Annotated in this window: 55 protein-coding genes (2 of these 55 only partly in view); 28 read left to right on the top strand and 27 right to left on the bottom strand. The window is 69.0% G+C overall.

The window, feature by feature from the left end; all coding sequences use genetic code 11:
• The 6 genes from IH45_RS0111590 to dnaA form a co-directional block, all read right to left on the bottom strand.
• On the bottom strand, positions 1–35 hold part of the coding region annotated (locus IH45_RS0111590) for an ATP-binding protein (protein WP_030665599.1) (this coding region is incomplete at its 3' end). The annotated region extends 973 nt beyond the left edge of the window; 35 of 1,008 annotated nt are visible.
• A gap of 285 nt (positions 36–320) precedes the next feature.
• Positions 321–896 carry a DciA family protein gene (locus IH45_RS0111585; RefSeq protein ID WP_030665596.1) on the bottom strand — a complete coding sequence of 192 codons (576 nt, stop codon included), beginning with the start codon at positions 894–896 and terminating at the stop codon, positions 321–323.
• A gap of 19 nt (positions 897–915) precedes the next feature.
• Positions 916–2,052 (bottom strand): DNA replication/repair protein RecF, encoded by a 1,137-nt coding sequence (gene recF, locus IH45_RS0111580; RefSeq protein WP_030665593.1) that lies wholly within the window; start codon positions 2,050–2,052, stop codon positions 916–918.
• A gap of 75 nt (positions 2,053–2,127) precedes the next feature.
• Positions 2,128–3,009 (bottom strand): phosphogluconate dehydrogenase (NAD(+)-dependent, decarboxylating), encoded by an 882-nt coding sequence (gnd, locus tag IH45_RS0111575; RefSeq protein WP_030665590.1) that lies wholly within the window; start codon positions 3,007–3,009, stop codon positions 2,128–2,130.
• 460 nt (positions 3,010–3,469) lie between these two features.
• Positions 3,470–4,600 carry a DNA polymerase III subunit beta gene (gene dnaN, locus IH45_RS0111570; RefSeq protein ID WP_030665588.1) on the bottom strand — a complete coding sequence of 377 codons (1,131 nt, stop codon included), beginning with the start codon at positions 4,598–4,600 and terminating at the stop codon, positions 3,470–3,472.
• 1,035 nt (positions 4,601–5,635) lie between these two features.
• Positions 5,636–7,573, bottom strand: a complete 1,938-nt coding sequence (gene dnaA, locus IH45_RS0111565) for a chromosomal replication initiator protein DnaA (RefSeq protein ID WP_078897460.1) — start codon at positions 7,571–7,573, stop codon at positions 5,636–5,638.
• Positions 7,574–7,931: 358 nt separating this feature from the next.
• Between dnaA and rpmH the strand changes: the two genes are divergently transcribed.
• The 9 genes from rpmH (at position 7,932) to IH45_RS0111525 (ending at position 14,687) form a co-directional block, all read left to right on the top strand.
• Entirely contained in the window at positions 7,932–8,069 is a 138-nt protein-coding gene (rpmH, locus tag IH45_RS0111560; protein ID WP_003949374.1) for a 50S ribosomal protein L34, read from the top strand.
• A 21-nt stretch (positions 8,070–8,090) separates the two neighbouring features.
• Positions 8,091–8,489, top strand: a complete 399-nt coding sequence (gene rnpA, locus IH45_RS0111555) for a ribonuclease P protein component (RefSeq protein WP_030665584.1) — start codon at positions 8,091–8,093, stop codon at positions 8,487–8,489.
• The gene (yidD, locus tag IH45_RS1000000146390; protein WP_003978865.1) at positions 8,486–8,803 is read left to right on the top strand and encodes a membrane protein insertion efficiency factor YidD; all 318 of its coding nucleotides are present in this window, start codon (positions 8,486–8,488) and stop codon (positions 8,801–8,803) included. Before rnpA ends, yidD begins: the two co-directional genes overlap by 4 nt.
• A gap of 3 nt (positions 8,804–8,806) precedes the next feature.
• Positions 8,807–9,979, top strand: coding sequence for a membrane protein insertase YidC (gene yidC / locus IH45_RS0111550; RefSeq protein WP_030665582.1), 1,173 nt, complete (start codon positions 8,807–8,809; stop codon positions 9,977–9,979).
• A gap of 14 nt (positions 9,980–9,993) precedes the next feature.
• Positions 9,994–10,500: a Jag family protein gene (locus IH45_RS0111545; protein ID WP_030665579.1), complete on the top strand. Its 507-nt coding sequence runs from the start codon at positions 9,994–9,996 to the stop codon at positions 10,498–10,500.
• Positions 10,501–10,604: 104 nt separating this feature from the next.
• Complete coding sequence (gene rsmG / locus IH45_RS0111540; RefSeq protein WP_030665577.1) at positions 10,605–11,330, top strand: 16S rRNA (guanine(527)-N(7))-methyltransferase RsmG; 726 nt, start codon at positions 10,605–10,607, stop codon at positions 11,328–11,330.
• Positions 11,331–11,585: 255 nt separating this feature from the next.
• The gene (locus IH45_RS0111535; protein ID WP_078897458.1) at positions 11,586–12,662 is read left to right on the top strand and encodes an AAA family ATPase; all 1,077 of its coding nucleotides are present in this window, start codon (positions 11,586–11,588) and stop codon (positions 12,660–12,662) included.
• A complete protein-coding gene (locus IH45_RS0111530; RefSeq protein WP_078897456.1) occupies positions 12,659–13,762 on the top strand; it encodes a ParB/RepB/Spo0J family partition protein in 1,104 nt (367 codons plus the stop codon). Before IH45_RS0111535 ends, IH45_RS0111530 begins: the two co-directional genes overlap by 4 nt.
• A gap of 307 nt (positions 13,763–14,069) precedes the next feature.
• Positions 14,070–14,687 (top strand): GNAT family N-acetyltransferase, encoded by a 618-nt coding sequence (locus IH45_RS0111525; protein ID WP_030665555.1) that lies wholly within the window; start codon positions 14,070–14,072, stop codon positions 14,685–14,687.
• A gap of 73 nt (positions 14,688–14,760) precedes the next feature.
• On the opposite strand, the gene trxA is transcribed toward IH45_RS0111525, so the two are convergent.
• The 4 genes from trxA to sigM all read right to left on the bottom strand — a co-directional run bounded on the left by trxA (position 14,761) and on the right by sigM (position 17,847).
• On the bottom strand, positions 14,761–15,087 hold the full coding sequence (gene trxA / locus IH45_RS0111520) for a thioredoxin (protein WP_030665551.1): 327 nt from the start codon (positions 15,085–15,087) through the stop codon (positions 14,761–14,763).
• A gap of 43 nt (positions 15,088–15,130) precedes the next feature.
• Positions 15,131–16,105 (bottom strand): thioredoxin-disulfide reductase, encoded by a 975-nt coding sequence (trxB, locus tag IH45_RS0111515; protein WP_030665548.1) that lies wholly within the window; start codon positions 16,103–16,105, stop codon positions 15,131–15,133.
• A gap of 117 nt (positions 16,106–16,222) precedes the next feature.
• Complete coding sequence (locus IH45_RS0111510; protein WP_030665545.1) at positions 16,223–17,155, bottom strand: anti-sigma factor family protein; 933 nt, start codon at positions 17,153–17,155, stop codon at positions 16,223–16,225.
• Entirely contained in the window at positions 17,152–17,847 is a 696-nt protein-coding gene (sigM, locus tag IH45_RS0111505; protein ID WP_030665543.1) for an RNA polymerase sigma factor SigM, read from the bottom strand. The genes IH45_RS0111510 and sigM overlap by 4 nt, the downstream gene beginning before the upstream one ends.
• 308 nt (positions 17,848–18,155) lie before the next feature.
• Here sigM and IH45_RS0111500 point away from each other — a divergent pair, with 308 nt between their 5' ends.
• A complete protein-coding gene (locus IH45_RS0111500) occupies positions 18,156–18,581 on the top strand; it encodes a hypothetical protein (RefSeq protein WP_030665541.1) in 426 nt (141 codons plus the stop codon).
• 156 nt (positions 18,582–18,737) lie between these two features.
• Here the strand turns inward: IH45_RS0111500 and IH45_RS0111495 are convergent, their stop codons facing one another.
• From IH45_RS0111495 to IH45_RS0111485, 3 genes are all read right to left on the bottom strand, one after another.
• Positions 18,738–20,462 (bottom strand): protein kinase family protein, encoded by a 1,725-nt coding sequence (locus IH45_RS0111495; RefSeq protein ID WP_030665538.1) that lies wholly within the window; start codon positions 20,460–20,462, stop codon positions 18,738–18,740.
• A 107-nt stretch (positions 20,463–20,569) separates the two neighbouring features.
• Positions 20,570–22,768, bottom strand: a complete 2,199-nt coding sequence (murJ, locus tag IH45_RS0111490) for a murein biosynthesis integral membrane protein MurJ (RefSeq protein WP_030665537.1) — start codon at positions 22,766–22,768, stop codon at positions 20,570–20,572.
• 46 nt (positions 22,769–22,814) lie between these two features.
• Positions 22,815–25,115 (bottom strand): DUF6049 family protein, encoded by a 2,301-nt coding sequence (locus IH45_RS0111485; protein ID WP_030665534.1) that lies wholly within the window; start codon positions 25,113–25,115, stop codon positions 22,815–22,817.
• A gap of 210 nt (positions 25,116–25,325) precedes the next feature.
• Between IH45_RS0111485 and IH45_RS0111480 the strand changes: the two genes are divergently transcribed.
• On the top strand, positions 25,326–26,801 hold the full coding sequence (locus tag IH45_RS0111480; protein ID WP_030665530.1) for a CCA tRNA nucleotidyltransferase: 1,476 nt from the start codon (positions 25,326–25,328) through the stop codon (positions 26,799–26,801).
• 66 nt (positions 26,802–26,867) lie between these two features.
• Here the strand turns inward: IH45_RS0111480 and IH45_RS1000000149825 are convergent, their stop codons facing one another.
• The 4 genes from IH45_RS1000000149825 to IH45_RS0111460 all read right to left on the bottom strand — a co-directional run bounded on the left by IH45_RS1000000149825 (position 26,868) and on the right by IH45_RS0111460 (position 30,764).
• A complete protein-coding gene (locus IH45_RS1000000149825) occupies positions 26,868–27,506 on the bottom strand; it encodes an LppU/SCO3897 family protein (RefSeq protein ID WP_032917207.1) in 639 nt (212 codons plus the stop codon).
• Between the two features lie 111 nt (positions 27,507–27,617).
• Positions 27,618–28,877, bottom strand: a complete 1,260-nt coding sequence (locus tag IH45_RS0111470; protein ID WP_030665524.1) for an MFS transporter — start codon at positions 28,875–28,877, stop codon at positions 27,618–27,620.
• A gap of 78 nt (positions 28,878–28,955) precedes the next feature.
• Entirely contained in the window at positions 28,956–30,038 is a 1,083-nt protein-coding gene (locus IH45_RS0111465) for an inositol-3-phosphate synthase (protein ID WP_030665522.1), read from the bottom strand.
• 48 nt (positions 30,039–30,086) lie between these two features.
• Entirely contained in the window at positions 30,087–30,764 is a 678-nt protein-coding gene (locus IH45_RS0111460; RefSeq protein WP_030665519.1) for a PadR family transcriptional regulator, read from the bottom strand.
• 365 nt (positions 30,765–31,129) lie between these two features.
• Between IH45_RS0111460 and IH45_RS0111455 the strand changes: the two genes are divergently transcribed.
• Together IH45_RS0111455 and IH45_RS0111450 are read left to right on the top strand one after the other, a co-directional pair.
• Complete coding sequence (locus IH45_RS0111455; RefSeq protein ID WP_030665516.1) at positions 31,130–33,823, top strand: transglycosylase domain-containing protein; 2,694 nt, start codon at positions 31,130–31,132, stop codon at positions 33,821–33,823.
• A 107-nt stretch (positions 33,824–33,930) separates the two neighbouring features.
• Positions 33,931–35,424, top strand: coding sequence for a glycosyltransferase family 87 protein (locus IH45_RS0111450; protein WP_030665514.1), 1,494 nt, complete (start codon positions 33,931–33,933; stop codon positions 35,422–35,424).
• Positions 35,425–35,499: 75 nt separating this feature from the next.
• On the opposite strand, the gene IH45_RS0111445 is transcribed toward IH45_RS0111450, so the two are convergent.
• The 3 genes from IH45_RS0111445 to IH45_RS0111435 form a co-directional block, all read right to left on the bottom strand.
• Positions 35,500–36,531, bottom strand: coding sequence for an alanine racemase (locus tag IH45_RS0111445; protein WP_030665511.1), 1,032 nt, complete (start codon positions 36,529–36,531; stop codon positions 35,500–35,502).
• A gap of 59 nt (positions 36,532–36,590) precedes the next feature.
• Positions 36,591–37,709, bottom strand: coding sequence for a lipid II:glycine glycyltransferase FemX (locus tag IH45_RS0111440; RefSeq protein WP_030665508.1), 1,119 nt, complete (start codon positions 37,707–37,709; stop codon positions 36,591–36,593).
• Positions 37,710–37,837: 128 nt separating this feature from the next.
• Entirely contained in the window at positions 37,838–38,155 is a 318-nt protein-coding gene (locus IH45_RS0111435; protein WP_030665506.1) for a hypothetical protein, read from the bottom strand.
• 230 nt (positions 38,156–38,385) lie between these two features.
• Between IH45_RS0111435 and rpsF the strand changes: the two genes are divergently transcribed.
• The 4 genes from rpsF (at position 38,386) to rplI (ending at position 40,144) form a co-directional block, all read left to right on the top strand.
• Positions 38,386–38,676: a 30S ribosomal protein S6 gene (gene rpsF, locus IH45_RS0111430; RefSeq protein ID WP_003978891.1), complete on the top strand. Its 291-nt coding sequence runs from the start codon at positions 38,386–38,388 to the stop codon at positions 38,674–38,676.
• 78 nt (positions 38,677–38,754) lie between these two features.
• Complete coding sequence (locus IH45_RS0111425; protein WP_030665504.1) at positions 38,755–39,336, top strand: single-stranded DNA-binding protein; 582 nt, start codon at positions 38,755–38,757, stop codon at positions 39,334–39,336.
• Positions 39,337–39,442: 106 nt separating this feature from the next.
• Positions 39,443–39,679: a 30S ribosomal protein S18 gene (rpsR, locus tag IH45_RS0111420; RefSeq protein ID WP_003978893.1), complete on the top strand. Its 237-nt coding sequence runs from the start codon at positions 39,443–39,445 to the stop codon at positions 39,677–39,679.
• 18 nt (positions 39,680–39,697) lie between these two features.
• The gene (rplI, locus tag IH45_RS0111415) at positions 39,698–40,144 is read left to right on the top strand and encodes a 50S ribosomal protein L9 (protein ID WP_030665502.1); all 447 of its coding nucleotides are present in this window, start codon (positions 39,698–39,700) and stop codon (positions 40,142–40,144) included.
• Between the two features lie 83 nt (positions 40,145–40,227).
• On the opposite strand, the gene IH45_RS0111410 is transcribed toward rplI, so the two are convergent.
• Positions 40,228–41,106, bottom strand: coding sequence for a trypsin-like serine peptidase (locus IH45_RS0111410; RefSeq protein ID WP_030665500.1), 879 nt, complete (start codon positions 41,104–41,106; stop codon positions 40,228–40,230).
• A 39-nt stretch (positions 41,107–41,145) separates the two neighbouring features.
• Positions 41,146–42,483 carry an MATE family efflux transporter gene (locus IH45_RS0111405; RefSeq protein ID WP_030665498.1) on the bottom strand — a complete coding sequence of 446 codons (1,338 nt, stop codon included), beginning with the start codon at positions 42,481–42,483 and terminating at the stop codon, positions 41,146–41,148.
• A gap of 465 nt (positions 42,484–42,948) precedes the next feature.
• On the opposite strand from IH45_RS0111405, the gene dnaB reads away from it, so the two are divergent.
• Entirely contained in the window at positions 42,949–44,421 is a 1,473-nt protein-coding gene (gene dnaB, locus IH45_RS0111400) for a replicative DNA helicase (protein ID WP_030665495.1), read from the top strand.
• Between the two features lie 359 nt (positions 44,422–44,780).
• Here the strand turns inward: dnaB and def are convergent, their stop codons facing one another.
• A complete protein-coding gene (gene def, locus IH45_RS0111395; protein ID WP_030665493.1) occupies positions 44,781–45,443 on the bottom strand; it encodes a peptide deformylase in 663 nt (220 codons plus the stop codon).
• Between the two features lie 110 nt (positions 45,444–45,553).
• On the opposite strand from def, the gene IH45_RS0111390 reads away from it, so the two are divergent.
• Both IH45_RS0111390 and IH45_RS0111385 read left to right on the top strand, forming a co-directional pair.
• Positions 45,554–46,132 (top strand): helix-turn-helix domain-containing protein, encoded by a 579-nt coding sequence (locus IH45_RS0111390; protein ID WP_030665491.1) that lies wholly within the window; start codon positions 45,554–45,556, stop codon positions 46,130–46,132.
• A gap of 52 nt (positions 46,133–46,184) precedes the next feature.
• Positions 46,185–46,583, top strand: coding sequence for a hypothetical protein (locus IH45_RS0111385; protein ID WP_030665489.1), 399 nt, complete (start codon positions 46,185–46,187; stop codon positions 46,581–46,583).
• Here the strand turns inward: IH45_RS0111385 and IH45_RS0111380 are convergent.
• Complete coding sequence (locus IH45_RS0111380) at positions 46,580–46,996, bottom strand: MerR family transcriptional regulator (protein ID WP_032917202.1); 417 nt, start codon at positions 46,994–46,996, stop codon at positions 46,580–46,582. The genes IH45_RS0111385 and IH45_RS0111380 overlap by 4 nt on opposite strands.
• A 101-nt stretch (positions 46,997–47,097) precedes the next feature.
• Here IH45_RS0111380 and IH45_RS0111375 point away from each other — a divergent pair, with 101 nt between their 5' ends.
• The 3 genes from IH45_RS0111375 (at position 47,098) to IH45_RS0111365 (ending at position 49,505) form a co-directional block, all read left to right on the top strand.
• Positions 47,098–47,607, top strand: a complete 510-nt coding sequence (locus IH45_RS0111375) for an amidohydrolase family protein (protein WP_234440504.1) — start codon at positions 47,098–47,100, stop codon at positions 47,605–47,607.
• A 65-nt stretch (positions 47,608–47,672) separates the two neighbouring features.
• On the top strand, positions 47,673–48,770 hold the full coding sequence (locus tag IH45_RS0111370; protein WP_030665483.1) for a DNA polymerase III subunit beta family protein: 1,098 nt from the start codon (positions 47,673–47,675) through the stop codon (positions 48,768–48,770).
• Positions 48,771–48,788: 18 nt separating this feature from the next.
• A complete protein-coding gene (locus IH45_RS0111365) occupies positions 48,789–49,505 on the top strand; it encodes a hypothetical protein (protein WP_030665480.1) in 717 nt (238 codons plus the stop codon).
• A 92-nt stretch (positions 49,506–49,597) separates the two neighbouring features.
• Here the strand turns inward: IH45_RS0111365 and IH45_RS0111360 are convergent, their stop codons facing one another.
• Positions 49,598–50,026, bottom strand: a complete 429-nt coding sequence (locus tag IH45_RS0111360; protein ID WP_030665477.1) for a MerR family transcriptional regulator — start codon at positions 50,024–50,026, stop codon at positions 49,598–49,600.
• A 381-nt stretch (positions 50,027–50,407) separates the two neighbouring features.
• Between IH45_RS0111360 and IH45_RS0111355 the strand changes: the two genes are divergently transcribed.
• The 3 genes from IH45_RS0111355 (at position 50,408) to IH45_RS0111345 (ending at position 54,517) form a co-directional block, all read left to right on the top strand.
• Entirely contained in the window at positions 50,408–51,775 is a 1,368-nt protein-coding gene (locus IH45_RS0111355) for a serine hydrolase domain-containing protein (protein ID WP_030665475.1), read from the top strand.
• A 237-nt stretch (positions 51,776–52,012) separates the two neighbouring features.
• Positions 52,013–53,167, top strand: coding sequence for a pyridoxal-phosphate-dependent aminotransferase family protein (locus tag IH45_RS0111350; protein WP_030665472.1), 1,155 nt, complete (start codon positions 52,013–52,015; stop codon positions 53,165–53,167).
• 591 nt (positions 53,168–53,758) lie between these two features.
• Positions 53,759–54,517, top strand: a complete 759-nt coding sequence (locus tag IH45_RS0111345; protein WP_030665470.1) for a TetR/AcrR family transcriptional regulator — start codon at positions 53,759–53,761, stop codon at positions 54,515–54,517.
• A gap of 99 nt (positions 54,518–54,616) precedes the next feature.
• Here the strand turns inward: IH45_RS0111345 and IH45_RS0111340 are convergent, their stop codons facing one another.
• Complete coding sequence (locus tag IH45_RS0111340; RefSeq protein WP_030665467.1) at positions 54,617–55,069, bottom strand: GNAT family N-acetyltransferase; 453 nt, start codon at positions 55,067–55,069, stop codon at positions 54,617–54,619.
• A gap of 22 nt (positions 55,070–55,091) precedes the next feature.
• Positions 55,092–55,490: a MarR family winged helix-turn-helix transcriptional regulator gene (locus tag IH45_RS0111335; protein ID WP_050514737.1), complete on the bottom strand. Its 399-nt coding sequence runs from the start codon at positions 55,488–55,490 to the stop codon at positions 55,092–55,094.
• Positions 55,491–55,815: 325 nt separating this feature from the next.
• On the opposite strand from IH45_RS0111335, the gene IH45_RS0111330 reads away from it, so the two are divergent.
• On the top strand, positions 55,816–57,072 hold the full coding sequence (locus IH45_RS0111330; RefSeq protein WP_030665462.1) for an MFS transporter: 1,257 nt from the start codon (positions 55,816–55,818) through the stop codon (positions 57,070–57,072).
• A gap of 153 nt (positions 57,073–57,225) precedes the next feature.
• Positions 57,226–57,259, top strand: partial view of a GlcG/HbpS family heme-binding protein gene (locus IH45_RS0111325; RefSeq protein ID WP_030665460.1) — the beginning only. 395 nt of this gene lie beyond the right edge of the window; the window shows 34 of its 429 coding nt (coding positions 1–34); its start codon is at positions 57,226–57,228; the stop codon falls past the right edge of the window.

Genomic DNA, 57,259 nt, shown 5'->3' with positions numbered 1-57,259 from the left:
GTGTTGTTCTCGTTGAGGTCGCCGGAGTCGGCCACGAAGCGCCCTTTCTGGCACAGCACGAGCCGCCTCCATCAGAAGCAGGGCGGCTGCGTCGTTCGACATGTTCCGCGAGTGGGCGGGATTGCTACCAGTCTACCGGTAGCGCCGACACTAATGGGGGTTTGCGGGCGCCTGAGTCGTCATGTGCCGCCCTGAAGTGCCGTTGGCCGACTCCCCATATGCGCGACGGGGCCCCAGGACGCTCTAGAGGGCGTTCAGCGCTTCGGGCTGTCAACCTCCGGCTACGGTGAGCGGAGTCTCACCCGTACCACGCGTACACCTCAGCCGTACGTGTCCCCGGGCCCCTTGCTCCCGGGCGCCCGCAGCGGCCCGTAACGCCGGGCCGGGCCGCCGGGCCCCAGCACCTTGATCATCTTCACCGTGCCCTGGCCGAGGTCCTGGTTCAGCCGGGCCACCAGCTGCGGTGCCAGCAGCCGCAGCTGCGTCGCCCACACCGTCGAGTCGCACTGCACCGTCAGCACGCGCGCTTCCTCGTCGTACCGCTGCGGCTCGCAGTGCTGCGCCACCTCCGGGCCGACCAGTTGCGGCCAGCGCCCCATGACGCCGCCGACCGCGGCCGGGGCCTCCCAGCCGCGCTCCGTGATGAGCCGGTTGATCGCCGCGCTCAGCGGCAGCGGATCGCGCCCGTCGGCGCGCGCGCCGGACCGCAGGCCGCCGCGGCGCGCCTGCTTCTTCTGCTGCGCGGCGGCGCCCCGCGCCCGCGCCTGCTCCTTGGCGGCGACCAGCGCCTGCCGGGCCAGATCGATCCCGGACAGCTCCGGGGGCTTGGGCTGATCGGCGCCGGGCGGCCGCTCCGAGGGCTCCTCGGAGGGACGGTCCGGCCGCTCGCCGTTCATCACCGGCTCCGTCGCCCGCTCACGGCGTGACCTTCTCCGCCGCGCCCTCGGAGACCGCGAACCGGGCCCCGGACAGCACACCCGGCACGTCGTCGTCCACCGCCGCGGTCACCAGCACCTGCTCGCCGGGCGCCACCAGCTCCGCCAGCCGCTCCCGCCGCCGGCTGTCCAGCTCCGCGAAGACGTCGTCGAGCACCAGCACCGGCTCGTTGCCCTCACCACGCAGCAGGTCGTACGAGGCCAGGCGCAGCGCGAGCGCGTACGACCAGGACTCGCCGTGGCTCGCGTACCCCTTGGCGGGCAGCTGGCCCAGCTTGAGCACCAGGTCGTCGCGGTGCGGACCGACCAGTGTCACACCGCGCTCGATCTCGTTCTTACGGGCCGCGCCGAGCGCCTCGGTCAGCAGCCCGTACAGCTCCTCGCGCGTCGAGGCACCGCCCAGCCCCTCGCCCGCCGAGCCGCGGTACTCCATCGACAGCGGGCCGCCACCCGGCGCCAGCTGCTCGTACGCCTTGTCGGCCAGCGGCTGGAGCGTGGCGATCAGGTCGAGCCGCTGCGCCAGCAGCTCGGCCCCGGCCCGCGCCAGGTGCTGGTCCCACACGTCCAGTGTGGACAGGTCCATCTGCCGGCCACCGTGCCGCCGGGCCAGCGCCGCGCTCTTCAGGAGCGTGTTGCGCTGCTTGAGCACCCGGTCGTAGTCCGAGCGCACGCCCGCCATCCGCGGCGAGCGGGCGGTGATCAGCTCGTCCAGGAAGCGGCGGCGCTCCCCCGGGTCGCCCTTGACCAGCGCCAGGTCCTCCGGCGCGAACAGCACCGTCCGTACGATCCCCAGTACGTCACGGGGTCTGACCTGCGACGATCTGTTGATACGGGCCCGGTTGGCCTTGCCGGGGTTCAGCTCCAGCTCCACCAGCTGCTGCCGCTCGCCCTGCACGACCGCGGCCCGCACGATGGCCCGCTCGGCGCCCATCCGCACCAGCGGGGCGTCCGAGGAGACCCGGTGGCTGCCGAGGGTGGCCAGATAGCCCACCGCCTCGACGAGGTTGGTCTTGCCCTGCCCGTTGGGGCCCACGAACGCGGTGACGCCCGGGTCGAGCGGGACCTCGACCCGGGCGTACGAGCGGAAGTCGGCCAGCGAGAGATGCGATACGTGCATGTGGCGCGCCGACCTCCCCCGGCTACCGGACTTCTCTACCGGACTGCTTACTGCTTGCTTGCTTCTTCGTGCTGCTTACTTCTTCGCGTTCTCGACGGCGTGGCCGCCGAACTGGTTCCGCAGCGCCGCGATCATCTTCATCTGCGGCGAGTCGTCCTGGCGCGAGGCGAAGCGCGCGAAGAGCGACGCCGTGATCGCGGGCAGCGGTACGGCGTTGTCGATCGCGGCCTCGACGGTCCAGCGGCCCTCGCCGGAGTCGGCGGCGAAGCCCCGCAGCTTCTCCAGGTGCTCGTCGTCGTCCAGCGCGTTGACCGCCAGGTCCAGCAGCCAGGAACGGATGACCGTGCCCTGCTGCCAGGAGCGGAAGACCTCGCGCACGTCGGTGACCGAGTCGACCGCCTCCAGCAGCTCCCAGCCCTCGGCGTAGGCCTGCATCATGGCGTACTCGATGCCGTTGTGGACCATCTTGGCGAAGTGGCCCGCGCCGACCTTGCCGGCGTGCACCGAGCCGTACTCGCCCTCCGGCTTGAGCGCGTCGAAGACCGGCTGGACCTTGGCGACATCCTCCGAGGAGCCGCCGTACATCAGCGCGTAGCCGTTCTCCAGGCCCCAGACGCCGCCCGAGACGCCGCAGTCGACGAAGCCGATGCCCTTGGCGCGCAGCTCCTCGGCGTGCTTCTCGTCGTCGGTCCAGCGGGAGTTGCCGCCGTCGACCACCACGTCGCCGGGGGACAGCAGCTCGCCCAGCTCGTCGATGGTGGACTGGGTGGCGGCGCCGGCGGGCACCATGACCCACACCACACGCGGCCCCTTGAGACCGTCCACCAGCTCCTTGAGGCTGTGGACGTCAGCCAGGTCCGGATTGCGGTCGTATCCGATGACGGTGTGGCCTGCGCGGCGGATGCGCTCGCGCATGTTGCCGCCCATCTTGCCGAGACCGACGAGACCGAGCTCCATCAGTACCCCTTACGTTGCGTTACGGCACATCCCCGACCTACGCGTCGAGTTTACGCGCGAAGCCAGGACGCGGCGGCGCGGCCCCCACAGCTGTGGATAACTTGCGGCGCGTGCACGACGCCGGGCCCGGGACGTGCGGTTTTCGTTGTTCAGCGCGCTCTTCCCTGTGTACGGGGCCACGCGGAAGGCAGTGGCCGGGCCGCAACCGATCGCGGCGAAATAGCCCCGGGCCCGCCGTCCCGGCGCCGAAACCGCCGCCAGGGTCCGGTGGACGCACCTGCCGCTCCGTCGCGCCCCGTAACCACTCGTACCGGCTTGCTCGCCCGTACGGGTGCCCACGCTCCGGCCCGGTACGTACGGCAAACAGCTCCGCCCCTGACACGAGCCGACGGCGCACGTCAGGGGCGGGAAGCTTTCGAGCGGCTGCCGACCGGAGGCAGCCGTCCACAGCCTGTGGGGATCAGCCGGACAGCCGCACCGGCATGATCAGGTACTTGTACGCCTCGTCCGCCTCGGCGTCCTTGGCCGGGCGGCCGCTGAGGAGCGCCGGCTTCGTGGAGGTCGTGAAGGACAGCTGGGCCACCGGGGAGTCGATCGCCGACAGGCCCTCCAGGAGGAAGCCCGGGTTGAAGGCGATGGAGATGTCGTCGCCCTCCAGGTCCGCGTCCACCCGCTCCACAGCCTGTGCGTCGTCGCTGGAGCCGGCCTCCAGGACCAGCACGCCCTGCTCGAAGCTCAGGCGCACCGGGGTGTTCCGCTCGGCCACCAGCGCCACACGCTTGACGGCCTCGACGAACGGGGCGGTCTCGATCACCGCGACCGAGTTGAACTCGGTGGGGAAGAGCGTGCGGTACTTCGGGAGGTCACCCTCCAGCAGCCGGGTAGTCGTACGGCGGCCCGCGCCCTCGAAGCCGATCAGGCCCTCACCGGCGCCCGAGCCGGACAGCGCCAGGGTGACGCTGTCGCCGCTGCTGAGGGACTTGGCGGTGTCCAGCAGTGTCTTGGCGGGCACCAGCGCCACCGCGGAGGCGTCCGGGCTCTCCGGCTTCCACAGGAACTCGCGCACGGCGAAGCGGTAGCGGTCGGTGGAGGCCAGGGTGACGGTGTCGCCCTCGATCTCGATCCGTACGCCGGTGAGCACCGGGAGGGTGTCGTCACGGCCGGCGGCGATGGCGACCTGGGCGGCGGCCGCGGCGAAGACCTCACCGGGCACGGTGCCGGTGGCGGTCGGCATCTGCGGCAGGGCCGGGTACTCCTCCACAGGAAGGGTGTGGAGGGTGAAGCGGGAGGAGCCGCAGACGACGGTGACCCGTACACCATCGGTGGAAATCTCCACCGGGCGGTTGGGAAGGGCGCGGCAGATGTCGGCCAGCAGGCGGCCGGAGACCAGGACGGTCCCCTCCTCCTCCACCTCCGCTTCCACGGACACGCGCGCGGAGACCTCGTAGTCGAAGCCGGAGAGGCTCAGGCTGCCCTCCTCCGCCTTCAGCAGCAGGCCCGCGAGGACGGGCACCGGCGGACGGGCCGGGAGGCTCTTGGCCGCCCAGGCCACTGCCTCCGCGAGTACATCGCGCTCCACCCGGATCTTCACCGGAAACCGCCTCCTGCTGTTGCTGGCTTACGCCCTGCTGGCCTTCTTCGTCGGCTGGGTCGCCGGAGACCAGTCTGACGTACGTCACCGACAGCCGTTGCTGCTCGGGGTCAAGTCGGGTCGAGAGGCGTCGGACGACCGATCCCCAAGTTGTGCACAGCACCCGATTCGAAACGAGTTCCCCGGTAGATATCCGTGGTCGTAGTAGTAGGGCTTGTGGAAACCGTGGACAACTGAGTCTGCGCAGGTCAACACGGTTTTTTTGTCCACCGGGCCTGTGGGCGGCAGCCGTGGACAACCGGCCTCATCTGTGGACCGGCGTCCTTCATGCACACCCGATGCACAGGGGACCCCTACTTCTCCCCAGTCCTGTCCCCAGCTTTACCCAGGTTCCCCACAGCCCAATCCGGCACCTTGGTGTGATGCCTTTCACTCGCCCCAGTGAGCCCGGGTGTCACCTTGCCGAACAGTGGACAGGGGTGTGGAGAACTTGGGGACAAGGGCGGGGCTCCTGTGGGCGGCCCGTGGACAACGCGACCCGCCCGCTGTGGACCGATCCTTCATCCACACCCTGTGGATGGCCGTTAGCCACAAATCCACACCGCGCTGACCTGGGCAGATCTTGCTACGGCCGGCCCTCCTGTGGAAGCCGCAGGGATAACTTCCCAGTCCCCAGCGTGTGGACGGAAGATTCTTGGCCAATCTGTGGAGCACAGCCGTGACCTGACGCGAAATCGAACAGAGGCGGGGCCTTCCACAGGGTCGGGACGGTGGCGGGTGGGGGCGGGACGCGGTCGGGGTGCCGTTTTGGGCGCTGTATCGGGCGGTCCGGAGAGGGATTCGGGGTGGTCGTACGGCGATCCCTGGGCACCTCGGCGCCCGGTTGGCGCCTCCTCGTACGGCGAGAGCCCCTGTACTGCGGGGGCTCCCCGCCTTCACGGGCGGAAGGCCCGTACGAACGGCGAAGGGCGCCCCGGGAGTGCGTACGTCCCGGGGCGCCCTGGAAGCTCTGGCCGGCCCCTCGCCGAGGCCGCGTCAGCCGTTCTTGATGCGGTTCGTCAGCTCCGTCACCTGGTTGTAGATGGAGCGCCGCTCGGCCATCAGCGCCCGGATCTTGCGGTCGGCGTGCATCACCGTCGTATGGTCGCGGCCGCCGAACTGCGCGCCGATCTTCGGCAGCGACAGATCCGTCAGCTCACGGCACAGGTACATCGCGATCTGCCGCGCCGTCACCAGGACGCGGCTGCGCGAGGATCCGCACAGATCGTCCACGGTCAGCCCGAAGTAGTCGGCGGTCGCGGCCATGATGGCGGTCGCGGTGATTTCCGGCGCCGCGTCCTCGCCGCCGGGGATCAGGTCCTTGAGGACGATCTCCGTCAGGCCCAGGTCCACCGGCTGGCGGTTGAGGGACGCGAAGGCGGTGACGCGGATCAGCGCCCCCTCCAGCTCGCGGATGTTGCGCGAGATCCGGGAGGCGATGAACTCCAGTACCTCCGGCGGCGCGTTGAGCTGCTCCTGCACGGCCTTCTTGCGCAGGATCGCGATCCGGGTCTCCAGCTCGGGCGGCTGGACGTCGGTGATCAGGCCCCACTCGAAGCGGTTGCGCAGCCGGTCCTCCAGGGTCACCAGCTGCTTGGGCGGCCGGTCCGAGGACAGCACGATCTGCTTGTTGGCGTTGTGCAGCGTGTTGAAGGTGTGGAAGAACTCCTCCTGCGTCGACTCCTTGCTGGCCAGGAACTGGATGTCGTCGACGAGCAGGATGTCCATGTCGCGGTAGCGCTTGCGGAACGCGTCCGCCTTGCCGTCGCGGATGGAGTTGATGAACTCGTTGGTGAACTCCTCCGAGCTGACGTACCGCACCCGGGTGCCCGGGTAGAGGCTGCGCGCGTAGTGCCCGATGGCGTGCAGCAGGTGCGTCTTGCCGAGGCCGGACTCGCCGTAGATGAACAGCGGGTTGTACGCCTTGGCCGGCGCCTCGGCCACGGCCACCGCGGCGGCGTGCGCGAAGCGGTTCGAAGCGCCGATGACGAAGGTGTCGAAGAGGTACTTCGGGTTCAGGCGCGCGGTCGGTTCGCCGGGGCCGGTCGCGGGCGCGGGCTGCGCGGCAAGCGGGCCGGGGGCGCCGCTGGGCGCGGGCAGCCCGCCCGGGCCAGGGTTCTGGATATGCGCGGGCGGCTGGTGTTCGGCCAGGTCACGGCGCTGCGGCGGCTGCTGTTCGTACGGGGAGTGGCCCTCGGGGCGCTGGTGCTGCGGTGGCCCGGTGTGCTCGGGGGCCGACGATCGGTAGTCACCCTGTGACCGCTGGGAGTGCGGCTGCTGCAGGTGAGAGGGGGGCGGCGTGGCGTAAGGGTCACGCTCGGGGAAGCCGCCGAGGCGCTGCTGCTGCCACCCGTAGTCCTCGCGGGGGCCGGGGCCGCCCTGGCTGCCCATCCCGGAGTGCTGCTGCGGCCAGGCGCCGGGCTCGTGCCGGGGCTGCTGGTGCTGCTGCTGGTACTCCGGATACGCGGGGCGCACGTGCGGTCCGTCGTCGTCCTGGTGCCCGTAACCCTGCCGGTTGTCGTAGCCGTCGCTCTGCCGGCCGTCGTAGCCGCCGTACGCGTCGTGCTGCTGCCCCGGCTGCTGCTGGGGCTGGTGGCGCTGCTGCTGTACGGGGGACGACGGCGGGGCCGAGGGCAGCGGCTGCTGGGGCTGCGGCTCCTCGGCGGAGTCGTCGACGGTGATCGCGATGCGGATCGGGCGGCCGCACTGATGGCTCAGCGCCTCGCCGATGAGCGGCGCGAGCCGGCCCTCCAGCACGCCCTTGGCGAACTCGTTGGGCACGGCCAGCAGGGCCGTGTCGGCCACCAGCGCCAGCGGCTGCGTCCGCTTCAGCCAGTCCTGGTCCTTCGGCTTGAGGCTGTCGCTCTCCGCTCGCAGGAGGTGATCAAGTACACGTGGCCACACTGCGGCAAGATCGGCAGGTACGTCAGCCACAGAGCACGCTCTCTCACAGGTCCCACGAATGTGTGATTCTCAGGACGGGCGGGAAGGAATCGGAGTTGACCCACGGTAGTCAGGGCGACCGTGGTGATTCAAGTTGTTGTCCACAGGCTGTGCACAGTGTGTCCCGACCGAGGGCCGGTTTGACCGGATGACGCCGCCGCGCGTACCGTAACCAGGTCGAGTTGTCGATGGCTGCTGCCGCCTGCCTCCGATGGGCAAAGATCGCGCTCAAGTGATCGAAGTAGCGGTGCACTCGGGCGTTGCGAGCTACTCGTGGGCGCACGGTGACAGCCAGTCGACGCCCCACACCTGTCTCCCCGGAGACACCAAGCATCTCTGGAGCCCCCGAGTGAGCAAGCGCACCTTTCAGCCGAACAACCGCCGCCGCGCGAAGACCCACGGCTTCCGCCTGCGTATGCGCACCCGTGCCGGCCGCGCGATTCTCGCGTCCCGCCGTGGCAAGGGTCGCGCCCGCCTGTCGGCCTGAGCCCTGAGCTAGGTCCATGACGTGCTGCCTACCGAGCATCGGCTGAGGCGGCGCGAGGACTTTGCGACCGCGGTACGCCGGGGACGCAGGGCCGGGCGCCCGCTCCTCGTCGTCCATCTACGCAGCGGTGCAACGGACCCGCACGCAGCGGGGGAGAGCCCTCCCCCGGCGCGTGCGGGTTTCGTCGTGAGCAAGGCCGTCGGCGGTGCCGTCGTGCGCAACCTGGTCAAGCGACGGCTGCGCCACCTGGTGCGCGACCGGCTCGACCGGCTGCCCGCCGGTAGCCTGGTTGTCGTACGGGCGCTGCCCGGCGCGGGTGATGCGGGTCACGGCCAGCTGGCCCGTGACCTGGACACCGCGCTGCAGCGGCTGCTGGGTGGAGATTCCCCAACCGAAGGTCAGGGGAGGGTGCCGCGATGAAGTACCCGCTGCTGCTGCTGATCAAGCTGTATCAGTGGACCATCAGCCCTTTGCTGGGTCCGGTCTGCCGGTACTACCCGTCGTGCTCCCACTATGGCTATACGGCCATCGACCGGCACGGCGCCGTGAAAGGGACCGCGCTGACGGCTTGGCGCATCCTGCGTTGCAATCCGTGGTCGCCAGGTGGCGTCGACCACGTACCACCCCGGAAGCGTCCGGTCTGGCATCGGCGGCTGAGGAGCCGCCTGGGCGGATCCACCGTCCCTGAGCCTGCCGCACAGCCTGAGACTCAGCCCACCGCCCAAGGAGCCTGATTCGTGGACACGATCCTCAGTCCTCTCTATTACGCAGTTTCCTGGATCATCGTCCAGTTCCACTCGTTCTACAGCCTCATCTTCGACGAGAACAGTGGCGCGGCGTGGGGTCTGTCCATCGTCTCGCTGGTGGTACTGATCCGTATCTGCCTGATCCCGCTCTTCGTGAAGCAGATCAAGTCGACGCGGAACATGCAGGCGCTCCAGCCGAAGATGAAGGCGATCCAGGAGCGCTACAAGAGCGACAAGCAGCGTCAGTCCGAAGAGATGATGAAGCTGTACAAGGAGACGGGCACCAACCCGCTCTCCAGCTGCCTGCCGATCCTGGCGCAGTCGCCCTTCTTCATCTCGCTGTACCAGGTCCTCAGCCACATCGCGAACAACCAGACCGTCGGCGTCATCAACCAGTCGCTGCTGGAGAGCGCGCAGAAGGCGCACATCTTCGGTGCCCCGCTGGCCGCGAAGTTCCTGGACACCCCGGAGAAGCTCGAGGCCCTGGGGGCTTCGGTCACCAACGTCCGCGTGGTCACCGTCATCATGATCGTGCTGATGTCGGCCTCGCAGTTCTACACGCAGCGCCAGCTGATGACGAAGAACGTCGACCTGACGGTGAAGACGCCGTTCATGCAGCAGCAGAAGATGCTGATGTACGTCTTCCCGATCATGTTCGCCGTGTTCGGTATCGGCTTCCCCGGCTTCCCCGTCGGTGTCCTCCTGTACTGGCTGACCACCAACGTGTGGACCATGGGTCAGCAGATGTTCGTCATCCGCCGTAACCCCACTCCGGGCAGCAAGGCCTTCCAGGAGCGTCAGGACCGGCTGCGGGCCAAGGGCAAGCTCAAGGAGGACCCGGCCGAGGTCGAGGCCAGGAAGATCGCCGAGGAGGCGCGCCAGAACCGGCAGCAGCCCAAGCGGCAGAGCAAGTCCCAGCGCCAGACCCAGCCCACCGGCGGCAAGCCGGCCGGTGGCGGCCAGCAGCCGCGGCGTACCCGTGCGGGGGCCGGCTCCAGCGCTTCCGGTGACTCCGAGGCGGACGCTTCGAAGAAGCAGTCCCTGGAGAAGAAGGCACCGCAGGACAGCAAGCCGAAGGGCGGTTCCTCCGCCTCCGGCTCCCGTAACGCCAAGTCCGGACAGCGCAAGGGCCAGCAGCGGCCCAAGCACCCGTCCAAGAAGTAAGAAGGAGTCCTTCCGTGACGGACACGACCCCGGCCGCCGAGGGCACCGACACCCTGACCCGCCTGGAGCAGGAGGGTGAGATCGCGGCCGACTACCTCGAGGGCCTGCTGGACATCGCCGATCTCGACGGCGACATCGACATGGACGTCGAGGCCGACCGCGCCGCCGTGTCGATCATCAGCGAATCGACCAGCCGCGACCTGCAGAAGCTGGTCGGCCGGGACGGCGAGGTGCTGGAGGCGCTGCAGGAGCTGACCCGCCTCGCGGTGCACCGCGAGACCGGTGACCGCAGCCGCCTGATGCTGGACATCGCCGGCTTCCGGGCCCGCAAGCGCGAGGAGCTCGCGGAGCTGGGCGCGAAGGCGGCGGAGGAGGCCAAGGGCAGCGGTGAGCCGGTCAAGCTGAAGCCGATGACCCCCTTCGAGCGCAAGGTCGTGCACGACGCCGTCGCGGCGGCCGGGCTGCGCAGCGAGTCCGAGGGCGAGGAGCCCCAGCGCTGTGTGGTGGTTCTTCCGGCCTGACGGCCCGAGCCCCGAACAGCCTTTGATCTATCCGGCCCCGTCTGTACTCGCAGGCGGGGCCACGTCTTGTCAGCCTGATAACAGTCCAGAGGAAGGCGGTTCCCGTGACGGACGCAGCAGCGGAGCTCCCACCGGCGCCGGATGTGGCGCACGAGGTGTTCGGTGAGCGTTTCCCGGAGGCCGTGCGCTACGGGGAGCTGCTCGCGGACGCGGGCGTACGCAGAGGACTGATCGGACCGCGTGAAGTGCCGCGGCTGTGGGAGCGGCACCTGCTGAACTGCGCGGTGCTCTCCGAGGTGGTGCCCGAGGGTGTCACCGTCTGCGACGTGGGCTCGGGCGCGGGCCTTCCCGGCATTCCGCTGGCCCTGGTGCGCCCGGACCTGAAGATCATGCTGCTGGAGCCGCTGCTGCGCCGGACGAACTTCCTCCAGGAGGTCGTCGAGCTGTTGGGGCTGGACCACGTGACGGTGGTGCGCGGCCGCGCCGAGGAGGTCATGGGCAAGCTCCCGCAGGTCCATGTGGTCACCGCGCGAGCCGTGGCGCCGCTCGACCGGCTGGCGGGGTGGGGTGTCCCGCTGCTGCGTCCGTACGGCGAGATGCTGGCGCTCAAGGGCGACACCGCCGAGGAGGAGCTGAAGGGCGCCCGCGCCGCGCTGGGGAAGCTCGGTGTCGTGGAGACCTCGGTCGTCCAGGTCGGTGCGGGGATCGTGGACCCGATGTCGACCGTGGTGCGTGTGGAGGTCGGCGAAAGCCCCGGCGGTGTGCGCTTCGCGGCCAAGCGGGCCAAGGCGGCCAGGCCCAGCAGGGCATCGAGGGGACGGCGGCGCTGAGCGAGCCTCCGGGTCACGACGGATAGCCCGGGGAAACTAACAAAACGCCATAAAACGGAGTGTCGCGTCCAAAACGGACGTAACGCTGTCATCGTGTTTCACGTGAAACGTCGTTCTCTGCTGCATGGAATCATCAGCCGTGGTCGCGCAGCTGCCGAGCCGCGTCACCGCAGACCCACACAGGGCACGGATGTATCCACAGAAGTGGGTTCATCCACAGGAGAGCGGACCTCACTGGTTCACGACACCGAAAGCATGGCAGGCTCTGAGCACTGCGAGCCTGATGTCGAGGAGAGTGAATCCTTGCGGTCCGACGCCAACATCGCGGGACCGATGACCGACCCGGTCCCCGGTCCCCGTAGCGAGTCGCTCGGGGATGACGTTTCACGTGAAACGCCGTCCCCGATGGACGACACCCCGATCGGTCGTGCAGCTCAGCTGGCGGTTCAGACGCTTGGCCGCACGGGAGAACCACTGCCCCGACCCGAGCAAACCCGGGTCATGGTGGTCGCCAACCAGAAGGGCGGGGTGGGCAAGACCACCACCACGGTCAACCTCGCCGCCTCCCTGGCCCTGCACGGCGCCCGTGTCCTGGTCATCGACCTCGACCCGCAGGGCAACGCCTCCACGGCTCTCGGTATCGACCATCACGCCGAAGTTCCCTCGATCTACGACGTGTTGGTGGAGAGCAAGCCGCTGTCCGACGTCGTGGTGCCCGTACCCGACGTGGAGGGGCTCTTCTGTGCGCCCGCCACGATCGACCTGGCCGGCGCCGAGATCGAACTCGTCTCACTGGTGGCCCGTGAAAGCCGGCTGGACCGGGCCATCAAGGCGTACGAACAGCCGCTGGACTACATCCTCATCGACTGCCCTCCCTCGCTCGGTCTGCTGACCGTCAACGCCCTGGTGGCAGGTGCCGAGGTGCTGATCCCCATCCAGTGCGAGTACTACGCGCTGGAAGGGCTCGGCCAGCTGCTGCGCAATGTCGACCTGGTGCGCGGGCACCTCAACCCCAAGCTCCATGTGTCGACGATCCTGCTGACCATGTACGACGGCCGGACCCGGCTGGCCTCCCAGGTCGCGGACGAGGTACGCAATCACTTCGGCAACGAGGTGCTGCGCACCAGCATCCCCCGCTCGGTACGCATCTCCGAGGCGCCCAGCTACGGGCAGACGGTCCTCACCTACGACCCGGGCTCCAGCGGCTCGCTCTCCTACCTGGAGGCGGCCCGGGAGATCGCCCTGCGCGGAGCGGCCCGGGCCGGTGCCGGGACCCAGGGCCTCACCGTGAACTACGAACCACAGCACAGCATGCCGGAGGGGAAACAGTGAGCCAACGACGGAACAGGGGACTCGGCCGTGGGCTCGGTGCGCTGATCCCCGCAGCACCACAGGCCGCGGACAACGCCGCTCCCGCGGTGAGCCGGGGCACGACATCGCCGTCCGCGGTGCCGGTCCTGGCACCGGAACGGGGCGTGGCGGCGGCGAAGGTCACCTCGATCGCCGCGAAGGCCGTTTCACGTGAAACGGATGAGACGCAGGAAGCGGAAGCAATCGCGGACGGGGTGCAGGAGGTCGCCGGCGCGCACTTCGCCGAACTGCCTCTCGACGCGATCACACCCAATCCGCGGCAGCCGCGCGAAGTCTTCGACGAGGACGCCCTCGCCGAACTGGTCACCTCCATCCAGGAGGTCGGCCTCCTCCAGCCGGTGGTCGTCCGGCAGACCGGGCCCCAGCGGTACGAGCTCATCATGGGCGAGCGCCGCTGGCGGGCCTGCCGCGAGGCCGGTCTGGAGAAGATCCCGGCCATCGTCCGTGCGACCGACGACGAGAAGCTGCTGCTGGACGCGCTGCTGGAGAACCTTCACCGGGCACAGCTCAACCCGCTCGAAGAGGCCGCTGCGTACGACCAGCTGCTGCGCGACTTCAAGTGCACCCATGACGAGCTGGCCGACCGCATCGGCCGTTCGCGCCCGCAGGTCTCCAACACCCTGCGGCTGCTGAAGCTCTCGCCGTCCGTCCAGCGCCGCGTCGCCGCCGGGGTGCTCTCCGCGGGGCACGCGCGCGCCCTGCTCTCCGTGGACGAGGCGCAGGAGCAGGACCGGCTGGCACACCGCATCGTGGCCGAGGGGCTTTCGGTGCGTGCGGTCGAAGAGATCGTGACGCTCATGGGCGCCAAGCCCGCCGGCAGCTCCAAGGCGAAGAAGCCGCGGGCCGGCACCCGGGTGGCTCCCGCCCTGACGGACCTCGCGTCCCGGCTCTCCGACCGCTTCGAGACCCGGGTGAAGGTCGACCTGGGTCAGAAGAAGGGCAAGATCGTCGTCGAGTTCGCCTCGATAGACGACCTGGAGCGCATCCTCGGCACCCTCGCCCCCGGTGAGGGGCGGGTGCTCGACAAGAGCCTCGACGAGGAGAACGGCGAGGAGGGCTGACCCGACCCGTCCGGCCCCGAGGGCGGGCCGTGTTCCGCGCGGATTGCGGAACACGGCCCGCCCTTTGCTGTGTGGCGGTACCCGCGTACGCGGACCGTGGATACGATGCGATCGGGTATGGCGCACATCCACGGGGAAACCCCCACAACGAGGAGTAAGCCATGCGAACGGTGAGCCGCACCGGACTGGTGGCAGCGGGCTTCGGCCTCGGAGCAGTCGGCGGTTTCGTCGGTGGCCTGCTCACGGAGCGGGAGCTGCGGACGGCATCGCGCGGTGCGGCGGGCGAGGGAAGTGAGGACCTGTCTTCATGGGCCGTCGGCTCGTACCGCTCACGCTGGACAACCTTCCGGATCTCCCCAAACGCTGCCGCTCATGCGTCTTCTGGGAACTCGACCCCGTCAGCGGGGAAGCCGCGGTAAGAGCGGGCCGTCCCGAGCTGGAGAAGGAAGCCTGGATTTCGGCCGTCCTCCTCGAATGGGGCTCCTGCGGCCGCGTCGTCTATGTCGACGATGTCCCGGTCGGCTTTGTGCTGTACGCCCCTCCCGCGTACGTGCCGCGCTCCACGGCCTTTCCCACGAGCCCGGCCTCCCCGGACGCCGTGCAGCTCCTGACGGGCTGGCTGACACCGGGCTACCAGGGACAGGGCCTGGGCCGGGTGATGGTGCAGACGGTGGCGAAAGACCTCATCCGCCGTGGCTTCAAGGCGCTTGAGGCGTTCGGGGACGCCCGGTGGGAGGAGCCGGCGTGCGTGCTCCCCGCCGACCATCTGCTGGCCGTCGGCTTCAAGACGGTGCGCCCGCATCCGCGCTTCCCGCGCCTGAGACTGGAGTTGCGCACCACGATCTCCTGGAAGGAAGACGTGGAACTGGCCCTCGACCGTCTCCTGGGCGCGGTGCAGAAGGAGCCTGCCCTGCGCCCGCTGTGAGGGCCGCCCGTACAACGCGAACGGGCCCGACCCCCGAAAGGGTGGGCCCGTTCGCGTGGCACACGAGGTGCGATCAGGCGAGGAAGTCGCCCAGCTCGCGCTCCAGCATGGCCTTCGGCTTGGCGCCGACGATGGTCTTCACGACCTCGCCGCCCTGGTAGACGTTCATCGTCGGGATCGACATGACGCCGTACTTGGCGGTGGTGGTCGGGTTCTCGTCGGTGTTCAGCTTGGCGATGACGATCTCCTCGTGCTCGGCGGCGATGGCCTCCAGCGACGGGGCGATCTGGCGGCACGGGCCGCACCAGGTGGCCCAGAAGTCGACGAGTACGGGCTTGTCGCTCTTGAGGACGACCTCTTCGAAGTTGGCGTCCGTCACGGTCACCGTGGCACCGGCCATGGCAATCTCCTTACTGGGTGGGGTTGGGGGCGTCGGGGCGGGGTCAGGCGGAAGCGGTCTTCTCCGGCTCGGGCACGTCCTCGCTGTCCGAGAGGGCGGCGAGGTGCCGCTCGGCGTCCAGGGCCGCGGAGCACCCGGTGCCGGCCGCGGTGATCGCCTGGCGGTAGGTGTGGTCCACGACGTCGCCGGCGGCGAAGACGCCCGTGAGGTTCGTACGGGTGCTGGGGGACTCCACCTGGAGGTACCCCTCGCCGTCCAGCTCCAGCTGTCCCTTGAACAGCTCCGTGCGCGGGTCGTGGCCGATCGCGATGAACAGACCGGTCACCGGCAGTTCCGAGGTCTCGCCGGACTTCAGGTTGCGCAGCGTCAGGCTGGAGAGCTTGTTCTCGCCGTGGATCTCGGCGACCTCGCTGTCCCAGACGAAGCTGATCTTCGGGTCGGCGAAGGCACGCTCCTGCATCGCCTTGCTCGCGCGCAGCGTGTCACGGCGGTGGATGATCGTGACCGACTTGGCGAAGCGGGAGAGGAAGGTGGCCTCCTCCATCGCCGTGTCACCGCCGCCGACCACGGCGATGTCCTGGTCCTTGAAGAAGAACCCGTCGCAGGTGGCGCACCAGGACACACCGCGGCCGGACAGCTCGTCCTCGCGGGGCAGGCCCAGCTTGCGGTGCTGCGAGCCGGTCGTGACGATCACGGCCTTGGCGCGGTGCACGGTGCCGGCGGTGTCGGTGACGGTCTTGATCTCCCCGGTCAGGTCGACCGCGACCACGTCGTCCGGCACCAGCTCGGCGCCGAAGCGCTCGGCCTGGGCGCGCATGTTGTCCATCAGGTCGGGGCCCATGATGCCGTCGCGGAACCCGGGGAAGTTCTCCACCTCGGTGGTGTTCATCAGCGCGCCACCGGCGGTGACGGCGCCCTCGAAAACCAGCGGCTTCAGGGAGGCACGGGCGGTGTAGAGCGCGGCGGTGTAGCCCGCGGGCCCGGAGCCGATGATGATCACGTTGCGGACGTCGCTCACGGGTGTCTTCCTTGTCTCTGCCGACTGCTTGCTGGGGCTCTCGGTGAACTCTCACCCCACCCAACGGATCCTACGGGGCAGGCATTCCCGCGGTGCCCCGGCGCCCTCGCCGTCGGCTCAGTCTCGCCGGTACGAGTGGGTCAACAGCACCTTGCCGGGAGCCGGCGGTGACGCCGAGACGCAGGAGGACGCGATGACGTAGGCCGAGACGCGGCTGGGGTCGGTGGGGTGCGGCAGAACGACGAGGTACGCGTCCTGGCCCTCGTAAGAGCTGCGAGCCGACGCTAGCGGAGCCTCGGTCCGTCCGGTGCCCCGCTGGACACAGGACGGGACGGCGTCCGTCGCGCCGCGCAGCGGTGTGTCCGGAGAACTCTGCGTGCCGACGTCCGGAGTCTTCTTGCTGCCTGAGGCGGTGAGGAGGCTGTGGACGCGGGCTTCCAGCGTGGCGGACGTCAGTGCGGAGGAGGCCCCGGCGCTGTGCTTGGTCGATTCGCTGTGCTGCTTCTGCCCATCGCTCTGCCCGCTGCCGGAGCTGATGTTCTGGATGATGACCCCGCCGACGCTGAGGACCGCTGCGGCAGCCGCGGCGCCGAGCAGTGCCCTCGGCCAGCGACGGCTTCGGGAACGGGCTCCGGTCGTCCGGCGGCCTGGACCGGTAGCGGCCCTGGGGTGTCCGGACGGCCGGGTGACAGGCCCGGACGGCGACGCGGTCGGCGCCGGTTCTGTTTCACGTGAAACAGCGGCGGCGACCTGCGATGTTTCACGTGAAACGTCGGGGACATGGTCCGGTGCGGTCGAGTCGAGCAATGCCTCGGCCGCCAGTGCGGCATCGATGCGCTCCGCCACATCGGCCGGCATACGAGTCGGCCCGGGGAGCGTGCCGAGAAGCCCCCGGATCTCCTCCAGGGAAGCGTGCACGTCTTCACACAGCTCACAGCACGCCAGGTGATCGCGTAGATCAGCGGTGCGGGACGGTGACAGCAGACCGTCCGTGAGCGCGGAGATCTCGGAGACCTCCGGGTGCTCGTCCGTGTCGGTCGTCGAAGTCACGAGCGCCCACCTCCGCCCTTCACGGCATCTGTGTCCTTCGGTCCTGCCGCCTGTGGGACGGATGTCCCCTGCGCCCGGTTCCTTCCCCCGCTGACGGGTCTGCTATCCCCTTCTCCCGAACGCAGATGGGTGAGCATCGGCAGCAGCCGCGCCCGGCCCCGTGCGCAGCGGCTCTTCACCGTCCCGGTGGGCACGTCGAGGATCTCCGCCGCCTCGGCCACCGGGTATCCCTGCATGTCAACGAGGACCAGGGCAGCACGTTGTTCCTCGGGCAGCGTGCGGAGCGCGCGGAGCAGCTCCCGGTGCAGGTCCTGCCGCTCGGCCGGTACGGCTGCGGACTCGTGCGGCTCCAGCAACTGCTCCAGCCGCTCGGTATCGGCTACCGGTGACGTGCGGCGGGAGGCTGCCTTGCGGGCACGGTCCAGACAAGCGTTGACCGTGATGCGGTGCAGCCAGGTCGTGACGGCCGACTGGCCGCGAAAGGTGTGGGCGGCCCGGTAGGCGGAAACGAGGGCGTCCTGGACGGCGTCCGCTGCTTCCTCCCGGTCGCCGAGAGTGCGAAGGGCCACTGCCCAGAGCCGGTCACGGTGCCGCCGGACCAGCTCGCCGAAAGCGTCGGGGTCGCCGGCCACGTGGCGGGCGAGGAGGTCTCCATCGCTTGCCACGTCAGAGCCGCCTGTCTCAGGCCCCACAGGTCCCCCTGCTCGCGCGGGTAGCGGATATGTGGCTCCATTGAAGCCCGCCGCGCTACGAAAGTAAACGTCGACGAGGTGCCGAGCCGGGTTATCGGCCAGCCTTCGCAGGCTGCGGTTCAACCGTTGCGGTGCGTCATCACTTCGAAGCCGTGAAAGGGCGCGGATCGGATGATTTGCCGAGGCGTGAACAAACTGAAACGATCTTGAGCGCCGGTGTTTCCGCTGGAGACGTTGAATGCAATCCAGTCGGACTCCTATATCGCCGGATAACTCGCTACCAGAGAGAGTTTCAGGAGTAGCTTTTCATGAGGAACCTCAAGCGCCTGCTGTTGATTGCGGTGGCTTCGGTAATTGCTCTCGGTGCGATGCCGGGCTCGGCTTCCGCTTATTCGAAGGGCGCTTGCAGCTACCGCAAGACGCTGAGCACGAAGACCTACGGCGGGCATGCCACGGTGAAGCTGCTCGTTTACCGGTGCGGCGATGGCCATGACTGGACGATGGCCGGCATGACGTCGAACGGAGGCGACAGCGAGGGGGCGCTTTGGATGGATGTATCCCGTAACGGCGGGAAGACCTGGAAGGGATTGGTCCAGAAGCGTCGATTCAGCCTCGACCCTGGTGACACTGCCGCGATTGCGAACAACAAGCTTCAGTACGACGGCCCCGGATACTCGGTGAGGGCCTGCGGGTACTACGGCAACAACAAGGTCTACTGCACCCGCTGGAACTAGGCTGCGCCAGTTTCGCTGACCGAGCCCTGGCCGGTAAACCGGCCCGGGCCCCTCTGCTGTCCAGTTGTCCCGGTGGTCACGGAAAATGCACGGGACCGGTCTTGCCCGTCCCGTGCATTTCTTTTCTCCCGGATTTCGCGGAAGCGGTTGATGGGATCAACCGCTGACTTTGACCTCCGAGATGCCGCCCCGGTAACCGCCCCCCGAATCCTCACTGGGCAGCTCCGTGATGTGGATCAGGACGTAACGCGTCTTTATGGGCTTGTCGAGCTTCACGGACAAGGTGTTGCCCGACTTCTCCAGCTTCGACAGGCGCTGCGGGAACGCGCTGAGGGTGGACGGAGCGGACGCGGACGCGTCGGCGGCGAGCACTTCGGCCGTGTGGCCCGGCCGGTACATGCTGACCTCGACGCTGGAGACCTCCTTCACGCTCCCCAGGTCGACGACGAGGCCACTGCCGTCCTTGCGAGTCGGGAGATTGCCGAAGTTCGCCCAGCCCTTGAACTCGCCGGTGACCCAAGCTGTGCCGGGGTTCCCGTCCACGGCGTTCGACGCCGGATCCTGCGAACCGGCGACCAGCTTGCCGGTGAGCGGCGAGAACTCGGTGACGTCGTCGATCGCGATCGGCTTCGGAGCGGGCTTCTTCTGCTGCTTCCCGCTCTCCGGCTGCGAGTTCTCCTGGTTGTCCTGGCCCTCGGTCTGCAACAGGGTGTCCGCCAACTGCCAGCTCCCGAGCCCCAGCGCGGCGATGAGCAGGCCGGAAACGCACCACTTGAGCGCTCGGCCGGTACGGCTCTGCAGCGGTGGCGGCGGGGCGGGCACCGCCGCGGAACGCGCCGGCGCCCCGCCGGTGCGCGACGGCGGCTGGCCGTACGTGCCCTGCTGGTAGCCGGTGCGCTGGTAGGGCGGCGGCGAGGTGAAGGACGTCTCCGGCGGACGGATGCGCGGTATGGCCGTGACGGCCTTCGCCAGCTCCTCCGGAGTGGTGCAGGCCGGCTCCTGGCGGGACGCGGTGGCACCGTCGTTGACCAGCGCGCGCATGGCCAGCTCGGACAGGCCGCGGTGCACCCCGGCCCGTACCTGGTCCGGGGGGATCATGCCGATGTCCTTGGGCAGCCCCGACAGGCCGTACGCGTCGCTCTCGTACGGCCAGCGCTGGGTCAGGGCGGCGTACAGGAGCGCGCCGATCGCCTCGGTGTCCGTGCGCTGCGGGTGCTCGCTGGTGATGCCGCGCAGCGCGGCCATCACCGCCAGACCGCGGATGCGGTACTGCCCGGACTCGGTCCGCAGCACCGAACTCGGGTTGAGCCTGAGATGGGACAGGCCCTCCCGGTGGGCGGCGGCCATGGCCTGGGAGACCTGGCTGACGAGCTGGTAGGCGTCGTGCGGTTCGAGCGGCCCGTTCGCGAGCACGGCGGACAGCTCGGTGGCGTCCGGCAGCCATTCGTGCACGACGTAGACGAGGTCGTTCTCCTCGACGGCGTCCAGGACCTGCACGAAGCGGGGGTCACCGAGCAGCGCGGCGGAGCGGGCGGCGGACAGTACGGGGCGGGCCCGCGGGTGGTCCGCGGGCAGGATGTGTACGCCGACGGCACGGCGCAGTTTCTCGTCGACCGCACGCCAGCTGCTGAATCCGTCCAGACGGGTGACGCACTCCTCAAGGCGGTAGCGTCTGGCGAGCTTGTGCCCGCTGTGCAGTTCGGGCGGCTTGGTGTCGGTCACCGCGGCACGCTGATCGCCGGTGCGTGCGGTGTCCTTGTCCGTGCCGGTTACGCTCTCGGCCTCCGCACCGTCGTTCGTGGCCTGTCCCGCCTGGGCGGTCAGCGGTTGCTCACCGCTCGTGTCGGCCACGTCGACGGCAGCCGTGCTCCGTTCCGCCACCGTCGTTCCTGCCTCCCCATCCGTTGCAGGCTCTCCGAGCCAAGACAATTGTGCCCACAGTCCGCCACTATGCACGACACACGGTTGCGGCCGATGGTTGTGCCCGCTCAGCGCCCCAGCTTCGCGCGCACCATGCCGACCATGGCGTTCATCTCTTCGACCCGCATCCGCTTCGCGGCGAGGAAGAAGACGGCGATCAGTGTGACACCGCCACCGACCAAGGCGGCCAGGGAGCCGGTGACACCGCTGCCGAGTGCCAGGGTGATTCCGTATGAGGCCGCGCCGCCGACCAGGGCGGCCGGCACACAGGCCCCGGCGAGGCGGGCGTACGTACGAATGACGTGCGGCCCGTCCAGGTCGCCGCCCAGCCGTTTGCGCAGCCGCCGCCAGGCCACGCCGACGCCGACGGCGTAGGCCAGTCCATAGGCCGCTGCGAGGCCCACCACGACCCAGCGGGCCGGCAGGACCAGGAAGCACAGACCGGAGACCGCGGCGTTGACGGCGGCGACGATCACGGTGTTGAAGAACGGTGTGCGGGTGTCCTCGTAGGCGTAGAAACCGCGCAGGATGACGTACTGCGCGGAGTACGGGATGAGGCCCAGACCGAACGCCATGATCACGTAACCGATGTTGGTGGCACCGGCCCCCGCGCTGGAGAACATCAGCGTCGCCATGGGGACACCGAGCGCCAGGAACGCGAAGGCGCACGGCACGATGGCCACCGCCGAGGTGCGCAGTCCGTAGGAGATGTCGTCGCGTACGGCGGTGACGTCCCCGTCGTGGGCTGCTCGGGAAATACGCGGCAGAACAGCGGTCATGACCGAGACGGTGATGATCGCCTGCGGCATCTGCCAGAGCTGCAGCGCGTAGTTGTAAGCGGTGATACCGGTACCCGAGTGGCCCTGGCCCTCGGCGACCGAGCCGGCCCAGGTGGCGATCTGAGTCACCACGACCAGGCCGAGCTGGTTGGCGAGCACGAAGAAGAAGGTCCACTTGGCCAGCCGTGCGGCCTTCCCCAGCCCGTGGCCGCGCCAGTCGAAGCGCGGGCGGAGCCGGAAACCGGCGTCCCGGAGGTAAGGGAACATGGCGAGCGCCTGCACGGTCAGACCGAGCAGTGTGCCGATGCCGAGCAGCCGGACCGCGTCGGCGGAGACGTTGCCCGCGCTCACACCGCTCTGCGAGAAGCTGCCGAAGACCCAGATGAAGGCGCCGAACGTGGCGATCACGATGACGTTGTTGAGGACCGGGGTCCACATCATCGCGCCGAACCGCCCGCGGGCGTTGAGGATCTGCCCCAACACCACGTGCACGCCCATGAAGAACATGGTCGGCAGGCAGTAGCGGGCGAAGGCGACCGCGACATCCATCTGCTCGGGATCGGAGGCGATCTTCGGCGACATCATGCTGATGAAGACCGGCGCCGCCAGCACACAGACCGTGGTGATGCCCGCCATCAACACCGTGACCAGCGTCAGCAGGCGGTTGGCGTACGCCTCGCCGCCGTCCTCGTCGTTCTTCATGGCCCGCACGAGCTGCGGGATGAACACCGCGTTCAGGGCGCCGCCGCCGACCAGGATGTAGATCATCGTCGGGAGGGTGTTGGCGACCTGGTACGAGTCGTTGAGGGTGCCGACGCCGATCGCCGCGGCGATGACGAGGTTGCGTACGAATCCCAGGATGCGCGAGACCAGCGTGCCCGCGGCCATGACCGCGCTGGACTTCAGCAGCGACGACGCGCGTCCGCCGGAACGCTTGGCGGGAGCCGCGGGCTCCGGCGCGGGCGTCGGCGGCTGCTCCGGTACGGAGGCGGCCTGCGGAACCGGCTCCTGCTGCGGCGTCATCGGACGCTGCGGCTCGTACGGCTGCCGCTGGTCCCGGTACAGGTGCGCGAAGGCGTCCGGTTCCCGGCGATCGTCGGCGGCCTGCGAGATCAGGTCGTCCACGCCCACGAACTGCGTCGTGGCGGCGTCGTCACCGTACGGCAGGTGGCGCGTCGGGCCCTGCGGCTCGGGCGGCGGGGTCGGTGCCCACACCTGCGGGTCAGGGGTGTGCTGCGGGGCGGGCGGCTGCTGGTAGAGCGGGTGTGGGGCCTGCCCGGGAGGCGGTGGGGGGTGCGCGGACCGGTCGTAGAAGACGTCGTTGACCGGGTCCTGGGCCGTGGGGTCCTGGGACCGGTACGGATCGTTGGCGTACGCGTCGTGCACATACGGATCATGGGGCTGCTGCCCCTGGGGCGTCGGCGGTCCCTGACCCGCGGGGGTGTCGTGCGCACCCCTGCCGCGGTCACCGTCGTACGGCGCATTCATCGCTGCCCCACCTCATCCGTCGCCGGCCATCCGGCCCCGCCATCTATCAACGGTCCACTTTCTCACCTGAGCCGGACGCGTCCGTGCTTTCCGAACCGGTGTCCGGCTCGTGGTCACCCGGCTGCACCGGCTCGTCACCGTCCGTACCGTCACCCCCGTTGCCGTCCTCGGGCCCACCGTCACCGTCGGTCCCGTTCCCGTCGCGCCCCGCCGCGGCGCGCTTGCGCTGGAGGTAGATGCGGACACCGGCGAGGACGAGCAGCAGGACTCCGCCCGCGATGACCAGCATGATCGTCGAGGTGATCTCGGTGACGTTGACCTGGAAGGTCATCGGCCGGCCGTACCGCTTGCCGTCCGCGGTGTAGAGCTGCGCCGTCACCTGCACGGGACCGTTGGCGTTCGCCGTCGTGTCGAACTTGAACGACTGGCTGTGGCCGCCGTCGACCGTGATCTCCTGCGGCTCGCCCGTGTCGAGCCGGTTGGGCTGCGAGGACGAGAGCTCCAGCGTCAGTCCCTTGACGCCCTGGACCAGGTTGTTCTGCACCGTCACCGGGATCGTCGCGCTGCGCCCGGAGAGCGTCGCAGGAGACTTCTGGATCAGCTGCACGTTCTTCGTCAGACCGTCGAGATAGGTGTGCACAGAGCTGCGGAAGGCCGCGGCGCCCGCTTCGTCCAGCCGCCACTCGGTCGACATCTCCCGCATGATGGCGTTGCCGAACGGCGTCACCACGCGCGGGGGCTGGGCCAGCACGGGCGCGAAGTCGTCGAGCGTGGTCTGGGTGTTCTGGATCTCCTCGAAGGCTTCCGTCGGGAGTTCCTGCTTGCGCAGCGAAGCCGGGTACTCGCCGGCCCCCGGCACCTGGCGATTGGCCCCGGGGTCGGGCGCGGCCTTGGCGGCGCCTGTCAGGTTCAGCGGTTCGGCCCAGCGGCCCGGCACCAGATTCTTGACGCCCGCGGCCATCGCCTGCGCCTGGCTGACCGAAGGCGTGCGCTGCGGCGCGACGACGATGTTGCGCTGCCGCCCGGGCTCCTGGCCGTTGATCATCAGGCTCTGGGCGAGGAACTGCTGGATGGCCAGCGTGGAGTTCTCGGCTTTGGACAGGTCGCCCTCGAAGGCCGTGGACAATCCGGCGTCGGCGACGATGGCGGTGTTGCCGCCGCCGATCGGGCGGGCTGCCGTCGGGCTGTAGGCGAGGCTGTCCTCCTGCAGGCTGTCGCTGCGGGCGATGATGTTGTGGGCACCGCCGGAAGTGGCGACATCGATGATGGAGGAGTCGACGGCGCCTTCGGCGGGCCAGGCGAAGTCGGTGCGGGGCTTGACACCCAGAACCGTCTCCACGGTTTTGGCCGCCTTCGTCGTGGCGGGGCCGAGGTGCCCGAGGGCGCTGGGGACCTCTTTACCGCGGTGCGCGAGCGAGGCCAGGTCGGGGTCGGCGAAGGGCAGCGCGATGACCTCATGGGTCTTCACCGCCTCCTCCACCTGCTTCAACCATTGCTTGGCGACCGCCTGGTTCTTGCCCGCGGTGGGTCCGTCGGGTCCTTCGACCTTGTACGTCCTGGTCATCGCGTCGACGGAGGCGAGCAGGTCGGGGTCGATGACGAAGGTGACGGGGAGGTCCTTGCCGAGCGCCACGAGCTGCTGGAGCCGCCCGCCGGGGGCGATCTCCGATGCCAGGTTGTCGTTGCGGAAGACCGGTGTCTGCTCTGCGTCCGCGTCGGTCTCCGCGGTCAGGTGTGTCGAGGAGATCAGCGGCCACAGGTACGTGAGCTGAGTCTTCTTTTCCACGTCGGAGTTCTGCCAGGGCAGGAACGTCCGCTCGATGCCGAGTACCTGCTCGTACGAGGCGCCATCGGACCGGCCGGACAGGGAGACGCCGAGCTGGTAGACGCCGTCGTCACCGAGATCGAGGTCCTTGACCGGGACGTGGAGGGTGAAGGTGCGGCTGACGCCCGGTTCCAGCTTGTCGATCTTCTGGGTGAGGTTCCCGATCTCCTGGCCGTCGGCTCCCTGGGAGAAGCCCGTGCGCTTGGCGGCCGTGTCGATGGCGCTGCGGCTGTTGAGAGCGGGACCACGCCGCAGGCCCACGTGCGCGTCGGTGATCGGGACATTGCTGCCGTTGGTGAGCGTCCCGGAGACGGTGAGGGTGTCGTCCTTCTTCGGCGCGTTGGGGGTCAGCGCGTCGATGGAGACGTCGACGGTGCGCGGGCCGGCGGCACGGGCTTCGGGGGCGGCCGGGATCTGCACCATTCCCGCCAGCAGCGGCACACCGGCGATCAGTGCCGCGGCCCGGCGCAACCACCGACGGCGCGGCCGTTCACTCCCCTGGAACCCTGCCGCCTCGGCCACGCGTTCGCCCGTCCCTCGTCGTCGTCAGTGGTCGTCGGAATGTGCGTCCACGCATGGTAACGAGACCCGCTGGGGTGAAGTGCTGGGGACTGCTCCACAAGATCGCTCGGCAGCCGGCCCGGAGAGACGCTTGTCCCCTTTTTCCTGCGCTGCCCGGCGCCATCGCCGACGGGACGCCTCGCGCGACGTGGCCACGTACCCTGTTCTGTTGTGCCGAACGCCAACAATGACTTCCCCGCCCCGCAGCCCGAGCGGACCCCGCAGTCGACGGACGCGCTGAACCAGGTGCAGCGCCGTGCCGTCGGAGAACTGTTGCGGGTGTCTCCCGTCGCGGACGATCTGGCCCGCCGTTTCCAGGAGGCCGGGTTCACGCTTGCCCTGGTCGGCGGCTCGGTACGGGATGCCCTGCTCGGCCGGCTCGGCAACGACCTCGACTTCACCACCGATGCCCGCCCCGAGGACGTACTGAAGATCGTCCGGCCGTGGGCGGACGCGGTGTGGGAGGTCGGCATCGCCTTCGGCACCGTCGGCTGCAAGAAGGACTCGTTCGACATCGAGGTCACCACGTACCGCTCGGAGGCGTACGACCGGACCTCGCGCAAGCCCGAGGTGTCCTACGGCGACTCCATCGAGCAGGACCTGGTGCGCCGGGACTTCACGGTGAACGCCATGGCGGTGGCGCTACCGCAGAAGGAGTTCATCGACCCACACGACGGTCTGGAGGACCTGGCGGCACGTGTCCTGCGGACACCGGGGACGCCGGAGGAGTCCTTCTCCGACGATCCGCTGCGGATGATGCGAGCTGCCCGGTTCGCCGCCCAGCTGGACTTCGAGGTGGCCGACGACGTCGTCTCCGCGATGAAAGCCATGGCCGAGCGCATCGACATCGTCTCCGCGGAGCGGGTACGGGACGAGCTGAACAAGCTGCTCCTGGGCTCCCACCCGCGCAAGGGCCTCAAGCTGCTGGTCGACACGGGCATCGCCGACCGGGTGCTGCCGGAGCTGCCCGCACTGCGTCTCGAACGTGACGAACATCACCGTCACAAGGATGTCTACGAGCACTCGCTGACGGTGCTGGAACAGGCCATCGACCTCGAAGAGGACGGCCCCGACCTGGTGCTGCGGCTGGCGGCACTGCTGCACGACATCGGCAAGCCCAGGACGCGTCGTTTCGAGAGTGACGGCCGGGTCTCCTTCCACCACCACGAGGTGGTGGGGGCGAAGATGACCAAGAAGCGGATGACCGCGCTGAAGTACTCCAACGACATGGTCAAGGACGTCTCGCGGCTGGTGGAGCTGCATCTGCGCTTCCACGGTTACGGGACGGGCGAGTGGACCGACTCCGCGGTCCGTCGGTACGTGCGAGACGCCGGCCCGCAGCTGAAGCGACTGCACAAGCTGACGCGTTCGGACTGCACCACCCGCAACAAGCGCAAGGCCAACGCCCTCTCCCGTGCCTATGACGGGCTGGAGGAGCGCATCGCGTGGTTGCAGGAGCAGGAGGAGCTGGACTCGATCCGGCCGGACCTGGACGGCAACGACATCATGGAGATTCTCGGCATCGCCCCTGGCCCGGAGGTCGGTAAGGCGTACAAGCACCTGCTCGAACTCCGGCTGGAGAACGGGCCGATGGAGCGGGAAGAGGCCGTCGCCGCTCTGCGCGAGTGGTGGGCCGCGCAGCAGTGAGCGCGTCGTTTCACGTGAAACACCGCGGTGGGCACCGCCGTGTTTCACGTGAAACGAGGGTCGGCTCTACTTCTTGATGTCTTCGAGGCAGAGCACGACCTTGCTGCGGTGCCGACGGCCGGTGGCTTCCGAATAGGCGTTGTACTTCGTCAGGTCGCACAGCTTCTCGTCGGTGGTGTCGTCATGCACCTCGGCGACCTTGTAGGCCGCGTCAGAGGCGGCGCAGTCCACCTTCTCCAGGTCCGGCCGGATGGTCGTGCCGTTGTTCTTCATGCAGTCGCCGACGGCTGCCTTTTTGGCGTCCGAGCCGAAGAGGGAGTTGAAGCCCGCGAGGCCGCCGAGCACCAGGCCCAGCACGACAAGACTCAGGATCACGCGGAAGACCTTCCGGCCCACGCTGTCCGAACGCTGGGGCCCGGGCGGCAGGGGTGCCGAACCTTGTGGGGGCATGCCGTAGGGCTGCTGCGGGGGCGCTGCCTGCGGCCAGGGAGCACCCTGCTGCGCAGGCATCTGCGACGGGGGAGCATAGCCGCCCTGCGGCTGGCCGTACGGAGCGTTGGGAGCCTGCGGGGGCTGCGGCTGGCCGTACGGGGTGGGCCCCTGCGGCGGCTGCCCGTACGGAGCGTTCGGCGCCTGCGGGTACGGGGCCTGGCCGTAGGGATTCTGGCCGTACGGGTTCTGGCCCGGAGGCGGCGGCATGGTCATGGAGGTCCCCCTGAAAGCTGTGCGTCATCGTGTGAGCTGAAAGCACGTAACGTATCCGGTCGCGAGGTGACCCTGGCGCGGGCGGGGGCCCCGGGCCTGGGCTCCGGGCGGTTACCGCCGTACGAAACGGATCAGCGACACGGCGGTTGCCGCGTAGAGCAGAGCCACGGCGACGACGAGAACACCGGACCTGCCGTCCAGCGGCAGCATCAGCGCCGCCACGGCCGCGGCGCCGACGTAGGCGACGTTGAAGAGCATGTCGTAAACCGCGAAGACACGGCCACGGAAGGCATCGTCCACTGACGACTGCACCACCGTGTCCGTGGAGATCTTGGATGCCTGGGTGCTGAGGCCGAGGACGAAAGCCGCGATCAGCAGCGGCACGTACGCGAAGAACAGCCCCAAAGCCGGAGTCAGCACCGCCGACAGTCCCGCGCAGCTCGCCATCCAGACCAGGGGCGTGAACCGTTCCACGGCCGACGGCGTGATGACGGCGGCGGCGAAGAAGCCCGCCCCTGACACGCCGACGGCGATCCCGAGGAGCGCCAGCCCGTCCGACTCGCTGTCGGCCCACGCGTACCGGCACAGCATCAGCACCGTCACCGTCAGGGCTCCGTAGCAGAAGCGCAGAGCGGTCATCGCTGTGAGTGCTGCCGCTGCGGTACGTCGCTCCAGGAGGTGACGCAGCCCGTCCACCAAGCCGCGCGCGGTGCTCAACAAGGCTGCGCCGACACGCGACTGGAGCTGGGAAGGGTCTGGCCCCAGCAGCCCCGGGCCCATGCGCAGCGAGACACCGGAAGCGCAGAGGTAGAGGACTGCGGCCAGCAGCACGACGACCGTGTTCGACTGGCTTCCCGCCAGCCGGACGGCGAAGGCGAGCCCACCGCCCGCGGTCGTCGCGAGCGTGCCGGCGGTCGGGGAGAGGGAGTTGGCCACGACCAACCGCTCCGTGCCGATCACCACGCGCGGCAGGGCTGCCGACAGCCCGGCCAGCACGAAACGGTTGACGGCCATGACGGACAGTGCGGAGGCGTAGAAGAGCCAGTCGGAAGCTCGCACGGTGATCAGGGCGGCGGTGCCGAGAGCGAGCACGGTGCGCAGCAGATTGCCGTACAGCAGGACCTGCCGGCGGCGCCACCGGTCGAGGAGGACACCAGCGAAGGGGCCGAGCAGCGAGTACGGGAGCAGCAGGACCGCCATGGCGGAGGCGATGGCCGCGGGAGTCGCCTGCCTCTCGGGCGAGAAGATGACGTACGTGGCGAGCGCGACCTGGTAGACGCCGTCGGCGGCCTGAGAGAGGAGCCGTACGGCCAGCAGGGAACGGAAGTCACGCAGCTGGAGCAGTACGCGGAGGTCACGCACAACGGGCATGAGGCCCAGCCTCACACAGCACGCAGGCCCCCGGTCGGAATTTCCGGGGGCCTGCGTGCTAGGCGGACGGCGCGATGATCAGCGCTCGACCTCGCCCTTGATGAACTTCTCGACGTTCACGTGCGCCTCGTCGTCGAAGTACTGCACCGGTGGCGACTTCATGAAGTACGAGGACGCGGAGAGCACCGGGCCACCGATGCCGCGGTCCTTGGCGATCTTCGCGGCGCGCAGGGCGTCGATGATGACACCCGCGGAGTTCGGGGAGTCCCAGACCTCCAGCTTGTACTCCAGGTTCAGCGGGACGTCACCGAAGGCACGGCCCTCCAGGCGCACGTAGGCCCACTTGCGGTCGTCCAGCCAGGCGACGTAGTCCGACGGGCCGATGTGGACGTTGTCCTCGCCCAGCTCGCGGTCGCGGATCTGCGAGGTGACGGCCTGGGTCTTGGAGATCTTCTTGGACTCCAGGCGGTCGCGCTCCAGCATGTTCTTGAAGTCCATGTTGCCGCCGACGTTCAGCTGCATCGTGCGGTCCAGGACGACACCCCGGTCCTCGAAGAGCTTGGCCATCACGCGGTGCGTGATCGTGGCGCCCACCTGCGACTTGATGTCGTCGCCGACGATCGGCACGCCGGCCTCGGTGAACTTGTCCGCCCACTCCTTGGTGCCCGCGATGAAGACCGGCAGGGCGTTGACGAACGCGACCTTGGCGTCGATGGCGCACTGGGCGTAGAACTTCGCGGCGTCCTCGGAGCCGACGGGCAGGTAGCACACCAGGACGTCGACCTGCTTGTCCTTGAGGACCTGGACGATGTCGACCGGCGCCTCGTCGGACTCCTCGATGGTCTGGCGGTAGTACTTGCCCAGACCGTCGAGGGTGTGGCCGCGCTGGACGGTCACGCCGGAGTTCGGCACGTCGCAGATCTTGATGGTGTTGTTCTCGCTGGCACCGATGGCGTCCGCCAGGTCGAGGCCGACCTTCTTGGCGTCGACGTCGAAAGCGGCCACGAACTCGATGTCACGCACGTGGTAGTCGCCGAACTGCACGTGCATCAGGCCGGGCACGCGGCTGTCCGGGTCTGCGTCCTTGTAGTACTCGACGCCTTGTACCAGCGAGGCGGCGCAGTTGCCCACGCCGGCGATGGCTACGCGAACCGAACCCATTCCGGTTGCTCCCTGTGTTCTCGACAAGGCCCCGCGGACTGCGGAGCCTCAGGTGGTGGTGTCATCGGACGGATCCGGCCGGGAACCACCCCGACGCCGGGGCAGGCCGCCCGTATCTCCTGACGTGTCCTTCTGGTTCCGCTCAGCGGGGTCCGCGGCGCGTTGATCGCGCCCGGCGCGTTCGCTCTCGATCAGCTCGTTGAGCCACCGGACCTCGCGCTCCACGGACTCCATGCCGTGCCGCTGCAGTTCGAGGGTGTAGTCGTCCAGCCGCTCGCGCGAACGTGCCAGGGAGGTGCGCATTTTCTCCAGGCGCTCCTCCAGGCGGCTGCGGCGGCCTTCCAGCACCCGCATCCGTACGTCGCGCGAGGTCTGCCCGAAGAAGGCGAAGCGGACGCCGAAGTGTTCGTCCTCCCACGCGTCCGGGCCCGAGTGGGCGAGCAGCTCCTCGAAGTGGCTCTTCCCCTCCGGCGTCAGCCGGTAGACGATCTTCGCCCGGCGGCCCGTGAGGGACGCGGGCGCGGTCTCCGGTTCACTGCCCGTCTCCTCGGTCAGCCAGCCGTTCGCGACCAGCGCCTTCAGACAGGGGTAGAGGGTGCCGTAGCTGAACGCACGGAAGACCCCCAGCGACGTGTTGAGCCGTTTGCGCAGCTCATAGCCGTGCATGGGGGACTCGCGGAGCAGCCCGAGGACGGCGAACTCAAGGATGCCGGACCGCCTGCTCATGCCCGCCTCCTTGTCCTCGTGCGTTCTTTATGCCGAGCTGATGTATCGATTCGATACATCCAGACGATAGGTCGAGCCCACGGAAGGGACAAGAGGGGGGACGGTGAGCGGCGTCACATCACCGTTTCGTTCCACCCAAGCTGACGGTTTTGGAGTGAATTTCAACAGTGAGCAGGTTTTGGCCGTGCGTAGTCTGTGCGGCATGCAGACTGCCGGGAACCGAGGGACGACAGGGGACGTCCCCGTCCTCGGTGTAGTGCGACCCCATGAGCCATATGGGTGCCGTACGTCGGGGGGACCTGAAGCCAACTGCCGCCTTCAGGCGACGAGATAGATCGCGCGCCTGCCCGAGGAGTATTCGTTCCATGAGCGAGCACCGTCGCAAACCGCCCCAGCCACAGGGCGGCGGACGTGCAGCGGCCCGACGAGCCGCACAACAATCGGGGCGCCGTGCCGCGCCCTTCCGTGGCTCCGCACCCGCCCCCGGCCCGGCTCCCGACTCCGGAGCGTACGGGCAGGAACGGCCGGCCGGTGGCAGAGCCGAGGCGCGGCGGGCCGCGCAACGCGGCGGTCGCCGGCGCGCTTCCGATACGGCTGCGATGGCCTCAGGCAGTGGCCATGGCGGACGTGGTGGCGGTCGGCGCACCGGCGGCGGTGGCGGTGAAGGCGGTAGCGGGCGTGGCCGGGGAGCAGGCAAGCCCGGCAAGAAGCGGTTCATCGACTACCCGCGGTCCGGCAAGATCGGCTGGCGCCGTTTTGTGCCCTCGTGGAAGCAGGTCCTCACCTCCTGCATCGGATTCTTGGCGCTGCTCGTCGGCGCGGCCGGCCTCGCTCTCGCCTACGTGGACATCCCGGACGTGCAGAAGGCGTCGCAGCTGCAGAAGAACGTCTACTACTGGTCCAACGGCAAGCCGATGGTCGTCGCCGGCGGTGGCGATCTCAACCGCCAGATCGTACCGATTGAGTCGATCCCCAAGACCATGCAGAACGCGGTGATCTCTGCCGAGAATGCCTCGTTCTACGAGGATTCGGGCGTCGACCCGATGGGCATCGCACGCGCGGTCTTCAACATGGCCAGAGGCGGCGAGACCCAGAGTGGCTCGACCATCACCCAGCAGTACGTGAAGAACACGTACCTCGACCAGTCGCAGACCCTCAAGCGCAAGCTCACCGAGCTGTTCATCTCGGTGAAGGTGGGCATCCAGGAGAAGAAGACCGACATCCTGGCCGGCTACCTCAACACCGCGTATTACGGGCGCGGTGCGTACGGCATCCAGGCCGCGTCCCGGGCGTATTACGGCAAGGACTGCGACAAGCTCACGCCGAGCGAGAGCGCCTTCATGGCCGCGCTGCTCAACGGTCCCAACCTCTACGACCCGTACATCACGACGGAGACCAAGGGCGCGAACCTCAAGCGCGCCGAGTTCCGCTGGAAGTGGACGCTGGACCGTGAGGTCGAGGTCAAGCGGATGACCAAGGAGGAGCGGGACCAGATCAAGGAATTCCCGATGCCCAGGAAGCCCAAGAAGGCCATGGACCTCCGTGGACAGAAGGGCTACCTCGTCGACCTCGCGAACAACTACATCACGGCGAACACCAAGATCACGGACGCCCAGCTGAAGCTGGGCGGCTACGAGATCCACACGACCTTCGACGAGAAGAAGGTCAACGAGCTCGCTGAATCCGTGGACAAGGTCACCAAGGAACACATCAAGCCGGACCAGCGCGAGGTGGACAAGTACATCCAGTTCGGCGGCGCATCGGTTGAACCGAAGACCGGAAAGATCGTCGCCATCTACGGCGGCAAGGACGCGACCCAGCACTATACGAACAACGCCGACTACACCGGTGTGCAGGTCGGTTCGACCTTCAAGCCGTTCGTCCTGGCAGCGGCGATGACCGACGGCGTACGGGACCCGCACAATCCCGAACGGCGCACGCGGGTCTCACCGAACAGCATCTACAACGGTGACAACAAGCTGAAGCTGCTCAACTACGACGGGACCGTCTGGCACGACAAGGACGGCAAGGAGTGGCACCAGGCGAACGACGGCAACGAGGACCGCGGAAAGATCACGCTGCGCACCGCCATGCAGTTCTCGGTGAACACACCGTTCATCCAGCTCGGCATGGACGTGGGCCGTGACAAGGTGAAGGAAGCGGCCATCGACGCGGGGCTGCGCGACGACCAGAGCATGGCGAAGACCACCCCGACCTTCTCACTGGGCACCTCGGCGCCGAGCGCGATCCGGCTGGCCGGCGCGTATGCCACCTTCGCCGCCAGTGGCCAGCAGAGCGACCCGTATTCGGTCGAAAGCATCGAGAAGGACGGCAAGACCGAGTACGAGCACACCGATAAGCCCAAGACGGGCTTCAGCGCGGCGGTTGCGGACAACGTCACGGACGTCCTGAAGACCGTGGTGGAGAAGGGCACCGGTACGGCCGCGAAGCTGCCCGACGGCCGCGAGGCGGCCGGCAAGACCGGTACCACCGACGACAACAAGTCGGCGTGGTTCGCCGGTTACACGAAGCAGCTGGCCACCACGATCGGCATGTGGCGGGTGGACGACCAGGCCAAGCAGCAGGAGTTCTTGAAGATGTACGGCGTCGGTGGCGAGAAGAAGGTCCACGGTGCGTCGTTCCCGGCCCGCATCTGGGCGGACTTCATGGCGCAGGCCATGAAGGGCCAGAAGCTCGAACGCTTCCCGGACCCGGCACCGATCGGCCAGACGGTCTACGGAGACGGTATGAGCCCGTCCCCGAAGCCCACTCCGTCCGCTCCCCCGCCGAGCTCCCCGACGCCCACCCCCTCCAAGACGGTGAAGCCCAGCGAGCCCGCTAGCCCCACTCCGACCCAGACCTGCGCGGACTGGGACATCGCATGCCGACACAACGGCGGTACGACCGACGGCGGCCAGACCGGCGGCCGGCCGGGTGGCGGGGACACCGGTGGCACGACCACGTCGCCCGATCCGAGCACAGGAGGGCCCGGAGGCGGTGACGACGGTGGCATCTTCGGACGCCCGGCCGGCGGCACGTCGGGCGGACGACGCGAGTGACCGCTGACTGTTTCACGTGAAACACGACAGGCGAAGCCCCCGACCCGGTGAATCCGGGCCGGGGGCTTCTCCGCGTTCGGCCCAGGACCGTACGGCAGGATGGGCGCATGACGAGCGTGGGACAGGACGACCCCGTACGGCCGACGCGGCGGGACGAGGTGGCGGCTGCCGGCAGCGAGCTGATCGGCGGTCCTGCCGGACGGCGCGCCTTCTTCCGCACGGGCTGGTGGCACCCGGTACGCATCGTCGCGCTGGTCGCCATCGGGATGTTCGCGCTCGGCATGGTGCAGAAACTGCCCTGCTACGGCAGCGGCTGGTTCTTCGGCGCCACCAGCCAGTACACCCACGCTTGCTACTCCGACATCCCGCACCTGTACGCGGGGCGTGGCTTCGCCGACGGGTTGATCCCGTACTTCGACAAACTGCCCGGCGACATGGAATACCTCGAATACCCGGTGTTGACCGGCGTGTTCATGGAGGTCGCCTCCTGGATGACTCCGTCCGGGGGCTCGATCCAGCAACGTGAGCAGATCTACTGGCTGGTCAACGCGGGGATGCTGATGGCGTGCGCGGCGACTCTCGCCGTCTGCGTGGCCCGGACCCACCGTCGCCGACCGTGGGACGGCCTCCTGGTCGCCCTCGCACCTGCCCTCGCGCTCACCGCGACCATCAACTGGGACCTGCTGGCCGTCGCCCTGACCGCTGTCGGGATGCTCATGTGGTCGCGCAGCCGGACCTTCGCGGCGGGCGTGTTCATCGGACTGGCGACTGCCGCGAAGCTGTATCCGGTGCTGCTGCTCGGGCCGCTGCTCATCCTGTGCTGGCGGGCCGGACAGTGGCGCCCCTACGGCAAGACTGTGACCGGAGCCGCTGCCGCGTGGCTGGTGGTCAACGTGCCGGTGATGATCACGCATGACGCGTCCGGCTTCCACATCAGAGAGGGCTGGGCGAAGTTCTACAGCTTCAGCCAGGAGCGGCCCATCGACTTCGGCTCCATCTGGCTGCTCATCTCCCAGCGCACCGGTGATCCGCTGGAGGACGCGAACACCTACGCCACCTTGCTCATGATCCTCGGCTGCGGCGCTCTGGCCCTGCTGACCTTCTACGCACCGCGCCGGCCGCGGTTCGCTCAGCTTGCCTTCCTGGTCGTCGCGCTCTTCATCCTCACCAACAAGGTCTACTCGCCGCAGTACGTGCTGTGGCTGATCCCGCTCGCCGCACTGGCGCGGCCACGCTGGCGCGACTTCCTGATCTGGCAGACGTGCGAGGTCATGTACTTCCTCGGCATCTGGATGTACCTCGCCTACACCGGCAACGGCGACAAACACCAGGGGCTTCCGCTGGAGGGCTACCAACTGGCGCTGGTGCTCCACCTGTTGGGGACGCTGTATCTGTGCGCGGTGGTGGTGCGTGATGTGCTGCTGCCCGAGCGGGACGTGGTACGCAGGGACGGCGAGGACGACCCGTCGGGCGGGGTGCTGGATCACGCACCCGATGTCTTCGTGCTGGGCCGCGCGCATCAGCTGTCACGGCACGCGGTGCAGTTCGAGGGGGCAGCGCAGGTGCGCTGGGGTGTGGCCGGCGACTCCGTCCACCGGTAGCCACACGAACCGAACGGGCCCGGTGCCGCAGAGCAGGTCTGCGATACCGGGCCCGATGTCTTCGTGGAGGGCGGCTCAGCGGTCCACGAGGCGGTCGTACTGCGTCGTGGTGTGCCGCAGATGCGCCACCAGCTCCTCGCCCACCTGCGGCTCGGGGGCGTCCCCCGGCACGAAGAGGATGGAGACCTGCATGTGCGGGGGCTCGGCGAACCACCGCTGCTTGCCCGCCCACACGTACGGCGAGAGGTTGCGGTTGACGGTCGCCAGGCCCGCGCGGGCCACGCCCTTGGCGCGGGGCATCACACCGTGCAGCGCCTTGGGCGACTCCAGGCCCACACCCTGCGACGTACCGCCTGCCACCACGACCAGGTAGCCGTCCGAGGCGGCCTTCTGCTGGCGGTAGCCGAAGCGGTCGCCCTTGCCGACCCGGGTGACGTCCAGGACCGAGCCGCGGTACTCGGTCGCCTCGTGGTCACCGAGCCACAGGCGCGTGCCGATCCGCGCGCGGAACCGTGTCTGCGGGAACTGCTGCTGGAGACGGGTCAGCTCATCGGCCTTGAGGTGGCTGACGAACATGGTGTGCAGCGGCAGGCGGTTGGCCCGCAGCCGGTCCATCCACCCGATGACCTCCTCCACCGCGTCGGAGCCGTCGGTACGGTCCAGCGGCAGGTGGATGGCGAAGCCCTCCAGCCGTACGTCCTCTATGGCTGCGGCCAGCTTCGGCAGGTCCTCCGGCAGGACGCCGTGGCGCTTCATGCTGCTCATGACCTCGATGACGACCCGGGCGCCCACCAGGCCGCCCACGCCCTCGACCGAGGAGACCGACCGGATGGCACGGTCCGGCAGCGGAACCGGCTCCTCACCGTGCCGGAACGGTGTCAGCACGAGCAGGTCGCCGCTGAAGAAGTCCTTCATGCGGGCCGCCTCGTAGGTCGTCCCGACGGCGAGGATGTCGGTGCCGAGGAGGGCCGCCTCCTCGGCGAGACGTTCGTGCCCGAAGCCGTAGCCGTTGCCTTTGCAGACCGGGACGAGCCCTGGGAACTGCTGCTGGACGTTCTGCTGGTGTGCCCGCCAGCGCGCGGTGTCGACGTAGAGGGTGAGCGCCATGGCCGGGCCCGGAACCTTTCTCGTAGCTGCGTTGCGGTCGAAACAGAGAGGTGGAGAGGTCAGCGGCGGGACATGTAGATGTCGAGCGCCTTGTGCAGGAGCTTGTTGAGCGGGAAGTCCCACTCGCCGAGGTACTCGGCTGCCTGCCCGCCCGTGCCCACCTTGAACTGGATGAGGCCGAAGAGGTGGTCGTTCTCGTCGAGCGAGTCGCTGATGCCGCGCAGGTCGTAGACGGTGGCGCCCAGCGCGTAGGCGTCGCGCAGCATCCGCCACTGCATGGCGTTCGAGGGGCGGACCTCACGGCCGATGTTGTCCGAGGCACCGTAGGAGTACCAGACGTGGCCGCCGACGACCAGCATCGTCGCGGCGGAGAGGTTCACACCGTTGTGCCGTGCGAAGTACAGCCGCATGCGGTTGGGGTCCTCGGTGTTGAGGGCCGACCACATGCGCTGGAAGTAGCCGAGCGGCCGCGGGCGGAAGCGGTCGCGCTCCGCGGTGATCTCGTACAGCCGCTGCCACTCGGGCAGGTCCTCGTAGCGCCCCTGGACGACCTCGACGCCGGCCTTCTCGGCCTTCTTGATGTTGCGGCGCCACAGCTGGTTGAAGGCCTTGTGGACGTCCTCCAGCGAGCGGTTCGCCAGCGGCACCTGGAAGACGTAACGGGGCTGTACGTCACCGAAGCCGGCCCCGCCGTCCTCGCCCTGCTGCCAGCCCATCCGGCGCAGCTTGTCGGACACCTCGAAGGCGCGCGGCTCGATGTGGGTGGCCTCGATGTCGCGCAGCCGCTTGACGTCCGGGTCCTGGATCCCGGACTTGATCGCGGCGGCATCCCAGCGCCGAATGATCACCGGCGGGCCCATCTTCACCGAGAAGGCGCCCTGCTGCTTCAGATGCGCCAGCATCGGCTTCAGCCAGTCCTCCAGATTCGGGGAGAACCAGTTGATCACCGGGCCCTCGGGCAGATACGCGAGGTACCGCTTGATCTTGGGCAGCTGACGGTAGAGGACCAGGCCCGCGCCGACCAGCTGACCGGTCTTGTCGAACCAGCCCAGGTTCTCCGAGCGCCATTCGGACTTCACATCGGCCCATGCCGGGACCTGCATGTGGCTGGCCGAAGGCAGGCTCTGGATGTACGCCAGATGCTGCTCTCGGCTGATGGTCCTCAGGGTCAGGCTCATGCGGGGCGCTCCTCGGCAGGTTTGTCCCCAGGGTCGGGGCTCCGGCTCTCGCGCCGAAGCCTACTGCGACAGGGGAGCGCCCCGTTTGGGCGAAGGGGGGTGGAGCCCCGGCGCCCACCCGGGCCCGGCTAGCCGAGAAGCCCGCCGAAGAGGCCGCCGTGAGCCATACCGAGGAAGAAGCCGACCGCCGCGGCACCGAGCCCGATGATCAGCAGGAAGCGCTCGCCGGTCGTCGCGGAGATGAACTGACCCCACGCCCCGGTGCCGATGCCGATGAGCCCCGTCCAGGAACTCAGCAGGTGAAGGTGGTGAAAGTGGGCGGTGAAGAAGGCGACCAAGCCGAAGACCAGCGTCACGGCGACCAAGGTGTTCTCGACCGGATGGGTCTTGCCGTCGCTGTTCAGAAGAGAGAGGAGGCCATGCTGCGGCCGGACTGCCTGTGCCATGCGACACCTCCGATGACAGGGCGGCGAACTGTAACGCCGCTCACACCCGTTGTGTTCCAGATTGGGGGGATCAGCCTCCGGATTTCAACCGGAGGCCCGGCGGCGGGTACTCTGTACAGTCTGCGCCCATGTCTGCCCAGGTCTCCTGGCCCGGCCGGGTGCGGAACGCATCATGACCCTCCTGCCACGGAACGACCGTGGCCGCTGAGTCCAAAGGAGGTGGGTTCAACATGCGTCACTACGAGGTGATGGTCATCCTCGACCCCGATCTCGAGGAGCGCGCTGTCTCCCCGCTGATCGAGAACTTCCTCTCCGTCGTCCGCGAGGGCAACGGAAAGGTCGAGAAGGTCGACACCTGGGGCCGTCGTCGTCTCTCGTACGAGATCAACAAGAAGCCCGAGGGCATCTACTCGGTCATCGACCTGCAGGCCGAGCCTGCGGTCGTCAAGGAACTCGACCGTCAGATGAACCTGAACGAGTCGGTCCTCCGGACCAAGGTCCTCCGTCCCGAGACCCACTGAACGCATCAGCGTCAGCGGTGACCGGGTTCGAGTAGCCACACCAGCAGCCAGCAGCACACCCGCCGAGAGGTTCCCCTAATGGCAGGCGAGACCGTCATCACGGTCGTCGGCAATCTTGTCGACGACCCCGAGCTGCGCTTCACCCCGTCCGGTGCGGCGGTTGCGAAGTTCCGCGTCGCATCCACCCCCCGCACCTTCGACCGCCAGACCAACGAGTGGAAGGACGGCGAGAGCCTGTTCCTGACCTGCTCGGTGTGGCGTCAGGCGGCGGAGAACGTCGCCGAGTCCCTCACGCGGGGTACCCGCGTGATCGTGCAGGGCCGCCTGAAGCAGCGGTCGTACGAGGACCGCGAGGGCGTCAAGCGCACGGTCTACGAGCTCGACGTCGACGAGGTCGGCGCCAGCTTGCGCAATGCCACGGCCAAGGTCACCAAGACCTCGGGCCGCGGTGGCCAGGGCGGCGGCTTCGGCGGCGGCCCGCAGGGCGGTGGCCAGGGTGGCGGCGGCTGGGGCGGCGGCCCCGGCGGCGGCCAGGGCGGCGGTGCTCCCGCCGACGACCCGTGGGCGACCGGTGCCCCTGCAGGCGGCGGCCAGCAGGGTGGCGGCGGCGGCTGGGGCGGTGGCTCCGGCGGCGGCTACTCGGACGAGCCGCCCTTCTAGGTCCGACGACCGGTCCGTACGCACGCTGTTTCACGTGAAACAGCGTGAAACGGCCGGGGGCCTGAGGGCGACAGCACAAACTTCTTGAACTCACTGGAGAGAGACAATGGCGAAGCCGCCTGCTCGCAAGCCTAAGAAGAAGGTTTGCGTGTTCTGCAAGGAGAAGATCTCCTACGTCGACTACAAGGACACGAACCTGCTGCGGAAGTTCATCTCCGACCGCGGCAAGATCCGTGCCCGCCGGGTGACCGGCAACTGCACCCAGCACCAGCGTGACGTCGCCACGGCCGTGAAGAACAGCCGTGAGATGGCGCTGCTGCCCTACACCTCCACCGCGCGATAAGGGAAGGGTGACCGACTCATGAAGATCATCCTCACCCACGAGGTCTCCGGCCTCGGCACCGCCGGTGACGTCGTCGACGTCCGTGACGGGTACGCCCGTAACTACCTGGTCCCGCGTGGTTTCGCGATCCGCTGGACCAAGGGTGGCGAGAAGGACGTCGCGCAGATCCGCCGCGGTCGTAAGATCCGCGAGATCGCCACGATCGAGCAGGCCAACGAGATCAAGGGCCAGCTCGAGGACGTCAAGGTGAAGCTGGCCGTGCGCGCCGGCGACGCCGGCCGTCTGTTCGGCTCGGTCACGCCGGCCGACGTCGCCTCGGCGATCAAGGCTGCCGGTGGCCCCGACGTGGACAAGCGCCGCGTCGAGCTCGGCTCGCCGATCAAGACCCTGGGCTCGCACCAGGTGTCCGTGCGTCTGCACACCGACGTCGTCGCGAAGCTGGGCGTCGAGGTCGTCGCCGCCTGATCGCAGCGGTCGTAGCACCACACCGAAAGGGCCGCACTCCGGAAACGGGGTGCGGCCCTTTCGTGTGCTCGTCAGCGTGCTCGTCAGCCCTCGGCCTCGTCCTGCGCCCGCTTGTAGAGGTCGGCGACCTCGTCACCGAAGTACGCGGCGTAGGACACGTCGTCCTCGTCGCCGCCACCTTCGTGGCCGCCCAGAACGCCGATCACCGTGCCCGTATGGCTCTTGGGGTCGTAGTCGGCGAGCCAGGGGCTGCCGCTGGTACCGCCCGCGAAGTCGGTGCACTGGACGCGCATCTGTGTGTCGCTGAACTTCGTCGTGCGGTTGTGGCAGGAGATCGGTGTCTCGCTGCTGGTGGGATAGCCGGTGATCTTCACATCGTTGTCGAAGCCGGGATCGATGCCGAGGGTGTTGCCACCCAGCACGTCCTGGATCTGCTTGCCGTCCTTGCTGTCGAGCACGAGGAAGGCGACGTCCATGTCCTCGTCCTGGGACTTGGCCCAGCGGTCGTCGACGACGACCTTCCTGACCTTCCACAGACCGGTCGGTTCTTTGCCGTCGCGGTAGTCGGGTGCGAAGACCAGGTCCGCCACGGGTCGGCCGGTCTCGGCGTCGAAGGCACAGTGCGCCGCGGTGATGAGCATGTTCCGGCCGGGGCTCTGCACGACACTGGCGGTGCAGAAGTGATCGCCGGAGTCGTCCTTCTCGAAGATGGCACCCACCCGGGCGTTCTGCTCGGTGCTGCGCGGGGTGTACGCGCTGCCGTCGTCGGCGGGTGCCGTGGCGGACGGGTCCTGGTCCTGGGGGTCCTTGTCCGCCTCCCCCGATTTGCCGAATCCGCTCCTGATGGTGCCGCCGCCGCGGCTGCTGGTGTCGGCTTCGTGCGAGGCGTAGCCCACTATGACGCCGGCCCCGATGACGGTCAGCGTCAGGGGCAGAACGATCTTCCTGGCAAGCGGGCGCACACGGTCATTATCGACATGGCCGGTTGACTTGGGGTGTCTTCAACGCGAGGCTCCGGTCACAATCCATCGGCCCGACCGGGTGCGTGTCCACAATGTCAGCATCCGCACGGTCATCATCAGGGCCATGGCCCACCACAGGGCGGTCAGGCCGCCACCGGCGACCGGCACCAGCAGTGCGGCCGGGGCGAAGAGGGCCAGCGTCACCAGCATCGCCCAGGCGAGGTACGGGCCGTCGCCCGCGCCCATGAGAACCCCGTCGAGAACGAAGACGATCCCGGAGACCGGCTGGGTGACGGCGACGACCAGGAGCGTGGGCAGCAGCACGTCCTTCACGGTGGGGTCGGTGGTGAACAGCGGCATGAACAGGGGCCGGGCGAGCACCACGAGCAGGCCGAGCACCACGCCGGAGGCGATGCCCCACTGCACCATGCGACGGCAGGCCGCCTTGGCCCCTGCCACGTCGTCGGCTCCCAGATAGCGGCCGATGATGGCCTGGCCGGCGATGGCGATGGCGTCCAGGGCGAAGGCCAGCAGCTGCCAGAGGGTGATGACGATCTGGTGGGCGGCCACCTCGGCGTCGCCGAGACGTGCGGCGACGGCGGTCGCGATCATCAGGACGGCGCGCAGCGAGAGCGTACGTACCAGCAGCGGCACTCCGGCCTGGGCACTGGCGCGGATCCCGGCGGCGTCCGGCCGGAGCGAGGCACCGTGCCGTCGCGCACCTCGTACCACGACGAACAGATAGACGGCGGCCATACCGCACTGGGCGATGACGGTGCCCCAGGCGGAGCCGGCGATGCCGAGCCCGGCGCCGTAGACGAGCGCGATGTTCAGGGCGGCGTTGACGGAAAAGCCGCCGACGGCGACGTACAGCGGGGTCCTGGTGTCCTGGAGGCCGCGCAGGACACCGGTGGACGCCAGCACCATGAGCATCGCCGGGATGCCGAGGGCGCTGATGCGCAGGTAGGTGATGGCGTACGGAGCGGCGGTGGCGGAGGCGCCGAAGACGTCGACGAGCCAGGGCGCGGTGGGCAGGACGGCCGCCAGAACGGCCGCGCCCAGCAGGAGCGCGAGCCAGATGCCGTCCACGCCCTGCCGGATGGCGGCGGAGCGGTCACCGGCGCCGACCCGCCGGGCGACGGCGGCGGTGGTGGCGTACGCGAGGAAGACGAAGACGGAGACCGCGGTGGTCAGCAGCGGGGCGGCGACGCCGAGCCCGGCGAGCTGCCGGGTGCCGAGGTGGCCGATGACGGCGCTGTCGACCATGACGAAGAGGGGCTCCGCGACGAGCGCGCCGAAGGCGGGCAGAGCGAGCGAGATGATCTCGCGGTCGTGGCGGCGGTCGGTGCGCCGCGGCGTCGCGGGGGCCTGTGTCATGCTGCCAATCTAATCTTCCACAGGTAAGTGACACAACTGCTTAGCGATCCTTACTCCGCGCCGGGCGGAGCGTTCTGCTCCGTGGCGTTTGGGTCGATCATGAACAGGTTCCCCAAGTTTTTCTCCCCCACAGCCTATGGATGACGAAAGTGCAGGTCAGCGCGCCTGTGGCCAGCTGATTGTGTGTTTGTCCACAGCGGTGTCCCCCGTGCCGTGCACAGGATCGGCGCACTTCTCCACAGGATCGGGTCCATCGTCCACATGGCCTGTGGATAACCAGATTGGCGGACGGTGTCGTCGGGCCTACCGTAGTCCGGCGCCTGGCCCCTGTTCCGGTCCGAGAACCCACCCGTACTCGACGCGCCGTAACCGGAGCCGGGCCTCTCGCTTTGTCAGAGCTGTGCCGTAAGAAAGAAGAGCACAGCAAGGTCCGCGCTGCGGACGGGAGGAGGTGCCGGGGTGAGCATGCCCGAGCCCGTGGAGGACCCCTGGGCGGATGCCGGCCCCAGCGACCGGCTGCCCGCCGCGCGCTCCCGCCGAGGCGAGGGCAAGGGGCGTGGCCGGGACGACCGGCGCGAGCGCGGCGATGAGGAGGGCGGCTGGGCCCCCGGCGGCTTCGAGCGCGTACCGCCGCAGGACCTGGATGCCGAGCAGTCCGTGCTCGGCGGCATGCTGCTGTCGAAGGACGCCATCGCCGACGTCGTCGAGGTCCTCAAGGGGCACGACTTCTACCGTCCGGCCCACGAGGTGATCTACCAGGCGATCCTCGACCTGTATGCGAAGGGTGAACCGGCCGACCCCATCACGATCGCGGCCGAGCTGACCAAGCGCGGCGAGATCGGGCGGGTCGGCGGCGCGTCGTACCTGCACACCCTCGTCCAGTCCGTACCGACGGCGGCGAACGCCGAGTACTACGCCGAGATCGTCCACGAACGGGCGGTCCTGCGGCGGCTCGTCGAGGCCGGCACGCGGATCACGCAGATGGGATACGCGGCCGACGGCGATGTGGACGAGATCGTCAACAGCGCCCAGGCGGAGATCTACGCCGTCACCGAGCAGCGCACCAGCGAGGACTACCTGCCGCTCGGCGACATCATGGAGGGCGCGCTCGACGAGATCGAGGCGATCGGCTCCCGCCAGGGCCAGATGACCGGCGTGCCGACCGGATTCACCGACCTGGATTCCCTGACCAACGGTCTGCACCCCGGCCAGATGATCGTCATCGCGGCGCGACCCGCGATGGGTAAGTCCACCCTGGCGCTCGACTTCGCCCGAGCGTGTTCGATCAAAAGCAATCTGCCGAGTGTGATCTTCTCGCTCGAAATGGGACGCAACGAGATCGCGATGCGTCTGCTGTCCGCCGAGGCACGGGTGGCCCTGCACCATATGCGGTCCGGCTCCATGACGGACGAGGACTGGACCCGGCTGGCCCGCCGGATGCCGGACGTGTCGGCCGCGCCGCTCTACATCGACGACTCGCCGAACCTGTCGATGATGGAGATCCGCGCCAAGTGCCGCCGACTCAAGCAGCGCAACGAACTCAAGCTGGTGGTCATCGACTACCTCCAGCTGATGCAGTCCGGCGGCTCCAAGCGTGCCGAGAGCCGCCAGCAGGAGGTTTCGGACATGTCCCGTAACCTCAAGCTGCTGGCCAAGGAACTGGAACTCCCGGTCATCGCGCTCTCGCAGCTCAACCGTGGCCCCGAACAGCGTACGGACAAGAAGCCGATGGTTTCGGACCTGCGTGAGTCCGGTTCCATCGAGCAGGACGCGGACATGGTCATCCTCCTCCACCGCGAGGATGCCTACGAGAAGGAGTCCCCCCGCGCCGGCGAGGCCGACCTGATCGTGGCCAAGCACCGTAACGGCCCGACGGCGACCATCACCGTGGCGTTCCAGGGTCACTACTCGCGGTTTGTGGATATGGCGCAGACCTGAGGGACGCCTCGTAGGTCCTCGGATCTCGTGTCCGATTCTCAGGTGCGACGTCGGAGCGGACTCGGATCCGACGCGGAGTTGAGACTCTCTGTCCGGCAGGCCGACGCTTCCGAGGAGCGGGACCTGCCAGCTCGACCAGGACCGCCCCACGTGGTCACCTTCGACCAGTTCGGGCAGGGCCCTGGGGGTGGTGCCGAGGCCGAGCAGCCTGGAGTGCGGGAAAGTCAGCCGGTCACCGCACCTTGAGCGCGGCGGCCCGCGCCTTCGAGCGCTTGGTCGACCAGCATCTGCGGTGACGCGACTTCCGCGTACGGAGGAGCACCGGGAAGCGGAACCTACAGCCTGCCTCCGTCAAAGCCTCACCGGCCCAGTCGGGCGGCCTTCCGCACGCGGCGCGTGCAGACTTCCTCGCGACGGTCTGCCATCTGCCGCAGCGCTTCCTTGCGGTCCCGCTTGGACAGTCGGTCGAGGTACGTGTGGCCGAGAAGATGATCGGTCTCGTGCTGCAGGCATCGCGCGAAGTAACCCGTGCCTTCGACGGTGAGGGGGTTGCCGTCCTTGTCGAGGCCGCGGACGACGGCACGGTCCGTACGGGGGACCGTCATGGTGGCACCGGGTACGGACAGGCAGCCTTCGAAGGCGTCGATGAGTTGGCGGCTGCCGGGGCCGGGCAGGTCGAGGACCGGGTTGATGAGGTGGCCGACGTGCCGTATTCCGTCGTCGTCCGGGCAGTCGTACACGAACAGCCTTAGGTCGACGCCGACCTGATTGGCAGCCAAGCCGGCGCCGTCGGCCACATGCATCGTCAGGAACATGTCGTCGATGAGCGTGGACAACCCGGCGGTGCCGAAGTCGGTCACTTCCTGGCACGGACGGCTGAGGACTTCCTCACCGATCTCCGTGATCCGACGCACCGTGCCCCGCTCCGCCTCCGGAGAAAGAGCGGGATAGGCGTCGACGGGCCGACCCTGTACACGGGTTCGCCGGTCTGCGGCTTGGGACCGATCATGACGAACAGGCATCGTTGTCTCCCCTTTTGCGCACGTCATAGGTACCGCGGACGACACCGCGGCCGAGGTTCCCGAGCAAGGAGCACTTGCGAGGAGCTTTGCAAAGTAGCAGACTTTGCAAAGTGACTGACGATGACCTCACTGCCCGCCCTGTCAGGGCGCGGGACGTCGGCGCCGCGTTGCCCGAGCACGAGGTCCGTAGGGCCCTGCTCGACCTGCTGGCGGAAGTCGGCACGGTAACGGCGACGGACGCCGCCGCACGGCTGGGCTACAGTTCCGGGCTCTGCTCGTTTCACCTTCGGCAACTCGCACGTCACGGCCTCATCGAGGAAGCTCCGCACCGCGGGGGCCGCGCACGCCCCTGGCGCCTGACGCGGCATGACTCCACCCCGGGTACGCCCGAAGAGGAGCAGTTCGGGAACTTGGCGCGCGGCCTGGAGGACGAGAGCTGGCAGCGATGGGTCGCTCAACGTGACCGAGCTCCGGCTGAATGGCGTCACGACGAAGCCTTCAGCGCTGTCGCCTACCTGACGCCCGAGGAGATGAGCCGGGTCGCCGATGCCGTGCGGCGGACGCTCGCCCCGTATCAGGACCGCGAGCAGCGTCCTCTGGCCCGGCCTGACGGTGCCCGGCCGGTAGCGCTCATCACCCGGCTCTTCCCGTTGCTTTCGGATGCGGCGGGTGAAGGGGAACCGGAGTGAGAAGTCGGGGCTCGCCACCGGCCCTTCAACCGCGCCCTGGCATCATCACGGCATGACCCGGACTCTTCCGCGCACCATTCGAGCCGTCGGCACCGACCAACTCATCGAGCTGGAACAGGAAGCCGCCGTATGTGACTTCAGCCAGCGGCTTCCCGTTACCTGGCTCCAGGAGCACATCGCCCCGGAAGGGACGCACTACCTGTGGCCTGTACTCGTGCACGACCTCAGTCACCGCCCCGAGGTATCGCCGCAGTGGAGGTGTGAACTGCTGCTGGCCGTCAGGACCGGGGAAGAAATCTTTTCTCTGCTCGACATCCTGCCCGGCACCTTCGACAAACTGCCGGAGACGTTGGACGCGGCGTCCAAGACGGGCATCGCCCGCCGCATGGAACGGGCCGTGACCCAGGGCGAATGGGCGGCACGGGTGGCTGCTGAGACTGTGCGGGACTAGGAAGTCGCGCTCCCGCCCTTCCTGAGTGGCGCTGACGGTTCGCCGTTCGCAGGCACCGGTTCCTGTTGCGCCGTTGCCTTGTCGATGGTCTCGCGCAGAGCCTGTCGCGCGGCAGCGAGGTCGATGACTTGCTGGTCGAGAACGCGTAGTTGGTTGTGGAGGGAGTCGAGCACGCCTGGGCAGGGGTGAACGGCGGCGGTGCCGGTCGTGCAGGGCAGCACCTGGCGGATGATGCGGGTGGTGAGCCCGGCGTCGAGGAGGGCTCGGATGCGTCGTACGGCGATGACGTCGGGTTCGGCGTAGGTCCGGTAGCCGTTGGGCAGCCGCTCGGGGTGCAGCAGCCCCGTTCGCTCGTAGTAGCGCAGGAGCCGTTCGCTGGTTCCGGACCGCTCGGCCAGCTCTCCGATCAGCACGCCCCGTCCCCCTCGCTTGACCTTCCAACCGTGTCAGGGATCAACACTGGCCCCGCCTGCCCGCATTCCGTGGGCGGCTCGTACCACCGGAAGGCACTTGCGTGATCATCGACGGCCACAGCCACGTCTACGACCCGCTCGACATCCACCTGTCCGCGTTGGACGACGCGGGGGTGGACCGTACGGTCCTCTTCCCCACCCGGCCACATCCCGAACGGGCGACGGACCTGGTGTCCCTCCGCCATGAAATGAGCGTTCTGGGCCGGGCGTTGGCCGGAAGCTCCACCGACGGGTCCGGGGCGGGTGGGGACGATGGGTACGCCAAGGCGTGGCGGGAGCTGGATGCGGCACTGGCTGCTCAGCCGACGCGCTTCTTGGGCTTCGGGGCTGTTCCTTTGGGACGTACTGCTGACGAGATCGCCGCCTGGGTGGAGCGTGAGGTGGTGGGCCGAGGGCTGTACGGCATCGGGGAGCAGTTCCGGCTTGGGCAGGTGGTGACCGGAAGCAGGGCCGTACAACGCCCCACAGGCCGGCCGGCTCCGCGCTGGGATGAGTACGGGCTGCTGCGTGACCGAGTCCGGAGCTGGCTCGGCGGGTATCCCGGTAGGTGATCGAGGCGCGCTGTCCCGTCGGTGGCTTTGACCTTCGAGTTGCTTGAAGCCCGACAATCGCGTGCATGGGCGAGAGCGAGGAGCTGCTGAGCATCGGGGCGTTCGCGCGGTGGGTGGGGATGGCTCCCAGCGCACTGCGTTTCTACGACGACTGCGGTGTCCTGCGGCCCATCAGGGTTGATCCGGCGAGCGGATACCGGTTTTACGGAGCCGGGCAGAAAGGCCGGGGCGTGCTGCTGCGCCGGCTGCGTGAGGCGGGACTGCCGCTGGTGGATGTCAGGGTCGTGCTCGACGGCGGTGAAGCGGAAGCCCGTACGGTGCTCCGCGCGCACCTGGAGCGGACGCGACGGACGGCGGATGCCGCGCGGGTGCTGGTGGAGGGGCTGCTCCGGGAACTTCCGATGGAAGCGCCGGAGCAGCCCATGGGGCGGGCCGTTGTCGGAGGCGCGGAGCTGGCCAGTGCGGTACGGCAGGTGGGGCCCGCGGTGGCGGGCGACGAGACGCGGAATGAGTTCCCCGTCCTGGGGTGCGTGTTGATCGAACTCGGTGACGGGGAAGTGCGGCTGGTCGCCACCGATCGGTACCGGCTCGCGGTCCGCGTACTGCGGACCAGGACGGCGGGCGGAGGCCCGTGCCGTGTGCTCGTCGACATCGCGGAGCTGGCGGGCCTGGCGACCTGGGCGTTGCGTCAGCAGTACGTCGATGTCGAGGTGTACGGCGATGGCGGGTGCCTGGTCGGGGACGGCGGGGAGCGGCGTGCGTTCGTGGGGCGGACAGCGGAGTACCCCGACTACCGACTCGTGCTGGGTGGCCTGGACGACGTACGACATCGGGTCATCGTGGGCCGGGCGGTGTTGCGCGAGGCGTTTGCCGAGCGGGAGAAGGGCGCCGTGCTCACCGCGCGGTCCGGAGCGCAGGAGGCGGTCATCAGCGGAGGTGGTGGCAGTCCGGTCACGGTGAGCGCCGTGTGCACGGGCCCGTCGCTGCGGGTGGCTTTTGACCCGGCGGTGCTCGTACCCGCACTGGATGCGGGCGTGGGCCCCGATGTGCTGCTGGAACTCGCTTCCGGCACGGCACCGGTTGTCGTGCGATCCGCTGATCAAGGCAGCTTCACCACCTTGGTGATGCCGGTGCGGGAGCTTGTTTCACGTGAAACCGAGTGAGGACTGAGGAGAGAAACCGTGGACCCGGAGAATCACGTGGTGCGGCTGTGCGTGCGGGGTATGGGCGCGGAAGCGCGCGGTGAGGGCGAGGAAGCGCGACGGCTGTTCATGCAGGCCTGGGAGGACGCGGCTGACGACTACGAGGCATGCGTCGCTGCCCACTATGTGGCCCGGCACCAGACCACGCCCCAGGACACGCTGCGATGGAACCAGGAGTGCTTGGACCGGGCCGACCGGGTGGGTGACGAGCGCGTACGCGGCTTCTACGCCTCCCTGTACGCGAACATGGGGCGCGCGCATCGCGAGCTGGGTGAGACCGCGACGGCACATGCGTACTTCGTGCGGGCTGCCGAGCGGGTGCGGGACGTTTCCGAAGGGGACTACGGGATGTGGAACCGGTTCGCGATCGCGGAGGGGCTGCGGGAGACGGCCGCCTCGTCGACGACCGGTGACACGCCCGGGTGCCGGCAGCAGGCGGAATCGGTGAGCGAGTCGCCGACCGACGTGCTGCCCGGCCTGCTGGCCAGGCTGTGTGCACGGAACGACCTGAAAGCACTGGGGATGGTCCTGCCCGCATATCTGGGCGACCTGGGGACCGCGGAGGATCGGGCACGGCTCCGCTCGGCACTGCACATGGTGCATGCGGCGCGGTGGCTACCGGTGGAGGATCAGGCGGCTCTGGGTACGGCCATAGCGGTGTTGGCGGAGGGCAGCAAGGATCCGATTGCTGGGTGAGGTGTGACGGGTGACGGGTGACGGGTGAGTGGCGTGGGGCGCGCCGGGTCTCGGGCCTGCTTGGAGTCGAGGCCGGAGCCGGTACGGCGGGGTCATCCTTCGGGCGAGGTCAGCGCGCACCGTGGTTGGGGGCCACCGGGCTGGGCGGAGGCGTTGGCCAACTCGTCGAGTGCCTGTTCGGCGCGGACCAGCTGGCTGCGTACCTGGTCCCGCACGTCCTGCAGCTGGTCGATGCAGGTGTCCAGCTCGGCGAGCTTGCGGCGGTACACCTGGAGTGAAGCGGGACAGGAATCACCGGCCGGGTGGCCGGCACGCAGGCACTCCACGAAGGGCCGGGTCTCCTCCAGCTCGAAGCCGAATCGCTGCAGCATGCGGATCTGCTGGAGAAGCCGCAGGTCGGATTCGTCGTAGGTGCGGTGCCCGTTCGTCGTACGTTCGGCGTGCAACAGGCCGCGCGCCTCGTAGTACCGCAGGGTTCGGGTGGTGGTCCCGGCCCGCTCGGCAAGTTCTCCGATCCGCATTCTCCGTGCCCCCGTCCGGCCCGGTTCGGTGCTGGCCGGGCCCGCCATGTCGTTGACGGTAGTGCTTGGGGGCGTTGTTCACGAGAGCGGGCTCTGCTGAGTCCAGGTGGTGAGCGGCCCCGCTCGGGTGCGGAGCCGGGTGGTGAGCGGCCCCGCCCGTGTTCGGTGTCGGCGCGCGTGGACGGCCGACGTCGGGTTCGGGATTCCGGGGCGGTTCTGGAGGAGTGGGTGATGGGATGGGCTCGTCCATTGCCCGTGATCGTTGTTGAGCTGTCGAGGAGTGCCATGAGTGCGGAGTTGTCCGACGTGGCCCAGGGGTTGGCGTCGTCCGAAGCGGTGAGCGGTTCCGGAGAGAGTGGTGCGGAGCAGTTCGGGGCGCTGTTGCCGGATACACGGCGGGCGCTGTTCCGGCGCCTGGCCGTCGGGCAGGCGGAGGGGCGCGCGCCGTCGATGACGGGAGCGGTCGTACGGGGCGGGCAGGTGGCCTGGACGGGGGCTCGCGACAGTTCCGCCTCCGACGGCATCGGCGGTGTGGACGTGCAGTACCGGATCGGGTCGATCACCAAGACGTTCGTCGCGGTGCTGGTGATGCGGCTGCGCGACGAGGGGCTGCTGACGCTGGAGGACCGGCTCGGCGATCACCTGTCGGACAGCCCGGGCCCCGACGTGACGATCGCCCAACTGCTCTCGCACAGCTCCGGGCTGGCAGCGGAAGCCCGAGGGCCGTGGTGGGAACGGACGCCCGGCTCGCTGCGGCAGACGTCCGGTGACCTCTTCGGGGAGAACCCCCGCCGGCTGCCCGCCGGTCGGCGGTTCCACTACTCCAATCCGGCTTACGCCCTGCTGGGCTCGCTGGTCGAGCAGAAGCGGGGCGGGCAGGCCTGGGACGAGGTTCTGCGCTGTGAGGTGCTCGAGCCGCTGGGCATGACCCGTACGTCGCTTCTGGCGGAGGCGCCGCACGCCGATGGCTGGGCGGTGCACCCGTGGGCCGACGTGCTGCTGCCGGAGCCCGCCGAGGACACCGGGCTGATGGGCCCGGCCGGACAGCTGTGGTCCACGGTGGAGGACCTGGGACGGTGGGCGGTATTCCTGACCCACGGGGACGACCGGGTGCTCGGCGCCGCGACCCTGGCGGAGATGCGGACGCCGGCCGTACCGCCCGAGGGCGCGGAGTGGGATGCCGGCTTCGGGCTCGGCATCCAGCTCGCCCGTCGCAACGGGCGCCTGCTGTTCGGCCACTCCGGCTCCATGCCCGGCTTCCAGTCCGCCCTGTGGATCGACGCGGCGGAGGCCGTCGCCGGTATCGCTCTGACGAACTGCACGTCGGGGCCCGCGGTCAGCGCCATCGCGGCCGACCTGGCCGGAATCGTCGCGGACCGGGAGCCGCGGATCCCGGAGGCGTGGCGGCCACTGGCCGGGCCGCTGGACGAAGGCCTGCTGGCGCTCACCGGACCCTGGTACTGGGGTGCGCACCCGTACGTGCTGCGGCTGCGGGCCGACCGGGGCCTGGAGATCTCACTGATGTCGGGGCCGGGTGGCCGCGCCTCGCGGTTCCGTGCGGAGTCCGACGGCACCTGGACCGGGTTGGACGGTTACTTCGCGGGCGAGACGCTGCGCGTTGTCCGGGACGAGGATGACGGCTCGGTGAGCCACCTGGACCTGGGCACCTTCGTCTTCACCCGGGGCCCGTACGCGCCTGCCGGTCCGGTACCGGGCGGGGTCGACGCCGAGGGCTGGCGCGGACGCTGACAGCTCCGTCGGGCCCGGCCCTGGTGAGCGCCGTGACGGCGGGGCGGGCCCGACGGGAGCGAGGAGCGGGGCCGCTGAGGAGCGGGGCCGGTGAGGAGCGAACCGAGTCTGTACGAGGGGGTGGGGCCATACGGGCGTGGATCAAGCCCGTACGGCAAGGGTGACCACTCCGGACGTACAGTCGAGCCAGATATCAGGAGCCGCCGCACCGCGGCCCGCTACCGCTGGAAGGCCACCGTGACTGACGCGACCGCCGTGAACACGACCTCCGACGCCCCGAACCTGCTCGACCTGCCGCCGCTCACCGCCGGACACTTCGCGCGGATCGAGGACAAGGTCGCGGCACTCATGCGGACCCGGGCCGATGTGGTGGCCACGCAGGGCGAGGCACTGCTCCCGCTGGAGGCGTGCATCTGCTCCGCCGTGGGTCCCGGCAGCACCGCGCTCAACATCGTGACCGGCCCGTACGGCGAGACCTTCGGCGGCTGGCTGCGGTCCTGCGGTGCCGAGGTCATCACGATCAGCGCGCCGTTCACGGGTGCTGTACACCCGGAGCAGGTGGCCGAGGCGCTGCGCGAACACCCGGCCATCGACTTCGTGAGCCTGGTGCACGCCGAGGCGGCGACCGGCAACACCAACCCCGTCGCCGAGATCGGGGCCGTCGTACATGAGCACGGCGCGTTGCTGATGCTGGACGCGGTCGCCTCGGTGGGCGCCGAACCGCTGCTCACCGATGAGTGGGGAGTGGACCTGTGTGTGATCGGCGGGCAGAAGGCGCTGGCGGGCCCGGCCGGCGTGTCCGCCGTTTCCGTCAGCGCCCGTGCCTGGGAGCGCATCGCCGCCAATGAGCAGGCACCTCGCCGCTCCTACCTGTCGCTCCTGGACTGGAAGGAGCGCTGGATCGACGGGGGCCGTACCGCCCTGCCGCACGCACCGGCTCAGCTGGAGATGCTGGCTCTGGAGCAGGCCGTGGACCGTGTCGACGCGGAAGGGCTCGATGCGGTCATCACCCGGCACCGGGCGGCTGCCGCGGCGGTACGGGCCGGTGTGCGGGCGCTCGGTGCGCTCTCCCCGTACGTCCTGCGGGACGAGGACGCGGCCCCGGCGGCCACGACGCTGCGTGCACCTTCCGACATGGACGCCCGCGAGATCGTCTCCGCTGCGCTCGATGCGGCGGAGGGGCCGGTCGCAGTCCCCGTGCAGGCCGCCGCGGGTGCGCTCGCCAAGGAAATGATCCGCGTCAACCACTACGGCCGGGCTGCGGACCGGGGTGTGGTGCTGGCGTCCCTCGCGGCGCTGGCGGCAGGCCTGCGCGTGCTCGGCGTGACGGTGGACGGTGACGGGGCGGCCGCGGCAGCCGCCGCGGCATGGGACGAAGTCATGGCGGGCTGAGGCTCAGGCTGAGGTTCCCGGCGAGCGGCTGGGAGACTGAGCGCGCGAAAGCGCTTCAGGGGCGTCGTTTCACGTGAAACGACGCCCCTTTTTCGTAGGTGCTTGCCTGCGCTGTTTCACGTGAAACAGCGCAGCAGGGACCGCCCAGTGCCCAATGGCCGTACGGCTGAGCCAAGTTGAGCGGCCGCGGCGAGCCACCAGACGAGTAGTTGCGGGCAGGTGGGCTGTGCCGCGTCCCGTGCCGGTGCGGCCGTAACGGGTATCCACCAGTCGGCCGCACTCCCATGGCAGTCCGGGGGAGCCGGGGGCAGTCTGGACGTTGAGCACTCTCTGAGGGCCTTGGAGTGTCTGCGGACGCAGCAGGTTCGGTCAGTCGTCCGCCGGCACATGGCAGGCCACGCGCCAGCCTCAGCACCAGCCACTGAACCGGTCACCGCGCTGACCGCAGTTTCGTCCCGCCCCCATGCTCCGTACGCCACGACGCCAGCTCCTTGTGGATCATGGATTGAGACGACCTTAGAATCGGAACGAACAACCCGGTTGAACGTACGGAACGCTCGACCCGGAGATCGCTGGTTCCGAGGAGGCTCAGTGGCGGCGAGCGAGGAGGCCGTGCCTGCGCGGGCGGACGCGCGGCGTAACAGGGCGCTGGTCCTGCAGGCGGCCCGATCGGCGTTCGAGGAACAGGGGTTGGGGGTGCCGCTCGGGGAGATCGCGCGGCGGGCGGGTGTGGGCGCAGGTACCGTCTACCGCCATTTCCCTTCAAAAGACGCGCTGTTCAGGGCGACGGTCGCCGACCGGGTGCAGTTGTTCACGGACACGGCACGGGACTTGGTGGATGTCGAGGACCCGGTGGGTGTCTTCTTCCGGTTCCTCGCGTCGGTGGTACGGCTCGCGTCGAGCAACAAGGCGCTGTGTGACGCGTTGGAGGCTGCCGGAGAGGGTGCTTACGAGCCTTCGCCGCAGGCCGAGCGGGACTTCGGTGAAGCGCTGGGGGTCTTGCTCGTGCGTGCCCAAGAGGCCGGTGGCGTAAGGAAAGACGTCGGTCTCGACGATGTCCGGGCGCTACTGGTCGGGTGTCTGTCGATGGAACGGCGGCGTGGTGCGTCGGGGGCACAGGGCCGGGTGACGGCCTTGATGTGCGATGGGTTGCGTGCTCACAAGGGCGTGACGAAACTGCCCAGACAGGCGGCGGAGCGTAACGAAACGCTGTGCGAGGGATGCGGTGGGCCGGTTTCCCCGGCTCGTACGGGACGACCTGCCAGGTACTGCGGTGGTGCGTGCCGACAGAAGGCGCACCGGGCCAGGGCCCGCGCGCGTACGCGTGACGGAAGTGGTGAGAGCGGCTGACAGCGCACGGCGGGTGCGGGCCCGGCACTCGTACTCGCCGGGCCTTGAGCGCGCCACCCGCCCACCGGCGGCAGGGGGCGCGCGGGGTAAGGCTCCAGGTCAGAGCTGGAGCTTGAAGCCCAGGTGAGAGGCCTCGAAGCCGAGGCGCTCGTAGAAGCGGTGGGCGTCGATGCGCGTCGCGTCGGAGGTGAGCTGTACCAGCCGGCAGCCGAGCGTGCGCGACTCGTCGACCGCCCACTCGATCAGGCGAGTGCCGAGCCCGTTGCCGCGCTCGTCGGAGTGGACGCGTACCGCCTCGATGATCGAACGGCTGCTGCCGCGCCGGGACAGCCCCGGAATGACCGTGAGCTGGAGTGTTCCCACCGGCCGGTCGGCGCGGACGGCGACGACCAGGTGCTGGTTGGGGTCGGCGGCCAGCTGCTCGTACGCCGCGATGTACGGGGCCAGGTCGTCCGGGCTCTCGCGGGCGGCGCCCAGCGGGTCGTCGGCCAGCATCGCGACGATGGCGGGCAGGTCGTCCTCGCTCGCCCGGCGGATCTCGATTTCGCTCATGGCGGGACCCTACGACTCCCGCTCAGGCGGGCGGAGCGAGGGTTTCCACCGCCGTCACCAGGGGGGCCAGTTCGGGACGTTTCGCGGCGTCCTGGAGGGCTTCGCGCAGGGCCGCGTCGTGGGTCGGCCGGGCCTCTTCGAGCAGCTGTCGGCCCTCGTCGGTGACGTTGGTGTAGATGCCGCGCCGGTCGTCGGGGCACAGGTAGCGGGAGAGCAGGCGGCGCTCTTCCAGCCGGGTGACCAGGCGGGTCGTGGCGCTCTGGCTGAGGACGACGGAGTCCGCGACCTGGTGCATGCGCAGGTGGCCGCCCGGCCCGTCGTGCTGCTCGTTGAGCACGTTCAGTACGGAGAATTCCCGGACGCTGAGGTCGTGCCGGGCCTGCAGCGCGCGCTCGATGTGCGACTCGATACGGCCGTGCAGGGCGGAGAGGGCGCACCAGCCCTGGGCGAGGGTGGGGGCGGTAGCGGAGCCGGTCGGACAGCCCCGGGCCGGCGTGACCGCGTCCGCGTGCTCGGCCGTCGTCCGCTTCTGGCCGTCCTGTCCGCCGCGCCGCGCCGCCTGCTGCTTCTGCTGCCGGTCCTGCTTCGGCGCCTGCCGGGTCTGCTGCGTCATCGAGGACCTCCTTACAGGTCGTACGACCCAGGATAGGACACCAGCGAGATAACCCGCGCTTGCAAGTAACCAGCGTCTGCAATTATTGTCGACGCTTGTTAAAGCTGGCTGCAATTGTTCGAAGGGATCCGTCATGCCTCTCGCCCTCCTGGCGCTCACCATCGGCGCCTTCGGGATCGGGATGACCGAGTTCGCGGTGATGGGGCTGCTGCCCGACGTGGCCGCCGGCTTCGGCGTCTCCATCCCGCTGGCCGGGTACGCGACCACGCTCTACGCGCTCGGCGTCGTCGTCGGCGCCCCGCTGATGACCGTCCTCGGCACCCGTATGACCCGGAAGCAGATGCTGATGCTGCTGATGGGGCTGTTCGTGGTGGGCAACCTGCTCACCGCCGTGGCGCCGGCCTTCCCGGTGATGCTCGCCGGGCGGATCGTTTCGTCCTTCGCCCACGGCGCGTTCTTCGGCATCGGTTCACTGGTGGCCGCAGACCTCGTCGCCCCGCACAAGCGGGCCGGCGCCATCTCGATGATGTTCGCCGGCCTGACCGTCGCCAATGTCGTCGGCGTACCGACCGGCACCCTGCTCGCCCAGCAGATCAACTGGCGCGCCACCTTCGTCGCCATCGCCCTGCTGGGCGTGCTCGGCCTGCTCGGCGTCGCCAAGCTGGTGCCCGCGCAGCGCGTACGGGCAGCCGCGCCGATGGGCCAGGAGATCGCGGCCTTCCGCAACCCGCAGGTCGGGCTCGCGATGCTGATGACCGTCCTCGGCTTCGGCGGCGTCTTCGCGGCCGTCACCTACCTCGCCTCGATGATGACCGAGGTCACCGGCTTCGCCGCATCGTCCGTCATCTGGCTCACGGCCGTCTTCGGCCTGGGCATGGTGGCCGGCAACCTGATCTCGGGGCGGTTCACCGACCGCTACATGATGCCGATGCTGTACGTGTCCCTGGTCGGGCTCGCGCTCTCGCTGGCCGCGTTTAGCCTTGTCGCGCACCACAAGGCCCTCGCGACCGTCACCATCGCCCTCATCGGCGCCTTCGGTTTCGCGACCGTACCGCCGCTGCAAAAGCGGATCATGGACCAGGCCTCGGCCGCGCCCACGCTGGCCTCGGTCGGCAACATCGCGGCCTTCAACTTCGGCAACGCGCTGGCCGCCTGGCTGGGCGGGATCGTCATCGCGGCCGGGCTCGGGCTGACCGCGCCCAACTGGGTCGGCGTGGGAATGACCGTCCTGGCGCTGGGCGTCGCGGTCGTCGCCGGGGCACTGGAGCGGAGGGGCGGCCGGGGCGGTTCGGACGGCCGGAGTGCCCGTAGCGGCCGGGTCGTGGCTTCGGGAGTCGGCAGCGGCGCGGGCAGCGCAGCAGAGGCGGCTGCGGCGGTGGTGCGCGGCTGAGCCCGGTCCCGGAAGCCGCACACGAGGCCGCCCCCGATTTCCCGGCCGACCAGCCCACCCGCCCCTCTGCACCCACTGAGACTCCCGAGCTACGCCCCTGGCCGCCGCTCGGAACCACGAACAAGCACCATTCGTTCACTAGGAGCACCGCTCATGAGCACCATCCCCTCTGTCCGCCCGCTCACCA

This window comes from Streptomyces rimosus subsp. rimosus, assembly GCF_000720725.1.
Lineage (GTDB): Bacteria > Actinomycetota > Actinomycetes > Streptomycetales > Streptomycetaceae > Streptomyces > Streptomyces rimosus_A.
Note: the sequence above shows the minus strand (reverse complement) of the source record. Positions and strands in the feature narration are given on the sequence as shown.

Bases quoted from the DNA above. Each gene is read 5' to 3' on its own strand.
- IH45_RS0111585 (WP_030665596.1), bottom strand. From the start codon at position 896: ATGAACGGCGAGCGGCCGGACCGTCCCTCCGAGGAGCCCTCGGAGCGG.
- recF (WP_030665593.1), bottom strand. From the start codon at position 2,052: ATGCACGTATCGCATCTCTCGCTGGCCGACTTCCGCTCGTACGCCCGG.
- gnd (WP_030665590.1), bottom strand. From the start codon at position 3,009: ATGGAGCTCGGTCTCGTCGGTCTCGGCAAGATGGGCGGCAACATGCGC.
- yidD (WP_003978865.1), top strand. From the start codon at position 8,486: ATGAAGTACCCGCTGCTGCTGCTGATCAAGCTGTATCAGTGGACCATC.
- IH45_RS0111535 (WP_078897458.1), top strand. From the start codon at position 11,586: ATGGCAGGCTCTGAGCACTGCGAGCCTGATGTCGAGGAGAGTGAATCC.
- IH45_RS0111525 (WP_030665555.1), top strand. From the start codon at position 14,070: ATGGGCCGTCGGCTCGTACCGCTCACGCTGGACAACCTTCCGGATCTC.
- trxA (WP_030665551.1), bottom strand. From the start codon at position 15,087: ATGGCCGGTGCCACGGTGACCGTGACGGACGCCAACTTCGAAGAGGTC.
- IH45_RS0111500 (WP_030665541.1), top strand. From the start codon at position 18,156: ATGAGGAACCTCAAGCGCCTGCTGTTGATTGCGGTGGCTTCGGTAATT.
- murJ (WP_030665537.1), bottom strand. From the start codon at position 22,768: ATGAATGCGCCGTACGACGGTGACCGCGGCAGGGGTGCGCACGACACC.
- IH45_RS1000000149825 (WP_032917207.1), bottom strand. From the start codon at position 27,506: ATGACCATGCCGCCGCCTCCGGGCCAGAACCCGTACGGCCAGAATCCC.
- IH45_RS0111470 (WP_030665524.1), bottom strand. From the start codon at position 28,877: ATGCCCGTTGTGCGTGACCTCCGCGTACTGCTCCAGCTGCGTGACTTC.
- IH45_RS0111465 (WP_030665522.1), bottom strand. From the start codon at position 30,038: ATGGGTTCGGTTCGCGTAGCCATCGCCGGCGTGGGCAACTGCGCCGCC.
- IH45_RS0111460 (WP_030665519.1), bottom strand. From the start codon at position 30,764: ATGAGCAGGCGGTCCGGCATCCTTGAGTTCGCCGTCCTCGGGCTGCTC.
- IH45_RS0111455 (WP_030665516.1), top strand. From the start codon at position 31,130: ATGAGCGAGCACCGTCGCAAACCGCCCCAGCCACAGGGCGGCGGACGT.
- IH45_RS0111450 (WP_030665514.1), top strand. From the start codon at position 33,931: ATGACGAGCGTGGGACAGGACGACCCCGTACGGCCGACGCGGCGGGAC.
- IH45_RS0111445 (WP_030665511.1), bottom strand. From the start codon at position 36,531: ATGGCGCTCACCCTCTACGTCGACACCGCGCGCTGGCGGGCACACCAG.
- IH45_RS0111440 (WP_030665508.1), bottom strand. From the start codon at position 37,709: ATGAGCCTGACCCTGAGGACCATCAGCCGAGAGCAGCATCTGGCGTAC.
- IH45_RS0111435 (WP_030665506.1), bottom strand. From the start codon at position 38,155: ATGGCACAGGCAGTCCGGCCGCAGCATGGCCTCCTCTCTCTTCTGAAC.
- rpsF (WP_003978891.1), top strand. From the start codon at position 38,386: ATGCGTCACTACGAGGTGATGGTCATCCTCGACCCCGATCTCGAGGAG.
- IH45_RS0111425 (WP_030665504.1), top strand. From the start codon at position 38,755: ATGGCAGGCGAGACCGTCATCACGGTCGTCGGCAATCTTGTCGACGAC.
- rpsR (WP_003978893.1), top strand. From the start codon at position 39,443: ATGGCGAAGCCGCCTGCTCGCAAGCCTAAGAAGAAGGTTTGCGTGTTC.
- rplI (WP_030665502.1), top strand. From the start codon at position 39,698: ATGAAGATCATCCTCACCCACGAGGTCTCCGGCCTCGGCACCGCCGGT.
- IH45_RS0111405 (WP_030665498.1), bottom strand. From the start codon at position 42,483: ATGACACAGGCCCCCGCGACGCCGCGGCGCACCGACCGCCGCCACGAC.
- dnaB (WP_030665495.1), top strand. From the start codon at position 42,949: ATGCCCGAGCCCGTGGAGGACCCCTGGGCGGATGCCGGCCCCAGCGAC.
- def (WP_030665493.1), bottom strand. From the start codon at position 45,443: ATGCCTGTTCGTCATGATCGGTCCCAAGCCGCAGACCGGCGAACCCGT.
- IH45_RS0111385 (WP_030665489.1), top strand. From the start codon at position 46,185: ATGACCCGGACTCTTCCGCGCACCATTCGAGCCGTCGGCACCGACCAA.
- IH45_RS0111370 (WP_030665483.1), top strand. From the start codon at position 47,673: ATGGGCGAGAGCGAGGAGCTGCTGAGCATCGGGGCGTTCGCGCGGTGG.
- IH45_RS0111360 (WP_030665477.1), bottom strand. From the start codon at position 50,026: ATGCGGATCGGAGAACTTGCCGAGCGGGCCGGGACCACCACCCGAACC.
- IH45_RS0111340 (WP_030665467.1), bottom strand. From the start codon at position 55,069: ATGAGCGAAATCGAGATCCGCCGGGCGAGCGAGGACGACCTGCCCGCC.
- IH45_RS0111330 (WP_030665462.1), top strand. From the start codon at position 55,816: ATGCCTCTCGCCCTCCTGGCGCTCACCATCGGCGCCTTCGGGATCGGG.